The organism is Streptomyces sp. NBC_01808 (genome assembly GCF_035917395.1).
Classification (GTDB): Bacteria; Actinomycetota; Actinomycetes; order Streptomycetales; family Streptomycetaceae; genus Streptomyces.
In genome coordinates this window covers 5,848,245-5,904,231 of record NZ_CP109072.1, presented here as the reverse complement: position 1 = coordinate 5,904,231, position 55,987 = coordinate 5,848,245, and the positions used below count along the sequence as shown (strand labels likewise).

The 55,987-nt window shown below is 72.8% G+C and carries 50 protein-coding genes and 1 pseudogene (1 of these 51 running past the window's edge); 23 read left to right on the top strand and 28 right to left on the bottom strand.

Annotated features, from left to right (window positions below; genetic code table 11):
• Nucleotides 1-130: 130 nt before the first annotated feature.
• Complete coding sequence (locus OG946_RS26245) at nucleotides 131-604, top strand: MarR family winged helix-turn-helix transcriptional regulator (RefSeq protein WP_326798454.1); 474 nt, start codon at nucleotides 131-133, stop codon at nucleotides 602-604.
• A 126-nt stretch (nucleotides 605-730) separates the two neighbouring features.
• On the opposite strand, the gene OG946_RS26240 is transcribed toward OG946_RS26245, so the two are convergent.
• Entirely contained in the window at nucleotides 731-1,225 is a 495-nt protein-coding gene (locus OG946_RS26240) for a MarR family winged helix-turn-helix transcriptional regulator (RefSeq protein ID WP_442814487.1), read from the bottom strand.
• Nucleotides 1,226-1,611: 386 nt separating this feature from the next.
• Here OG946_RS26240 and OG946_RS26235 point away from each other — a divergent pair, with 386 nt between their 5' ends.
• Together OG946_RS26235 and OG946_RS26230 are read left to right on the top strand one after the other, a co-directional pair.
• Nucleotides 1,612-2,493: a lysozyme gene (locus OG946_RS26235; RefSeq protein ID WP_326798453.1), complete on the top strand. Its 882-nt coding sequence runs from the start codon at nucleotides 1,612-1,614 to the stop codon at nucleotides 2,491-2,493.
• Nucleotides 2,494-2,933: 440 nt separating this feature from the next.
• Nucleotides 2,934-3,149 (top strand): hypothetical protein, encoded by a 216-nt coding sequence (locus OG946_RS26230; protein WP_326798452.1) that lies wholly within the window; start codon nucleotides 2,934-2,936, stop codon nucleotides 3,147-3,149.
• A 92-nt stretch (nucleotides 3,150-3,241) separates the two neighbouring features.
• Here the strand turns inward: OG946_RS26230 and OG946_RS26225 are convergent, their stop codons facing one another.
• From OG946_RS26225 to lon, 3 genes are all read right to left on the bottom strand, one after another.
• Nucleotides 3,242-4,279 carry a hypothetical protein gene (locus OG946_RS26225; RefSeq protein WP_326798451.1) on the bottom strand — a complete coding sequence of 346 codons (1,038 nt, stop codon included), beginning with the start codon at nucleotides 4,277-4,279 and terminating at the stop codon, nucleotides 3,242-3,244.
• Nucleotides 4,279-4,941: a hypothetical protein gene (locus OG946_RS26220; RefSeq protein WP_326798450.1), complete on the bottom strand. Its 663-nt coding sequence runs from the start codon at nucleotides 4,939-4,941 to the stop codon at nucleotides 4,279-4,281. The genes OG946_RS26225 and OG946_RS26220 overlap by 1 nt, the downstream gene beginning before the upstream one ends.
• 208 nt (nucleotides 4,942-5,149) lie before the next feature.
• Complete coding sequence (gene lon, locus OG946_RS26215) at nucleotides 5,150-7,579, bottom strand: endopeptidase La (RefSeq protein ID WP_326798449.1); 2,430 nt, start codon at nucleotides 7,577-7,579, stop codon at nucleotides 5,150-5,152.
• A 108-nt stretch (nucleotides 7,580-7,687) separates the two neighbouring features.
• On the opposite strand from lon, the gene OG946_RS26210 reads away from it, so the two are divergent.
• The 4 genes from OG946_RS26210 (at nucleotide 7,688) to OG946_RS26195 (ending at nucleotide 14,636) form a co-directional block, all read left to right on the top strand.
• The gene (locus tag OG946_RS26210; protein WP_326798448.1) at nucleotides 7,688-8,500 is read left to right on the top strand and encodes a spermidine synthase; all 813 of its coding nucleotides are present in this window, start codon (nucleotides 7,688-7,690) and stop codon (nucleotides 8,498-8,500) included.
• A 111-nt stretch (nucleotides 8,501-8,611) separates the two neighbouring features.
• Nucleotides 8,612-9,361, top strand: coding sequence for a response regulator transcription factor (locus tag OG946_RS26205; RefSeq protein WP_101421632.1), 750 nt, complete (start codon nucleotides 8,612-8,614; stop codon nucleotides 9,359-9,361).
• Nucleotides 9,358-10,485, top strand: a complete 1,128-nt coding sequence (locus tag OG946_RS26200) for a HAMP domain-containing sensor histidine kinase (protein ID WP_326798447.1) — start codon at nucleotides 9,358-9,360, stop codon at nucleotides 10,483-10,485. The genes OG946_RS26205 and OG946_RS26200 overlap by 4 nt, the downstream gene beginning before the upstream one ends.
• 302 nt (nucleotides 10,486-10,787) lie before the next feature.
• The gene (locus OG946_RS26195; RefSeq protein ID WP_442814486.1) at nucleotides 10,788-14,636 is read left to right on the top strand and encodes a multifunctional oxoglutarate decarboxylase/oxoglutarate dehydrogenase thiamine pyrophosphate-binding subunit/dihydrolipoyllysine-residue succinyltransferase subunit; all 3,849 of its coding nucleotides are present in this window, start codon (nucleotides 10,788-10,790) and stop codon (nucleotides 14,634-14,636) included.
• A gap of 1,947 nt (nucleotides 14,637-16,583) precedes the next feature.
• Here OG946_RS26195 and fxsT read toward each other — a convergent pair.
• The 7 genes from fxsT to OG946_RS26160 all read right to left on the bottom strand — a co-directional run bounded on the left by fxsT (nucleotide 16,584) and on the right by OG946_RS26160 (nucleotide 28,934).
• A complete protein-coding gene (gene fxsT, locus OG946_RS26190) occupies nucleotides 16,584-19,538 on the bottom strand; it encodes an FxSxx-COOH system tetratricopeptide repeat protein (protein WP_326798446.1) in 2,955 nt (984 codons plus the stop codon).
• Nucleotides 19,539-19,604: 66 nt separating this feature from the next.
• Nucleotides 19,605-20,846 (bottom strand): FxsB family cyclophane-forming radical SAM/SPASM peptide maturase, encoded by a 1,242-nt coding sequence (locus tag OG946_RS26185; RefSeq protein ID WP_326798445.1) that lies wholly within the window; start codon nucleotides 20,844-20,846, stop codon nucleotides 19,605-19,607.
• 204 nt (nucleotides 20,847-21,050) lie between these two features.
• Nucleotides 21,051-21,287: a hypothetical protein gene (locus OG946_RS26180; RefSeq protein ID WP_326798444.1), complete on the bottom strand. Its 237-nt coding sequence runs from the start codon at nucleotides 21,285-21,287 to the stop codon at nucleotides 21,051-21,053.
• A 67-nt stretch (nucleotides 21,288-21,354) separates the two neighbouring features.
• Entirely contained in the window at nucleotides 21,355-24,651 is a 3,297-nt protein-coding gene (locus OG946_RS26175) for an SAV_2336 N-terminal domain-related protein (RefSeq protein WP_326800372.1), read from the bottom strand.
• A 5-nt stretch (nucleotides 24,652-24,656) separates the two neighbouring features.
• Nucleotides 24,657-25,715, bottom strand: coding sequence for an AAA family ATPase (locus tag OG946_RS26170; protein ID WP_326798443.1), 1,059 nt, complete (start codon nucleotides 25,713-25,715; stop codon nucleotides 24,657-24,659).
• Between the two features lie 436 nt (nucleotides 25,716-26,151).
• Nucleotides 26,152-28,389 (bottom strand): VMAP-C domain-containing protein, encoded by a 2,238-nt coding sequence (locus OG946_RS26165; RefSeq protein ID WP_326798442.1) that lies wholly within the window; start codon nucleotides 28,387-28,389, stop codon nucleotides 26,152-26,154.
• The gene (locus OG946_RS26160; RefSeq protein WP_326798441.1) at nucleotides 28,386-28,934 is read right to left on the bottom strand and encodes a CU044_2847 family protein; all 549 of its coding nucleotides are present in this window, start codon (nucleotides 28,932-28,934) and stop codon (nucleotides 28,386-28,388) included. Before OG946_RS26160 ends, OG946_RS26165 begins: the two co-directional genes overlap by 4 nt.
• Nucleotides 28,935-29,083: 149 nt before the next feature.
• Here OG946_RS26160 and OG946_RS26155 point away from each other — a divergent pair, with 149 nt between their 5' ends.
• The 4 genes from OG946_RS26155 to OG946_RS26140 all read left to right on the top strand — a co-directional run bounded on the left by OG946_RS26155 (nucleotide 29,084) and on the right by OG946_RS26140 (nucleotide 32,908).
• A complete protein-coding gene (locus OG946_RS26155) occupies nucleotides 29,084-29,263 on the top strand; it encodes a DUF6104 family protein (protein ID WP_101421641.1) in 180 nt (59 codons plus the stop codon).
• Nucleotides 29,264-29,632: 369 nt separating this feature from the next.
• Entirely contained in the window at nucleotides 29,633-30,535 is a 903-nt protein-coding gene (locus OG946_RS26150; protein ID WP_326798440.1) for a DUF4097 family beta strand repeat-containing protein, read from the top strand.
• 1 nt (nucleotide 30,536) lies between these two features.
• Nucleotides 30,537-31,826 carry a helix-turn-helix transcriptional regulator gene (locus tag OG946_RS26145; protein ID WP_326798439.1) on the top strand — a complete coding sequence of 430 codons (1,290 nt, stop codon included), beginning with the start codon at nucleotides 30,537-30,539 and terminating at the stop codon, nucleotides 31,824-31,826.
• Nucleotides 31,827-31,915: 89 nt separating this feature from the next.
• A complete protein-coding gene (locus OG946_RS26140) occupies nucleotides 31,916-32,908 on the top strand; it encodes a fibronectin type III domain-containing protein (protein ID WP_326798438.1) in 993 nt (330 codons plus the stop codon).
• Here OG946_RS26140 and OG946_RS26135 read toward each other — a convergent pair.
• Both OG946_RS26135 and OG946_RS26130 read right to left on the bottom strand, forming a co-directional pair.
• Nucleotides 32,905-33,558 carry a response regulator transcription factor gene (locus tag OG946_RS26135; protein WP_326798437.1) on the bottom strand — a complete coding sequence of 218 codons (654 nt, stop codon included), beginning with the start codon at nucleotides 33,556-33,558 and terminating at the stop codon, nucleotides 32,905-32,907. The genes OG946_RS26140 and OG946_RS26135 overlap by 4 nt on opposite strands.
• Complete coding sequence (locus OG946_RS26130; protein WP_326798436.1) at nucleotides 33,555-34,739, bottom strand: sensor histidine kinase; 1,185 nt, start codon at nucleotides 34,737-34,739, stop codon at nucleotides 33,555-33,557. Before OG946_RS26130 ends, OG946_RS26135 begins: the two co-directional genes overlap by 4 nt.
• Before the next feature lie 169 nt (nucleotides 34,740-34,908).
• Here OG946_RS26130 and OG946_RS26125 point away from each other — a divergent pair, with 169 nt between their 5' ends.
• Nucleotides 34,909-35,841, top strand: coding sequence for an SDR family NAD(P)-dependent oxidoreductase (locus OG946_RS26125; protein ID WP_326798435.1), 933 nt, complete (start codon nucleotides 34,909-34,911; stop codon nucleotides 35,839-35,841).
• A gap of 96 nt (nucleotides 35,842-35,937) precedes the next feature.
• Here OG946_RS26125 and OG946_RS26120 read toward each other — a convergent pair whose 3' ends face one another.
• From OG946_RS26120 to OG946_RS26110, 3 genes are all read right to left on the bottom strand, one after another.
• Nucleotides 35,938-36,294, bottom strand: coding sequence for a hypothetical protein (locus tag OG946_RS26120; RefSeq protein WP_326798434.1), 357 nt, complete (start codon nucleotides 36,292-36,294; stop codon nucleotides 35,938-35,940).
• 75 nt (nucleotides 36,295-36,369) lie between these two features.
• Nucleotides 36,370-36,924, bottom strand: coding sequence for a Clp protease N-terminal domain-containing protein (locus OG946_RS26115; RefSeq protein WP_326798433.1), 555 nt, complete (start codon nucleotides 36,922-36,924; stop codon nucleotides 36,370-36,372).
• Nucleotides 36,924-37,133, bottom strand: coding sequence for a helix-turn-helix domain-containing protein (locus OG946_RS26110; protein ID WP_125937010.1), 210 nt, complete (start codon nucleotides 37,131-37,133; stop codon nucleotides 36,924-36,926). Before OG946_RS26110 ends, OG946_RS26115 begins: the two co-directional genes overlap by 1 nt.
• Nucleotides 37,134-37,257: 124 nt before the next feature.
• Here OG946_RS26110 and OG946_RS26105 point away from each other — a divergent pair, with 124 nt between their 5' ends.
• A complete protein-coding gene (locus OG946_RS26105; protein WP_326798432.1) occupies nucleotides 37,258-37,542 on the top strand; it encodes a type II toxin-antitoxin system Phd/YefM family antitoxin in 285 nt (94 codons plus the stop codon).
• Nucleotides 37,539-37,931, top strand: coding sequence for a type II toxin-antitoxin system VapC family toxin (locus tag OG946_RS26100; protein WP_326798431.1), 393 nt, complete (start codon nucleotides 37,539-37,541; stop codon nucleotides 37,929-37,931). Before OG946_RS26105 ends, OG946_RS26100 begins: the two co-directional genes overlap by 4 nt.
• A gap of 32 nt (nucleotides 37,932-37,963) precedes the next feature.
• Here the strand turns inward: OG946_RS26100 and OG946_RS26095 are convergent, their stop codons facing one another.
• The 4 genes from OG946_RS26095 to OG946_RS26080 form a co-directional block, all read right to left on the bottom strand.
• Entirely contained in the window at nucleotides 37,964-38,932 is a 969-nt protein-coding gene (locus OG946_RS26095; protein WP_326798430.1) for a zinc-binding dehydrogenase, read from the bottom strand.
• Nucleotides 38,933-39,018: 86 nt separating this feature from the next.
• Entirely contained in the window at nucleotides 39,019-39,771 is a 753-nt protein-coding gene (locus tag OG946_RS26090; RefSeq protein WP_326800371.1) for an amino acid ABC transporter ATP-binding protein, read from the bottom strand.
• A 17-nt stretch (nucleotides 39,772-39,788) separates the two neighbouring features.
• Nucleotides 39,789-40,757, bottom strand: a complete 969-nt coding sequence (locus OG946_RS26085; protein ID WP_326798429.1) for an amino acid ABC transporter permease — start codon at nucleotides 40,755-40,757, stop codon at nucleotides 39,789-39,791.
• Between the two features lie 36 nt (nucleotides 40,758-40,793).
• The gene (locus OG946_RS26080) at nucleotides 40,794-41,717 is read right to left on the bottom strand and encodes an ABC transporter substrate-binding protein (protein WP_326798428.1); all 924 of its coding nucleotides are present in this window, start codon (nucleotides 41,715-41,717) and stop codon (nucleotides 40,794-40,796) included.
• A 494-nt stretch (nucleotides 41,718-42,211) separates the two neighbouring features.
• Between OG946_RS26080 and OG946_RS26075 the strand changes: the two genes are divergently transcribed.
• Entirely contained in the window at nucleotides 42,212-43,426 is a 1,215-nt protein-coding gene (locus OG946_RS26075; RefSeq protein WP_326798427.1) for an NAD(P)-dependent malic enzyme, read from the top strand.
• 164 nt (nucleotides 43,427-43,590) lie between these two features.
• Here the strand turns inward: OG946_RS26075 and OG946_RS26070 are convergent, their stop codons facing one another.
• Nucleotides 43,591-44,619, bottom strand: a complete 1,029-nt coding sequence (locus tag OG946_RS26070) for an aldo/keto reductase (RefSeq protein ID WP_326798426.1) — start codon at nucleotides 44,617-44,619, stop codon at nucleotides 43,591-43,593.
• A 110-nt stretch (nucleotides 44,620-44,729) separates the two neighbouring features.
• On the opposite strand from OG946_RS26070, the gene OG946_RS26065 reads away from it, so the two are divergent.
• Nucleotides 44,730-45,311: a TetR/AcrR family transcriptional regulator gene (locus OG946_RS26065; protein WP_326798425.1), complete on the top strand. Its 582-nt coding sequence runs from the start codon at nucleotides 44,730-44,732 to the stop codon at nucleotides 45,309-45,311.
• A gap of 22 nt (nucleotides 45,312-45,333) precedes the next feature.
• On the opposite strand, the gene OG946_RS26060 is transcribed toward OG946_RS26065, so the two are convergent.
• Nucleotides 45,334-46,131 carry a class I SAM-dependent methyltransferase gene (locus OG946_RS26060; RefSeq protein ID WP_326798424.1) on the bottom strand — a complete coding sequence of 266 codons (798 nt, stop codon included), beginning with the start codon at nucleotides 46,129-46,131 and terminating at the stop codon, nucleotides 45,334-45,336.
• A gap of 122 nt (nucleotides 46,132-46,253) precedes the next feature.
• Between OG946_RS26060 and OG946_RS26055 the strand changes: the two genes are divergently transcribed.
• The gene (locus OG946_RS26055; RefSeq protein WP_326798423.1) at nucleotides 46,254-46,850 is read left to right on the top strand and encodes a CGNR zinc finger domain-containing protein; all 597 of its coding nucleotides are present in this window, start codon (nucleotides 46,254-46,256) and stop codon (nucleotides 46,848-46,850) included.
• Here OG946_RS26055 and sodX read toward each other — a convergent pair.
• The gene (gene sodX, locus OG946_RS26050; RefSeq protein WP_326798422.1) at nucleotides 46,763-47,197 is read right to left on the bottom strand and encodes a nickel-type superoxide dismutase maturation protease; all 435 of its coding nucleotides are present in this window, start codon (nucleotides 47,195-47,197) and stop codon (nucleotides 46,763-46,765) included. The two genes, OG946_RS26055 and sodX, sit on opposite strands and share 88 nt — an antisense overlap.
• Before the next feature lie 148 nt (nucleotides 47,198-47,345).
• Here sodX and sodN point away from each other — a divergent pair, with 148 nt between their 5' ends.
• Nucleotides 47,346-47,741, top strand: coding sequence for a superoxide dismutase, Ni (sodN, locus tag OG946_RS26045; RefSeq protein ID WP_326798421.1), 396 nt, complete (start codon nucleotides 47,346-47,348; stop codon nucleotides 47,739-47,741).
• Nucleotides 47,742-47,913: 172 nt separating this feature from the next.
• On the opposite strand, the gene OG946_RS26040 is transcribed toward sodN, so the two are convergent.
• Nucleotides 47,914-48,777: a hypothetical protein gene (locus OG946_RS26040; RefSeq protein WP_326798420.1), complete on the bottom strand. Its 864-nt coding sequence runs from the start codon at nucleotides 48,775-48,777 to the stop codon at nucleotides 47,914-47,916.
• Nucleotides 48,778-48,821: 44 nt separating this feature from the next.
• Between OG946_RS26040 and OG946_RS26035 the strand changes: the two are divergent.
• A pseudogene (locus OG946_RS26035) lies at nucleotides 48,822-49,216 on the top strand (serine/threonine protein kinase); the annotation flags it as partial.
• 47 nt (nucleotides 49,217-49,263) lie between these two features.
• Here OG946_RS26035 and OG946_RS26030 read toward each other — a convergent pair.
• Nucleotides 49,264-50,499 (bottom strand): RNA polymerase sigma factor, encoded by a 1,236-nt coding sequence (locus tag OG946_RS26030; protein ID WP_326798419.1) that lies wholly within the window; start codon nucleotides 50,497-50,499, stop codon nucleotides 49,264-49,266.
• Entirely contained in the window at nucleotides 50,496-50,909 is a 414-nt protein-coding gene (locus tag OG946_RS26025; protein WP_326798418.1) for a YciI family protein, read from the bottom strand. Before OG946_RS26025 ends, OG946_RS26030 begins: the two co-directional genes overlap by 4 nt.
• Before the next feature lie 160 nt (nucleotides 50,910-51,069).
• Here OG946_RS26025 and OG946_RS26020 point away from each other — a divergent pair, with 160 nt between their 5' ends.
• The 3 genes from OG946_RS26020 to OG946_RS26010 all read left to right on the top strand — a co-directional run bounded on the left by OG946_RS26020 (nucleotide 51,070) and on the right by OG946_RS26010 (nucleotide 53,453).
• Nucleotides 51,070-51,663 (top strand): hypothetical protein, encoded by a 594-nt coding sequence (locus OG946_RS26020; protein ID WP_326798417.1) that lies wholly within the window; start codon nucleotides 51,070-51,072, stop codon nucleotides 51,661-51,663.
• Nucleotides 51,660-52,127, top strand: a complete 468-nt coding sequence (locus tag OG946_RS26015; protein ID WP_326798416.1) for a group II truncated hemoglobin — start codon at nucleotides 51,660-51,662, stop codon at nucleotides 52,125-52,127. Before OG946_RS26020 ends, OG946_RS26015 begins: the two co-directional genes overlap by 4 nt.
• Nucleotides 52,128-52,301: 174 nt before the next feature.
• Nucleotides 52,302-53,453 (top strand): peptidoglycan recognition protein family protein, encoded by a 1,152-nt coding sequence (locus tag OG946_RS26010; protein ID WP_326798415.1) that lies wholly within the window; start codon nucleotides 52,302-52,304, stop codon nucleotides 53,451-53,453.
• 49 nt (nucleotides 53,454-53,502) lie between these two features.
• Here the strand turns inward: OG946_RS26010 and OG946_RS26005 are convergent, their stop codons facing one another.
• Nucleotides 53,503-54,618: a winged helix DNA-binding domain-containing protein gene (locus tag OG946_RS26005; protein ID WP_326798414.1), complete on the bottom strand. Its 1,116-nt coding sequence runs from the start codon at nucleotides 54,616-54,618 to the stop codon at nucleotides 53,503-53,505.
• Nucleotides 54,619-54,729: 111 nt separating this feature from the next.
• The gene (locus OG946_RS26000) at nucleotides 54,730-55,659 is read right to left on the bottom strand and encodes an EamA family transporter (RefSeq protein ID WP_326798413.1); all 930 of its coding nucleotides are present in this window, start codon (nucleotides 55,657-55,659) and stop codon (nucleotides 54,730-54,732) included.
• A 170-nt stretch (nucleotides 55,660-55,829) separates the two neighbouring features.
• Between OG946_RS26000 and OG946_RS25995 the strand changes: the two genes are divergently transcribed.
• Nucleotides 55,830-55,987 carry the 5' portion of a hypothetical protein gene (locus tag OG946_RS25995; protein WP_326798412.1) on the top strand. 73 nt of this gene lie beyond the right edge of the window, so the window shows 158 of its 231 coding nt (coding positions 1-158); the start codon lies at nucleotides 55,830-55,832; its stop codon lies beyond the right edge, outside the window.

Below are 55,987 nucleotides of genomic sequence, written 5' to 3'. Positions count from 1 at the left end.
GTAACGGCTGACAGATGACGGCCGATGCCAGACAGTAGGCATGTACATTGTGCACAAGTCAATCGCCCATAATTAACTTTGGAGCACCTCGACGGGTACGATGACGGTACGCGCAGAGAGAGGGGCCCGTATGGCGACCACCGACACCGCGGCCGAGGCGCCGGGGACCGAGGACGAGTTCCGCAAGCTGGACGAGTTCATGTGCTTCGCCCTGTACTCCGCGCAGCGCGCGGTCATGAACGCGTACCGCCCGCTGCTCGACAAGCTCGGCTTGACCTACCCGCAGTACCTGGTGCTGGTCGCGCTCTACGAGAACGGCCCGTCGCTGGTGAAGAGCCTCGGCGCCGCCCTGCACCTGGACTACGGGACGCTGACCCCGCTGCTGAAGCGGCTGGAGGCGAACGGCCTGGTGACGCGGCAGCGCCGCGCCGACGACGAGCGGCTGGTGGAGGTGTCGCTCACGCCGGAGGGCACGGAGCTGCGCCGGAAGGCGAACGTCGTGGTGCCGTCGCTGGACGAGGCGATGGGGCTGACGCCGGACGAGCAGGAGGAGGCGAAGGCGCTGCTGCGGAGGATGACGGCGAACCTGGCGGCACACTGCTGACGGGAGGGGCAGGAGCGCCAAGGCACCCGGGGCGACGTACGAAGCGGCCCGGGACGACCCACCACGCCGCCCGCGACGGCGCAAGAAGACAGCACCCCGAGACGCCGCGGCCGCGGCGGCGGGCCCCTACCGCCGCCCGCCCCCGCCCGCGTTCAGCTCGTTGAACCGCCCCAGCAGCCGGGCGAGTTCCGCGACCTCGGCCGGGTCCCAGCCGGCGAGTTGCTGGACGTACTCCGCGTGCCGCGCCCGCCGTACGCTCAGCACCCGCCGCCGCCCCTCCTCCGTCAGCCGTACGAGCGCCGCCCGCCCGTCGTCGGGGTCGGGTTCGCGGTCGACGAGGCCGAGTTCTTCGAGGGCGTGGAGTTGCCGGCTGACGGTCGCCTTGCCGATGTTGAAGTAGCCGGCGAGTTCGGTGGCGCGCCGCCCGGCGCCCTCCAGTTGGGCCAGCAGGGCGTACGCGCCGGGTTCGAGCCCGGGGTCGACCTGGCGGGCCATGTCCGCCGCGATGCCGCGGGCCCGGCGGTAGAAGACCGCGAGTTCCCGCTCCAGATCGAGGAAGACGTGGTCCACACCATTTTCCTCGTCCGCCTGCTCGCCTCCGGGGGTTTCGGCCTTGTGCACGTCAGGGGCCCTTCCGGCTTTCCACGGGCTGAAAATTTTCTTCAGAAGCGACAGAAGCCGCAGCTCTCCCAGTATTTCGCAGGCGTAGACCAAAGGCACCTGCCGGGCCCTCTTTCGCTCCCGCGCGCACTGCGCTTACCTTCGGCGCAGCACGTAGTGACATGGCCACACCAAGGGCCGGGTCAAGGCCCCGCAGGCGTACGAGGACGGGCCACTGCCGCCCCGCCGCTCCCGCCACGCCCCCGAGCCGGCAGCACCACACGCCCGGCACCTCCGCCCCTCCGCCTACCGGCACCACCGGAATCACGGCTTACCGGAACCACGGCACCACCGGTACCACCGCCAAATCCGGCACCACCGAGGAACCCCCACACCCGGAGGAACGCATGTCATCCGCAGTCCGCACCCGCCGGCGCATCGGGCGCCGCTCCCTCGCCGCCGCCACCGCCGTGGCGGCCACCTCGCTCTCCCTCGTCGTCGGCCTGACGAGCCCGGCCGCCGCGGCCGGCGACCGGCTCAACCCCAACCCCCGCGACCTGGAGCGCGGCGAGGCGTACATGGGCGCCGGCATCCGCCTCCACGAGGGCACCGGCGCCCCCGCCGGGTCGGCCGGCGCGGCCGGCCAGGAGGCGGGCCCGCTGGCGACCGTCGAGGGCGTCGACGTCTCCAGCCACCAGGGCAACGTCAACTGGTCCACGCTCTGGAACGCGGGCAACCGCTTCGCGTACGTCAAGGCCACGGAGGGCACGAGCTACAAGAACCCGTACTTCGCTCAGCAGTACAACGGCTCGTACAACGTCGGGATGATCCGCGGGGCGTACCACTTCGCTCTCCCGAACGGCGCGAGCGGCGCCGCCCAGGCCGACTACTTCGCGAGCAACGGCGGCGGCTGGTCCCGCGACGGCAAGACGCTGCCGGGCGTGCTGGACATCGAGTACAACCCCTACGGCGCCACGTGCTACGGCCTCAGCCAGGCCTCGATGCGGAGCTGGATCAGCTCCTTCCTCACCCGCTACCGCGAGCGCACGGGCCGGTACGCGGTGATCTACACGAACACCAACTGGTGGACCCAGTGCACCGGCAACTACGGCGGCTACGCGGGCAACCACCCGCTGTGGATCGCCCGCTACGCCTCCTCGCCGGGCACGCTGCCGGCGGGCTGGGGCTTCTACACCTTCTGGCAGTACACCTCGACGGGCCCGACGGTGGGCGACCACAACAAGTTCAACGGCGCCTACGACCGCCTCCAGGCCCTGGCCAACGGCTGACCCGCCCCTTCAACCCCCGCCGGTTCCTCCGGAGCTGCTCCTCCGGAGGGACCGGCGGTCACCCGTCCCCGGCGGGCAGACACCCGGCGGCCACGAGAGCCTCCCGCAGGTCGACGACCATGCGGGGGGTGACGTCCGGACGGGCCCACGCCGCGCCCGGGCCCGGCCTCTTCCACCCGCACGATCGGGCCGGTACGTGCGGTTCGAGGCCCGCCAGGCGTCGTCTTCGCGCTGGGAGCAGAACTTCCTGAACTTCCGCAGGGTCTCCGGCTCGGCCGGTGCCGGGTCTCCCGGCAGGCCCACCACGGACCAGCCGGTCGGCCTGTCTCCCACGTGCGCCTTCCGCTCCCCCCGCCGTGTTGCCGAAAAGCCCGTCCGCGACCGACCACGAGGGGGAGGCACCGCGGCCGAACGAGTCGTCATCAGGACAAGGAGGCGCCGTGGCCGACAAGTTGACGATCAGCTCGGAGGAGTCGGTGGAGGTGCGCATCGCGCTGCGCCGTACCCTGCCGCGCGACGCCTCCCGGCCGCCCGAGCCGGAGTCTGGCGCGGTCGGCGGCGAGGAGGCGTCCGAGCTGCTGGGGCGGCTGATGATGCTGGGTCGCCCATCGTCGAGGGCAGGGAGCCGTCCGTCACCGAACTCGCGGACAGGCTGACCATGAGCGAGATGCGGATCTGCATCTCGGACCAGGCGCTGGGCCGCGCCTTCGTCTTCGAGGAGTGACCGCGGCCGGAAAATGCGTTCCGGTCAGCGCACCACGGTCTGGATCTCCTCCACCGTCACGTCGTACGTCGTCTCGAAGACGCCGTCGGGCAGGTCGCCGCCCGTACCGCCCGAGCCGGTCCAGTCGACCTCCCACGTGATCGACGCCTTCAGCCCGTACGAGCCGCCCGCGGCCTCGCTGGAGCGCCGGTACGTGATCCCGCACGCCGGCACCGCCTCGGGCTCGCCCCGCCGGTAGCGTTCGCCGACGCTCCCGTCCTCGTCGATCGCGCACTCCCCGCCCTCGGGGTGGACCTCGGCGTCCTCCGTCCCCGGATCGAGCCGCAGGCTCGTGGGCGTGGCGGTGGTCTCGGCCCACAGCCCGGTGCCGGGCAACTCCGCCCGCACCCGGACCTCGTCGAAGGCGGCGGGCTCCTGCCAGATCCAGGTGGGCAGGTTGACCTTCAGCCGGTCGTCCGCTGGCTGCATCTCGATCTCGGTGTCGGGCACCTTCACGGAGTCGTAGGCATACTCGGCGAGCATCTCGGGGGTGATGGCCGTGGGCACGTCGGGTTCGGCGCCGTCGTCGGCCCAGAACATCAGTTGCTGGTCGCAGTCGCCGGCTTCGAGTTCGTCCTCCCGGTTGGGGTTGCGCACGGCGCGCCACCACATGCCCTCGCCCTGCTTGTCGAGGTTGTAGTTCTCGGGATTTCCGTCGGCGCCGTCGCGGTAGTACTCGTGCATGAGGTCGATGCCCCACTGGAGGCGGCTGTTGACGGGGACGAGGTTGCCGTTCTCGATGGCGTTCACCGCCTGCTCCAGCTCCCGCGGAGAGGCGACGGGCTCGTGCCAGCAGGCGGGCGGCGTCCAGTTCGTGTCCACCGCACTGATGGGCTGCCCACCCTGCCCGCTGCCCCCCGTCTGGTGGACGACGACCTGGGTGGCGGTGGCGCTGATGGTGCCGTCGTCCGGGTTCGAGTCGCCTTCCAGGCCGATGCCGTCCTGGGCGAAGGCGCTCTGCATGCAGAACAGGAGCTGTAAGGCGGTGGCCAGCCCAAAGGTCGCCAGCCTGACGGTCTTCATCAGGACAGTCCGCTCGCGTTGCACTCGTCCCGGTGATTGGTGACGTCGGCGGTCTGCCACACGCCCTCGTCGTTCTTCTGCAGCGTCGTGCGGTACTCGACGTACTCGTACGGGTCCGACTGGGTCAGGACCTTGCCGGTTTCACGGTTCTTCTGGTCCACGTCGCGCTCGTCGGAGCAGAAGCGGAGAGTGGCGGTGAAGCCGTTGTCGGCGACTTTCACCTCCGGGTCGAAGAAGCGGAAGGTGCCCTCCACGGTGGCGTTGGCGTCCTTGAACTCGCCGATCCAGTCCTGCAGCGACGTCCACGCGCCGGTGCCCTTCATGTTGTAGAGCGGAATGTACTCGGAGTTCGGGTTGGGCGGGTCCTGGGTAATCGCCTCGTACGTAGCCCGCTGGCGCTGCGCGCCGGAGTCCAGCACCGCCTGCTCCTCCGGGTTCTCCGACTCCCAGTCCTCGAAGACCAGTTCCACACTCTGCGGCAGCTTGATCTCCGGCGCGTCCGCGTCCCCGTCCGGCGCGGACGGCGACGCCGCCGGGCTGCTCTTCTCCGCACCCTCGATCTTGTCGTCCGACGACCCGGAGTCGTCGCCGCCGCACGCGGAGACCAGCAGGGCCGCGGCGGCGACCGCCGCGAGGGTGGCTGAGCGGAATTGGCGGACCACGTCGACTCCAGTAACGGTGAGGGCACTTCGAGTGACAGGACGCTACCAAGGCGCGGACGGTTCCGTCAGGCTGCCCCGCGGGCCTCGCCGCAGCACGCCGAACGGCCCCTCCCGGGTGGGTGGTCGGGAAGGGCCGTGCCTAGGGGCGGGGGGTAGGGGGCAGGGACAGAGGACGGGCGAGTCGGGGGTCAGGCCGTCAGGGTCCAAGTCACGCCGCCACCGGCACCTCCGGTTCCGCCTGCGCCGTGGCGCCCGCCGGGGTCAGGGCCAGGTCCAGGACGTGGCGGACGTCGGAGACCGGGTGGACCTCCAGCTTCTCCAGCACCTCCGCCGGGACGTCGTCCAGGTCCGGCTCGTTCCGCTTCGGGATGATCACCGTGGTGACCCCCGCCCGGTGCGCCGCCAGCAGCTTCTGCTTCACGCCGCCGATCGGCAGCACCCGGCCCGTCAGCGACACCTCACCGGTCATCGCCACGTCCGTGCGCACCTGCCGGCCGCTCAGCAGCGACGCCAGCGCCGTCGTCATCGTGATGCCCGCGCTCGGGCCGTCCTTCGGGACCGCGCCCGCCGGCACGTGCAGGTGGATGCCCCGGTCCTTCAGGTCGGCCACCGGCAGCTCCAGCTCCGCGCCGCGCGAGCGCAGGAAGGAGAGCGCGATGTGCGCCGACTCCTTCATCACGTCGCCGAGCTGGCCCGTGAGGGTCAGTCCGGAGGCGCCCGACTCGGGGTCGGCCAGCGACGCCTCGATGTAGAGGACGTCGCCGCCCGCGCCCGTCACCGCCAGGCCCGTCGCGACGCCCGGGACCGCCGTGCGGCGTTCCGCGGGGTCGGTGGCGGACTCCGGGGTGTGGTGGGGACGGCCGATCAGCGGGCGGAGTGCGTCGACGCCGACCGCGTACGGCAGCTTCGCGTCGCCCAGTTCGTGCTGCGCCGCGATCTTGCGGAGCAGCCGGGCGAGGGCGCGCTCCAGGTTCCGTACGCCCGCTTCGCGGGTGTACTCGCCTGCCAGCTTCCGCAGCGCGTCGTCGTCGATGGCGACCTCGCCGGCCTCCAGTCCCGCGCGCTTCAACTGCCGTGGCAGCAGGTGGTCGCGGGCGATGGTGACCTTCTCGTCCTCGGTGTAGCCGTCGAGGCGGACCAGTTCCATCCGGTCCAGCAGCGCCTCGGGGATGGCTTCGAGGACGTTCGCGGTGGCCAGGAAGACCACGTCGGACAGGTCCAGCTCGACTTCCAGGTAGTGGTCGCGGAAGGTGTGGTTCTGCGCCGGGTCCAGGACTTCGAGCAGGGCCGCGGCGGGGTCGCCGCGGAAGTCGGAGCCGACCTTGTCGATCTCGTCCAGCAGGACGACCGGGTTCATCGAGCCGGCCTCCTTGATGGCGCGGACGACGCGGCCGGGCAGCGCGCCGACGTACGTACGCCGGTGGCCGCGGATCTCCGCCTCGTCCCGGACGCCGCCGAGCGCGACCCGGACGAACTTGCGCCCCATGGCCCGCGCCACGGACTCGCCCAGGGACGTCTTGCCGACGCCGGGCGGGCCGACGAGCGCGAGCACGGCGCCGCCGCGCCGGCCGCCGACGAGGCCCAGGCCCCGGTCGGCGCGGCGCTTGCGCACCGCCAGGTACTCGGTGATGCGCTCCTTGACGTCCTCCAGGCCCGCGTGGTCGGCGTCCAGGATCTCCTTGGCGCCGGTGATGTCGTACGCGTCCTCCGTGCGCTCGCTCCACGGCATCTCCAGGACGGTGTCGAGCCAGGTCCTGATCCAGCCGCCCTCGGGCGAGGCGTCGGAGCTGCGCTCCAGCTTGTCGACCTCCTTCAGGGCCGCTTCGCGGACCTTCTCGGGCAGGTCGGCGGCCTCGACCCGGGCGCGGTAGTCGTCGGACTCCTCGCCCTCGGGCTCGCCGTTCAGCTCGCGCAGTTCCTTGCGCACGGCCTCCAGCTGGCGCCGCAGCAGGAACTCGCGCTGCTGCTTGTCGACGCCTTCCTGGACGTCCTTGGCGATGGACTCGGCGACGTCCTGCTCCGCCAGGTGTTCCTTCAGCCACTGCGTGGCGAGCTTGAGCCGGGCCACGGGGTCGGCGGTCTCCAGCAGCTCCACGCGCTGCTCGATGGTCAGGAACGGCGAGTATCCGGAGTTGTCGGCGAGCTGGCCGACGTCGTCGATCTGCTGCACGCGGTCCACGACCTGCCAGGCGCCGCGCTTGCGCAGCCAGTCGGTCGCGACGGCCTTGTATTCCTTCGTCAGCTCGGTGACGGCGCCGGGAACGGGGTCGGGGACGGACTCCTCGATCTCCGTGCCCTCCACCCACAGCGCGGCCCCGGGGCCGGTGGTGCCGGCGCCGATACGGATCCGGGCGACGCCGCGGATCAGCGCACCGGGGTCGCCGTCGGCCAGCCGGCCGACCTGCTCGACGCGGCCGAGGACGCCGGTGCCCACGTAGGTGCCGTCGACCCGCGGGACGAGCAGCACCCGGGGTTTGCGTCCGCTGCCGCGCGCCTCGGCCTGGGCGGCCTCGACCGCGGCCCGCACCTCGCCGTCCGAGAGGTCGAGCGGCACGACCATGCCGGGGAGCACGACCTCGTCATCGAGCGGCAGGACGGGCAGGGCCAGCGGCGTGCTGGAGCCGGACTCAGTAGCCATTGATCTCCCCTTCGGCATGCAAGTTGAGTTACATGCGCTCAACCCGGAGGGGTCCCGGGTTGTTCCCGGGCGTCTGTTCGCTGTCAGCGATCGGGCAGGATGGGGGCCATGAGCAGCGAGAACGACGCGGCGGGCGCGGTGACGCTCGACCGCAGGTCCGGCCCGTACGGGGAGGTCGTGCTGCGCCGGCGCGGGGCGCACCACGAGATCATCGCGAACGGCGTCTTCCTCATGGACACCTCCGACGGCCGCTCCGAGCGGCTGCTGATCCGGGCCGCGGCCGAGGCGCTGGACCCGGCGGCGGCGGCGCCCGCGGTGCTGATCGGCGGGCTGGGCGTGGGCTTCTCGCTCGCCGAGGCGGCGGCGGACCCGCGCTGGGGGCGGATCACGGTGGTCGAGCGCGAGCCGGCGGTCATCGAGTGGCACACCGGGCCCGCGGCCGGCCGGGTGTCCGCGGCCGGGCCGTCGTCCGGGGCCCCGCCCCTCGCGTACCTCAGCGGCGCGGCCCTCGCCGACCGCCGCGTCGGACTCGTCGAGGCGGACCTCCTCGACCACCTCGCCACCGCCCCGTACCGCTACGACGCGGTCTGCCTGGACATCGACAACGGCCCCGACTGGACCGTCACCGAGGGCAACTCCGGCCTGTACGCCCCCGCCGGCCTCGCCGCCTGCCGCGACCGCCTCGCCCCCGGCGGCGTCCTCGCCGTCTGGTCGGCCCGCCCCTCCCCCGCCTTCGAGGCCGCCCTCCGCACGGCCGGGTTCACGGACGTACGCACCGAGGAGATCCCCGTACGCCGCGGTGCCCCCGATGCCGTCCACCTCGCCGTCCGCCCGCCGGACGGCGCGGCGGACGGCGAGCCGGACGACGAGGCGGACGGCGAGCCGGACGGCGCGGCGGACGGCGCGGCGGACGGCGCGTAGGGAACCCCGGGCGGGGGCTCCCCGTTCCGTAGCCGAGGCGTGTCACCTCCCCATACGCTGCTAGCTGAACCGGAGGGCCTACGGGGAAGAGACGGCGAGGGCCACGAACACATGGCAGACAGACAAGCCCTGAACGGCCGCGCCGACCACGCGGCCGCAGTGACGCCCGGCGCCCAGCGCAGGGTGCTGGTCGTGGAGGACGACCCGACCATCGGGCAGGCGATATCGGCGCGGCTGCGCGCCGAGGGCTTCCAGGTACGTACGGCGGGGGACGGCCCGGCCGCGGTGGCGACCGCCGCGGAGTGGGCGCCCGACCTGCTCGTGCTCGACGTGATGCTGCCCGGCTTCGACGGGCTGGAGGTGTGCCGCCGGGTGCAGGCCCAGCGGCTCGTGCCGGTGCTGATGCTGACCGCGCGGGACGACGAGACGGACATGCTCGTCGGCCTCGGCGTCGGCGCCGACGACTACATGACCAAGCCCTTCTCCATGCGTGAGCTGGCCGCGCGGGTGCACGTGCTGCTGCGCCGCGTGGAGCGCGCCACGCTGGCGGCGGGTGCGGCCCGGGACGACACGCTGCGCCTGGGCGAGCTGGAGATCGACCACACCGAGCGGCGGGTGCGAGTCGGCGGGGACGACGTGCATCTGACGCCGACGGAGTTCGAGCTGCTGGCGTGTCTGGCCAACCAGCCGCGGGCGGTGCTCTCCCGCGAGCAGCTCCTGGTGGAGGTCTGGGAGTGGGAGGACGCCTCGGGGACGCGGACGGTCGACAGCCACATCAAGGCGCTGCGCCGCAAGATAGGCGCGGAACGGATCCGTACGGTGCACGGTGTGGGGTACGCGCTGGAGACCCCCGTCACATGACGGTGCCGGACGGCGGCGCGGAGCCCGGCTTCTGGCACCGGGTGTGGGACGCGCTGCGCCCGCTGGACCCGGTGCGGTCGGTGAACGCGGCGCTGGGCGCCCTGGTCATCGGCTCGGTGGTGATCGCCACCGGGCTGGTGTGGGTGGCGATCCGCTCCTCCACCGAGGTCCGGCTGATCACGGTCTTCTCGCTCATCGCCTCGCTGCTGATCACCCAGTTCGTGGGCCAGCGGCTGACGTCGCCGCTGGTGCAGATGACCGCGGTCACCCGGGCCATGGCGCACGGCGACTACACCGCCCGGCTGGCCACCCGCCGCCGGGACGAGTTCGGCGAGCTGGCGCAGACGTTCAACCGGATGGCGGCCGACCTGCAGTCCGTCGACCGGCACCGCAAGGAGCTGGTCGCCAACGTCTCGCACGAGCTGCGCACCCCGATCGCCGCGCTGCGCGCGGTGCTGGAGAACGTGGTCGACGGCGTCTCCGAGGCCGACCCGGACACGATGCGCACCGCGCTGCGCCAGACGGAGCGGCTGGGCCGGCTGGTGGAGCAGTTGCTCGACCTGTCGCGGATCGACAGCGGGGTGGTGCCGCTGCGGCTGCGGCGGTTCGCGGTGGAGCCGTATCTCGCGGGCGTGCTGAAGGAGGCGCACTTCGGCACCGGCGCGCACGGCACGGCCGGCGCGCCGGAGGGGGACGGCGACGTCCCCGGCCCCCGCGGCGGCGACGTCCGGCTGCACCTGGACGTCTCGCCGCCCGAGCTGTCCGTACGGGCCGACCCCGAGCGGCTGCACCAGGTGATGGCGAACCTGATCGACAACGCCGTGAAGCACAGCCCGCCCGGCGGCCGGGTCACCGTGCGCGCCCGCGCCGGCGCGGAGCCGGACGCGCTGGAGGTGGAGGTGCTCGACGAGGGCCCCGGCATCCCCGCGGCCGAGCGGCACCGGGTCTTCGAGCGCTTCAACCGCGGCCGGGAGAACGGGGTGCTCGGCGACCACGGGGCGGACGGCGGCGGCACCGGGCTGGGGCTGGCCATCGCGCGCTGGGCGGTGGATCTGCACGGCGGCCGGATCGGGGTGGCCGAATCACCCCGTGGCTGCCGGATCAAGCTCACCCTTCCGGGTTAACGCTCGTTCGGCACTTGACCTACACTTGACCTTGGCCGGGCGCGGGAACGGACGCGCCAGAGCACAGAGCAGCCGGTGAACGGCCCGGTACGAGGACGGGACGCGGCGCCAACGCCTAGATGCCCCCATGCCGCACGCAGGCAAACTTTCTGTATTTCCCGCCAAATCCGGGGCCCAAACCACGTTCGCATTGTGACTTACACGACCTCCGGCGGGTGCGGCCTGCACGTTCCAGCTCCAGGGGCGTAGCCTTGTTTTCCGCTGTCCATCACCTTGTGAAGCGGAAGAGGGCGGTTGCCGCCGTGTCGTCACAGTCCCCTAAGAGCAGCTCGTCGAGCGTCCGGACCGAAGAGCCCAGCCAGGGCCGGGACCCTGCTGCCGCCTTCGGTCCCAACGAGTGGCTCGTCGACGAGATCTACCAGCAGTACCTCCAGGACCCCAACTCGGTGGACCGGGCCTGGTGGGACTTCTTCGCCGACTACAAGCCGGGCACCGCCGGCGGGAACCAGGGGGCGGCGACGCAGACGGCGCAGCCCCCGTCCGCCGCACCCCCGGCCCCCGCGGCCCAGGCTGCCCCTGCCGCGGCTCCGGCGGCGGCTCCGGCCCAGGCCCCCGCGGCGCCGCCGCAGCAGCAGGCCCCCGCGCCCGCCGCGCCGCCGGCCGTCGACGGCCGGCCCGTGGCCCAGCCGCCGGCCAGGCCCGCGGCCGCCGCGCCCGCCCCGCCGGCCGCCAAGCCCGCCGCCAAGCCGGCCGCGAAGCCCGCCGCCGCCGTGCCTGAGGGCACCGAGCTGGTCACCCTCCGGGGCCCCGCCGCCGCCGTCGCCAAGAACATGAACGCCTCGCTGGGGCTGCCGACGGCCACCTCGGTCCGCGCGGTCCCGGTGAAGCTCCTCTTCGACAACCGCATCGTCATCAACAACCACCTGAAGCGCGCCCGCGGCGGGAAGGTCTCCTTCACGCACCTCATCGGGTACGCGATGGTCCAGGCGATGAAGCTGATGCCGTCGATGAACCACTCCTTCGCCCAGAAGGACGGCAAGCCCACCCTGGTCAGGCCCGAGCACGTCAACCTCGGCCTGGCCATCGACCTGGTGAAGCCCAACGGCGACCGGCAGCTCGTCGTCGCGGCCATCAGGAAGGCCGAGACGCTCAACTTCTTCGAGTTCTGGCAGGCGTACGAGGACATCGTCCGCCGCGCCCGCGCGAACAAGCTCACCATGGACGACTTCACCGGGGTGACGTGCTCGCTCACCAACCCCGGCGGCATCGGCACCGTCCACTCCGTGCCGCGGCTGATGCCCGGCCAGTCCATGATCCTCGGCGTCGGCGCGATGGACTACCCCGCCGAGTTCCAGGGCACCTCCCAGGACACCCTCAACAAGCTGGGCGTCTCGAAGGTCATGACGCTCACGTCGACGTACGACCACCGCGTCATCCAGGGCGCCGCCTCCGGCGAGTTCCTGCGGATCATGCACCAGTTGCTGCTCGGCGAGAACGACTTCTTCGACGAGGTCTTCAAGTCCCTGCGCATCCCGTACGAGCCGGTCCGCTGGCTCCGCGACATCGATGCCAGCCACGACGACGACGTCACCAAGGCCGCCCGGGTCTTCGACCTCATCCACTCCTACCGGGTCCGCGGCCACGTGATGGCCGACACCGACCCGCTGGAGTACAAGCAGCGCAAGCACCCCGACCTCGACGTCACCGAGCACGGCCTGACGCTCTGGGACCTGGAGCGGGAGTTCGCCGTCGGCGGCTTCGCCGGCAAGTCGATGATGAAGCTGCGCGACATCCTCGGCGTACTGCGCGACTCGTACTGCCGCACCACCGGCATCGAGTACATGCACATCCAGGATCCGAAGGAGCGCAAGTGGATCCAGGAGCGGGTGGAGCGCCCGCATGACACCCCGGAGCGCGAGGAGCAACTGCGCATCCTGCGCCGGCTGAACGCCGCGGAGGCGTTCGAGACGTTCCTCCAGACGAAGTACGTCGGCCAGAAGCGCTTCTCGCTGGAGGGCGGCGAGTCCGTCATCCCGCTGCTGGACGCGGTCATCGACGCCGCCGCCGAGTCCCGCCTCGACGAGGTCGTCATCGGCATGGCGCACCGCGGCCGGCTCAACGTGCTGGCGAACATCGTCGGCAAGTCGTACGCGCAGATCTTCCGCGAGTTCGAGGGCAACCTCGACCCGAAGTCGATGCACGGCTCCGGCGACGTGAAGTACCACCTGGGCACGGAGGGCACCTTCACCGGCCTGGACGGCGAGCAGATCAAGGTCTCGCTCACCGCCAACCCCTCCCACCTGGAGGCCGTCGACCCGGTGCTGGAGGGCGTGGTCCGCGCCAAGCAGGACATCATCGGCAAGGGCGGCACGGACTTCACCGTGCTGCCGCTGGCGCTGCACGGCGACGCCGCGTTCGCCGGCCAGGGCGTGGTGGCCGAGACGCTCAACATGTCGCAGTTGCGCGGCTACCGCTGCGGCGGCACCGTGCACGTCGTCATCAACAACCAGGTCGGCTTCACCGCCCCGCCGGAGTCCGCGCGTTCCTCGATGTACGCCACGGACGTGGCCCGCATGATCGAGGCGCCGATCTTCCACGTCAACGGCGACGACCCCGAGGCCGTCGTCCGCGTCGCGCGGCTGGCCTTCGAGTACCGCCAGGCGTTCAACAAGGACGTGGTCATCGACCTCATCTGCTACCGCCGCCGCGGGCACAACGAGGGCGACAACCCGCAGTTCACCAACCCGCAGATGGTCGAGCTGATCGACAAGAAGCGCTCGGTGCGCAAGCTCTACACCGAGTCGCTCATCGGCCGCGGCGACATCACCATGGAAGAGGCCGAGCAGGCGCTGCAGGACTTCCAGGGCCAGTTGGAGAAGGTCTTCACCGAGGTACGGGACGCCACCGAGACGCCCGCGCCGGCCGAGGTGCCGCCGCACGCGCTGCCCGGCTTCCCGGTCGCCGTGGAGACGGCCGTCTCCGAGGAGGTCGTCAAGCGGATCGCCGACTCCCAGGTCAGCCTGCCCGACCAGGTCTCGGTGCACCCGCGGCTGCTGCCGCAGTTGCAGCGCCGGGTGTCGATGGTCGAGGACAACACGATCGACTGGGGCATGGGCGAGACGCTCGCGTTCGGCTCGCTGCTGATGGAGGGCACCCCGGTCCGGCTCGCCGGCCAGGACTCCCGCCGCGGCACGTTCGGCCAGCGGCACGCGGTGCTCGTCGACCAGAAGACCGGCGAGGACTACACCCCGCTGAACTACCTCGCCCCGGACCAGGCCCGCTACAACGTCTACGACTCGCTGCTCAGCGAGTACGCGGCGATGGGCTTCGAGTACGGCTACTCGCTGGCCCGCCCGGACTCCCTGGTGCTCTGGGAGGCGCAGTTCGGCGACTTCGTCAACGGCGCGCAGACCGTCGTCGACGAGTTCATCTCCTCCGCCGAGCAGAAGTGGGGCCAGACCTCCGGCGTCGTGCTGCTGCTGCCGCACGGCTACGAGGGCCAGGGCCCGGACCACTCCTCGGCCCGTATCGAGCGGTTCCTGCAGCTCTCCGCGCAGAACAACATGACCGTCGCGATGCCCACCCTGCCGTCGAACTACTTCCACCTGCTGCGCTGGCAGGTCCACAACCCGCACCACAAGCCGCTCGTGGTCTTCACCCCGAAGTCCATGCTGCGGATGAAGGCGGCGGCGTCGCGGACGGACGAGTTCACCTCGGGCGGCTTCCGGCCGGTCATCGGCGACGACTCGGTCGAGCCGGCGGCGGTCCGCAAGGTCGTCTTCTGCTCCGGCAAGGTCTACTACGACCTCGACGCCGAGCGGCAGAAGCGCGGCGCCCAGGACACCGCGATCGTCCGGCTGGAGCGGCTGTACCCGCTGCCGGGCGCGGAGATCCAGGAGAAGCTGGCGAAGTACTCCCGCGCCGAGAAGTTCGTCTGGGCCCAGGAGGAGCCGGCCAACCAGGGCGCGTGGCCGTTCATCGCGCTCAACCTGGTCGACCACCTGGACCTGATCATCGGCTCCGGACCGGTGCCGAACGCCGACCGGCTCCGCCGGGTCTCGCGCCCGTCGTCGTCCTCCCCGGCGGTCGGCTCGGCCAAGCGCCACCAGGCGGAGCACGCCCAGTTGGCGGCCGAGGTCTTCGACCTCTGAGTCCCCCGCGGGTACGGGCCGGGGTCCCGGTCCGTACCCCGTGCAGAAGGGGCCGCCGTCGGTGCCGTGGACTGCCCCGGCGCCGTACCGTTTTCGGGAGGTTCCGGCCGGTCCTCGATCCCGTCCGCCGGACGGGCGCGTTGGTCACGTCATCTGTCTTGACCGTGACCGGGGAACGCGGGCTTTGCGCCATCGTGCGGCCGGTCGCCTGCCGCTCTCCCCGGCTCCGGAGCCTCCGGGCCCCTGCACATCGTGGCGGAGCCGCTCGCGTCGGCGGCGCTGGTCTGCCGCTGTGGCGCGAGCCAGACGGCGCGCAGCCGCGGGGGCGTCCTCACCCGGATCGAGACTTGGAGGCCCGCCACGGGCCGGCGTGCGGCACGGACCGCACGCGGCGTGCTGCCCGTGCTGACGTCCGGCCAGAGGGGGGAAGGAGGAAGCTCGCGACGGGTCGTGCCGCCCCGCCGCAGCGGTGCCGCGCAGCGCCTGCGGTCCCGGTTGAACCGGGAGGAGGGGCAGCACGTAGTACCGGACCAAGAGGCCGGTTTCCCGGCGTTAGGCCCAGAACACGGTGGAGGGTGTCATGGCTCCTGCAGATACCCGGCGTCAGTTCGCTGGCCGGGATCGCCCAGGGAATGCCAGAGTCCGCGGACCCGGCCGTATCCACCACCCACCTCACACACGCCCCCACGGGCTAACCCACCTGGCGCATGGGAACACCGGTACGCCGAAACAGGGCAAAACCCCACAAAAGACACAAGCTAAGGGGATGCACAAACATTGCCTAGCCACGAAGAAAAAATCGCCATGATTCAGCAGCTTCTGCGGAATTATATCGCCACCGCCGCCGCCCACGACACAACAATACAACAGTTCGCAGAAAGCTTGCCCGACCCCGTCGCCGGAAGAACATTGAAAGCTTGGGCAGCCGGAGATATCTATCCTGCGGCGCGCGAGGGGCTAACCGACCGTGAAAAAGAGGACCTTGAGTATCAACGGCACCGTACGGGGCGGATCGCGCAACTACGAATGCCGAGTGGCTCCCGGACGGCCGCCGCGGCCGCTGGCGCTAGCGGTCCGTTCGGCTACGGCCAGCGGGAGACTGCGGCGGTCGCTGACGCTGACCAGCCGCAGCCAGAAAGCGCGGCGCACGGCCACCACGGGTATACGGGGCTTCAGCATCCTCACCACGGGCAGGAGACCGCAGAGGCTGCTCGCACTTACCAGCCGCCGCCAGAAAGCGCGGCGCACGGCCACCACGGGTATACGGGGCTTCGGCATCCTCACTACCGGCAGGTGACCGCAGAGGCTGCTCGCACTTACCAGCCGCAGCCAGAAAGCGCGGCGCACGGCCACCAGGGGTATACCGGGCCGAAGCTTCCCTCGTTCAGCGAAGCGTTCGGTAACGTTCCCCCTCCGCCTGCTCACGGCCAGTTCGGCGACGACCGCTCCCAGCAGGCCGCCCATGCGTGGTCACCCCACGGCTCCACACAACCTACCGGGTCCTCCCGGGAGCCGGCACAGAATTACAGTCCGCCGCCCGCTCAGCGCGCCCCGCGGCGCTGAGATACACCTGTGAAGAACCCCCAGCCTCGGCGACTGGCCATCCCGCCCGCGGGCGTGATCACACGCCGGCTGTCACACCGATAATCCCGCCCCCTTCCCGCACCCTGACAACCTGATCCAGCCCATCCACGGCGGGCCCATCCCCAGCCCAAAGGGGACGCCGTTGGATTATTGGGCCCTCACATGACGTCGGTCTCCACAGTCCGGCTGTGGTCGTGGAGACCGACGTTATTGTGTGAGGCGGGTGTCGATCAGGGGCTGACCGAACCGCAGGTCGCGGACGCGGTGCCGCTGAGCTGACACTAAACGGAGCACAGCACAGACCGAACTAGCCAACATCGTCCCCCGGGCGGGGGTACGACCCCTTCTGCGCTGGTACGACGCCTACGTGGGCTGCGGCTCGAAGTCCCAGTACGGGCGCTCCCGGCGGCGCGACGCCAGGGTGTGCGGGTGGTCGACGCCCAGCGTGTCGCTGAGGTTCTGCATCGCCTCCCGCTCCACCTTCTTCGCCTCCTGCGAGCGGCGCAGCGACCGCAGGTCGTCCGCGAGCGCCATCATCGCCGACAGCGCCATGGGGTGCCGGGCGCCGAGGACTTCCTTGACGGTGTCGACCGTCTGCCGGCTCAGCTCCTCGGCGTGGTCGGGGGCGTCCAGCCGGTTGCGGGCGGCGGCCGCGTTGAGCGCGCAGCCCAGCGTCCACGGGTGCGCGGGGCCGACGGCGGCGGTCATCCGGGTGAGCGCCAGCTCGGCGATCTCGGAGGCCTCCTGCCAGTCGCCGGTGGGCCACAGGGCCAGCCCGACGTTGCCGAGGGTGCCGGCGGTGTACGGGTGCTGCTCGCCGAGCATCGCCTCGTACCGCCGGTTGACGGACTCGGCCAGCTCGCGGGCCCGGTGCAGATCGCGGTGCTCGCGCAGGAAGGTGGCGTAGTCGGCCTCGACCATCAGGGTCTCCGGGTGCCGGGGGCCCTGGACCTGGGTGAAGCGTTCGACCACGGACTCCATGGCTCGGTCGGCCTCGGCGAGCTTGCCGAGCCGGCGCAGGCACAGCGCGAGGTTGTGCTCGGCGCGCAGCGTCTGCGGGTTGTGCTCGCCCATGATCTGGCGGTGCAGCGCGGCATTGCGCTGCTGCCGGGAGTGGGCCTCTTCGTAGTGGCCGAGGAGGCGGAGCATCCAGGCGTAGCGGGTGCCGGAGGCCATCGTCTGGTGGTGGCGCGTGCGGAGCCGCCGCTCCCGCTCGACCAGCAGGACCCGGTAGATCTCCAGCGCGTCCTCGTACCGGCCGAGCAGTGCGAGGGCGGAGGCGAGGTTGCTGCGCAGCGACATGGTGCGGGGATGGTCGGCGCCGAGGAGGCCGGCGTACTTCTGCCGGACGTCGTCGAAGATCTCCCGCGCCGTCTGGTACTCGCCCAGGCCCAGCAGCGCACCACCGAGCCCGTTCCTGGCGGACAGCAGGTCGGGGTCCTCCTCGTCGCGCACCGGGCTCAGCACCTCCACCAGCCGGCGGCCGACGGCCTCGGACTCGCGGTAGCGCCCGAGGTTGCGCAACGCCTCGGCGTGCGAGTGCACGAGCGTGATCATCGAGCGGTGCGTGGGTTCGAGCCGGATGGTCCACGGGGCGAGCGTCAGCTCGCACATCTTCAGGGCGGCGCGGTACTCGCCGCGCTGGAGCAGGTAGTTGATGCAGTGCAGGACGAGTTCCTGCACCGCGGGGTCGGCGCTCTCCATCGCGCCGGCCGGCTCCAGATGCGGCAGCAGCTCGGCATACCTCGCCCACTCCCGCGTGTCCGTGGGACGGCGGGGATCGGCTGCCGCGAGGATCCGGCAGGCGGTCGCCGACATCGCCTCCCGCTCGTCCTCAGGGAGGTCACTCCGCAGGAAGCGGTGGTACAGACGGTGCATTTGAACCTTTTCGACCTCGGTCTCCGGCGAAGGGTCGGTGAGGTAGTCGATCGTCACCGCGGTGGATTCCGACAGCCGGCGCAGCGCGGAGTGCCAACTGATGGGATCGCCGGCCAGCTCCGCCAGATGCCTCGGCAACTGGTCGCTGCGCTCGACGATGCGGGACACCGGAATGCTGTCCGGGGAGAAACACGCGAAGAGGTTGAGCATCGCCGCCGCCGCCGGCGTCTTCTCGCGCATCCCGTTCAGCGTTATCGACCAGCTCGTCAGGAAGCCCATGGGGTAGTCGGAGCCGATGCTGATGCCGAACTTGCCGGGTTCCTTCTCGCGCAGCAGCTCGATGTAGTCGGCCGGCGCCATCGTGCTGGAGTCGAGCCACGCCGCCGTCTGGCTCAGCACCAGCGGCAGGTCCTGGACGGCCTCGGCCAGTCCGTCCGCCTCGGTCTCGGTGAGCCGGGGAGCGCGGCGGCGCGCGAAGGCGGTGCTCTCCGCCCGGGTGAAGTGCGGGACCTCGATCTCCTCGGCGCCGCCGGTAACGGCCCAGTCCCGGGTGCGGGTCGTGATGAGCACGTGCCCGTCGCCCTCGGGGATGATGTCGTCGATCAGCTCCATCTCGTCGGCGCTGTCGAAGACCACCAGCCAGCGGCGGTACGGGCGGCCGGAGCGCAGCGCCTCGCGGACCCGGCGGAGCCGGTCGCCGATGTTGCTGCCGACCGGGAGGTTCAGCCGTACGGAGAGGTCGGCGAGTTGCTCGCGGGCCGTCATGCGGTAGCTGGCGTTGACGAACCAGACCACGTCGTAGTCGTTGCCGAACCGGTGGGTGTACTCGACGGCGATCTGGCTCTTGCCGACGCCGGAGATGCCGGACAGCGCGATCCTGGCGCCCTGGCCGGCGGAGGACAACGTGCCGTGGAGCTGCTCCAGGATGTCGTCGCGGCCGGTGAAGCGGTAGTTGCGGCGGGGGGTGTTGAAGACCACGGGCGGGTCGTTGGGGAACCGCGGGGCCCGCTCCGGCTCGCGGTCCGGGCGCACCGGCGCGTCCGGGTCGATGCCGAGCCGGGTGAGGACGCGCCGCCGGGCTTCCACGGTGCCGAGATCACGGAGGTCCACGGGCGCCAGCGCCGCGGCCGCGACCGGCATGTCGGTGGCCACGCTGGCGGCGGCGAACCGGTGCCCGTGCTGGGGAACAATCGTCCGCAGGGCCTCGTTCCACTCCTCTTCGCCGCGCGGGCCGAGACCGAAGAACCAGTCGTCGAGCACCAGCAGGATGCGGTCGGGCGCCGCCAATAACCCCGCCAGCTCGTCGGCCAGCGGGCGCCCGGCCTCCGGGCTCCAGCGCAGCATCGAGGTGGGGTGTCCGAGCAACTCCAGCTGATGGGCGATCCAGGCCGCCCAGGGCCGGTTGAAGCCCGCGTAACTGATGCTGATGGGCTTGGCCATACGACCGTCTCCCTCCCGTGCCGAGGCAGGCCGTCCTCGTGGCACAGTACCCCATCTGGTGGCCCGTCAGCTCACGCACGGCGGGCCCGCCGTCACCTTCCGCTGCCCCGCGACCGCGGCCGCCAGACGGTGGGCGACGTGCCTGATGAGCTGCTCCAGATCGGCGCAGTACACGGAGGGGTTACGGAACCCCTCGCCGGCCCGGAAACGGTGCGCGTAGTTGCCCCCGCCGCACACCCCGACGACCGCGCAGCTCCGGCACTGCGCGGACAGCGCCCGCAGGCCCAGTTGCCGGGCGGCGATGCCCGGGTGGTTGAGCGCCTCGTCAAAGGAGTTGCGGAAGACGTCGAGACCGGTGCCCGCCGCGTCCTCGTATACGGACTTGAGCGAGTCGATCTGCTCGATGGCGCCGTCGGTCTCGACCACGAGCGCCGTGACCGGCGAGAGTCCCACGGCCTCGGTGGCGCTCGGCCGGCCCAGCAGCAGTCCGAGGATCTCGGTGAACATCCGCACCCGGGGCGACGGCCGGGGGAGATTCCACCACAGGTCGAAGACCTCGCAGAGCCAGTCGCCGTACGGGGTGGGGCCGCGGCCCGGCACCGGGGCGGGCGGCGCCGACCAGTTGGCGTGCGGCAGCAGGAAGTCGATGACCGGCGGCTCCAGGGAGCACAGCGAGTCCAGCACCGCGGCCGGCGAGGCGGTGACGTCGACCGTGCACAGGATGCCGCCGTAGCTCCCCGGATGCCGGCGCAGGAGCCGGGCCGCGCGCTCCAGGGCGGGCCAGGCGGGCCGCCCGGCGTGGTCGACGCGGCGGCTGTTCAGCTCGGACGTGCCGCCGTCGGCGCTCAGCCCCACCCGGATGCCGCCGGCGGCGAGCGTCTCCAGCGCGGACTCGGTGAGCAGCGTGCCGTTGGTCTGCACGCCGGCGACGACGGCACATCCGGCCGGCAGCGCCGCGCGCACCATCGTCGTCTGCCGGACCAGCGAGGCCGCGCCGGCGAGCAGGGGTTCGCCGCCGTGCAGTTCGACGCGGATACGTTTCAGCCTGTGGACGCGTACGTGCTCCGCGATGCGCTGGGCGGTGCGGCGGGCGGTCGCCTCCGGCATCAGGGCGGGCCGGTCGCGCCAGCCGCTGTCGGCGCCGTGGTAGACGTAGCAGTAGGTGCAGGAGAGGTTGCACCGGCTGTGCACCTTCAGGATGAACTGCCGGAACGGCACCGCCGGGACCCCGGCGGCGCGCAGCCGGCCGATGTCCAGCAGCCGACCGGGCCAGGGCGCCTCCTCCGCGCCCGTATCTCCGTAGTCCATGCGGCTCCCCGGCTCCCCCGAGTCCGGGCGGTGACGAACCACCGCCCCTGAATGCATGGCGCATGCGTCACACGGGTGAAACCAGACAGAAGCCCAACTGACTGTTTCTGTACGGAATCTGCCGCGATCCGACCGCCCGGCGTCGTCGGCGGGCTTGAGGTGGCGTCGGCCGGAGCGTGCGCCCTGACGTTGTCGACCGGCGGGTCAGTTGCCGCCGGATATGGGCTGGCCGGCGTCGGGGGGTCCGTTCTCGAAGTAGGCCCCGGCATCGTTGTCGGACGGCCAGTTGCGGAGCAGGTGGGCCACGGCTCCCGCGAGTACCGGCGGCTCGCCGTGGGCGGCCACCGCGTACACGTCGACGTCGCTGAAGTCGGGCAGACGGACGGCCGAGCCTGCGGCCGGCGGTATCCCGTCCGGCTTCGCCGACAGGGGGTTCTCCACGCTGTATCTCCTCCGGAAGGGTGTGAGAGTCCTTCCCCGAACAGTCGTGCAGCAAAACGGAGGCGGGTCAGTCGCCGGCTTCGAGGGTGCGGATCTGCTCGCGGGTCACCAGCGCCCCCTCGCTCTCCGTCTGCTCCGCCCGGCTCCACTGCTCCCAGGCGTCCCGGTACGCCCTGAGCGCCACCGCGCGCCCCGCCGTCGGCTCCAGCATCTGCCCGCGCCGGTGGTGCGCACGGGCGGCTTCCACCGCGTCGCCTGCCTCCTCGGCCAGGAGCGCCGCGCGCCGGTAGCAGTCCGCCGCCCGCTCCTGCCGCTGCCGGAACTCGGTCCTTATGTCGATGAGGAGTTGCACGTCCCCCAGCTCCAGCCACGCCTGCGCGCGCACCCGCGCGGGCGCGTCGTCCTCCCGCGCGGCCCGGTCGAGCACCCACTCCGCCTCGTACAGGTCGGTGCGGGTGCCGGATGCCTCGTAGCGCAGCCGCAGGGCCCGGCCGAAGAGCAACTGCCGGCGCGGCAGGTCCGGATGGCGCTGCGGCGTCTCCGCCAGCACCTCGCGCAGCACCGGCACCGCCCGGCCGCGCAGCCCGGCGTCGTCCGGGGCCTGACGGGCGCGGCGCAGCAGCAGCTCGCCGTGCTCGGTCAGCACCTCGCCGTAGAGCGCCGCGCCGGGCGGCAGCAGCGCCAGCGCGTCCGTCAGCCAGCCGTCGGCCTCGACCAGCAGCTCGGCGGCGCCGCCGCGGGTGAACTCCGCGATCCGCACCTGGGCCTTGCGGCGCAGGCTCTCGGCCTGCAGCCGGTAGTCGTCGAGCGCGGCGGCCAGCCGCCCGGCGCGGTCGAGCGCGGCGAGCGCGCGGGCGGCGCCCGCGTCGCCGGCGGCGGTGGTGTTGGCCTCCGCCAGGTCGAGCAGCGCCTCGCACTCCTGGCGGCGCAGCTCCGGGCCGCCCTCCATGCGCAGCAGGTCGACGCCGGTACGCAGATCGGCCGCGGCGCGCAGCCCGTACGCCCGCGTTTCGTCCACCGTGTGCTCCGCCTGGGCGCGGCCCAGGGTGACCCGGCCGCGGGCGAGGAACAGCCGTGCGGGCACCAGCTCTTCGTCGGGCCAGCCGGCCAGCAGCTCGTCTATCGTCTCCTCGGCCTCGTGCAGCGCCGCGCCGTCGCCGGTCAGGGAGTGCAGCCGGCGCAGCACCTCGGCGAGCAGGCCGCCGCGCTCGCGCCGGGCGGCGTGGGTGGTGGCCAGGGCGCGGCTGTCGCGCAGTTGGGCGGCGGAGGCGCGGAGGGCCGCGACGGCCTGCTCGTGCTCGCCGTCGGCCACGCGCTCGCGGGCCACCTCCCACATCACCTCGGCGTACGTGAGCCGTTCGCGCAGCGGCGGCGCCCCCGCCGTCACCGGCACGCCGCCGCCGGCCGGCGCTTGCGAGCCGTCCGCGGCCAGGGCGCTACGGGCCCACTGCTCGGCCTCCGCCAGCGCGTCCGGCTCGCGCAGCCGCTGCCAGTGCAGCAGCAGCGCCCGGGCCAGCAGCCCCTGCTGCGCGGTGTCCCGCTCCTCGACGACGGCGCGGCGCAGGGTCCGTACGGCGTCCAGCAGGTCGCGGACGCTGCGGGTGTCCTCGTACTGCCGCAGCAGCTCCGCACCGCCCGCCGCGGCCGGTCCGCGGTAGGCGGGCTGGAAGGCGCGCAGCACCTGCTCGGAGACGCGCGCGAACTGGTCGGGGACCTTGGCGCCGCCGAGGTCGGGCTCGCGGTCCTCGCCGGAGAGGTACGCGACCGCGACGGCGGGGAAGTTACGCGCGCCCTGCCCGAAGGTCCGCTCGATGTAGAGCGAGCAGTGCTTGAGCACGAGCGCCGCCTCGCCGTGGCTGAGCCGGCGCAGCAGCAGCTCGCGCACGCCGGGGCGGAAGTCGAACCACGGGTCGTCGCCCACGGGTTCACGCCCCGGCTCACGCCCCGCTCCGCGCGCCGGGTCGCGCGCCACGACCAGCTCGCTGAGCAGGATCTCGGCGGTCTCCGCGGGCCCGGTGTCGGGAAACAGCGCGCGCTGCACCAGCCGGATGACGGGCAGGACGAGCGGCACGGCGGCCAGGTGGATGGCCAGCAGCCGGGCCGCGGGCGAGGCCGTCGCGTCGAAGGCGGCGAGCGTGGCCGCCGGGTCGGGGCGTACGTCCGCGGGGCGGGCCGCCGCGGCCGGGGCGGCGGTGTGGTCGCGGCGCACCCAGCCGGCGGCGCCGGGCAGCGACAGCCCCTCGCCGGCGGCCAGCAGCCGGGCCCAGGTGCCGACGGCGGCGGGCTCGGGCGCGAGCACGGGCAGCGCGCGGGCACCGGCCGGGGGCACGTCGCCGCGGGTGCCGGGGCGGAACTCCAGCGTCGGGTACGGGCCAGGGTGCCGGACGAGCAGCCCGGGCAGCGCGGCGAACGGCATCTCCCGCCACCGCCGGTGCGGCAGCGGCTGGACGACGGCGACGGGGGCGGTGCCGAGCCAGCCGTGCAGCATCCGCTGCATCCGGCCGTCGTGCCACATCGGGCCCGCGCAGTCGCTGAGCACGAGCGTCAGCCGGCGCCCGCCGGGGTCGTGCAACTGGCCGGCGTCCTGGAGCATCGAAGGACGGCCCGCCTCGCCCGTGCAGCCGACGCCGCCGTCCGGCAGCGGGTGCAGGCGGTGCACGGTGACGTCACGGAACGCACCGGAGCGCTCGGCGACCGTACGCAGGTCCTCCAGCAGCCGGCCCCATACCTCCATCGCGGGCGAGGCGTCCATGAGCAGTTGGAGCGTGGCGCGCCGCCGGGGCGTCCGCAGCACGGGGATGACCAGGTCGGCCCGCGCGCTCAGCTCAGCGGTCTCCTCTTCGTCCAGCTCGCCGGGCGCCACGGCCGCGACCCGCGGCTGGTAGCGCCGCAGCGGGCGCAGCGCGCGCTGCAGCGGCACCAGGGCGGGCAGCGCCGGGGGCTCCGGCACGCCGACGCGGCCGACCTGCCGGTACGCGGGGGCGTCCACGGCGTCGGGCACCGGCGGACGCGGCAGAAGTCCCGGCCCGGCCGCGAGGCCCACGCGCCGCTCGGGCGCCGCGTGCGCCCCCGCGCCGGACTCCTCCGCGCCGTCGCCGGTGCCCTCGGCGGGCGCGGAACCGGGGCCTTCGGGAGCGTCGGGGGCGTCGGGAAAAGTGGCTGATTTCATGCGGTTCGCCGGCCCCGGCGCGTCGGCGCGCGCCTCGGCACCGTCCGCCGCCTCCGCGCCGCGCGCCAGCTCCTCCGCGAACCACAGGACGTCGGCGAGGCCGCGGGCGTCCGGCGGCAGCCCGGCCGCCAGGAGCCGGCCCACCAGCTCCTCGGCCTTCCCCTGCCCGCCCGCAGCAGCCCCGCGCCCGGCCATCGCGCTCACCGCGGCCTGTTGATGGGCCGCATCAGCTCCTCGGTCACGCGCCGGGCGGAGCCGTCCGCCTGGTCCCAATCGGCCTGCCGGGTCAGCTCGATGGCGTTCAGCAGTTGATCCACGGCCCGTACGTCGCCGGGGCCCGCGGCCAGGAAGCGGTCGATCAGCTCCGTGAACCGCTCGTCGTCGCCCTCGGGGAAGTGCGCCCGCACCATCCCCGTCAGCCGCGCCCGGTCCGGCACCGGCAGTTGCAGCTCGATACAGCGGCGGCGCAGCGGCGCCGGGAACTCGCGCTCGCCGTTGCTGGTGAGCACGATGAACGGGAAGGCGCCGCAGCGCACCCGGCCGCCGCGCACGGGCACTTTCGTACCGTCGTCGCTGAGCACCTCGACCACCGGTGCGCGGTCGGCGATCCGCTCCAGCTCGGGGATCGTGAACTCGCCCTCCTCCAGCACGTGGAGGAGATCGTTCGGCAGGTCGATGTCGCTCTTGTCCAGCTCGTCGACGAGCAGCACGCGCGGGCGCGCGGAGGGCAGCAGCGCGGTGCCCAGCGGCCCGAGCCGGATGTAGCGCCCGATGCCGCCGCCGGGCTCCTCGGCGGCGCCCTCGGCGCCCGCCGAGCCGGCGGTGTCGGCGGTGTCGGCCCGGCGCGCGGCGCGGTCGAGCTGGGCATCCTGGAGGCGGCCGATGGCGTCGTAGGCGTACAGGCCGTCGCGCAGGGTGCTGCGGCTGACGATGGGCCAGGTCAGGACCCGGCCGAGGCCCAGCTCGTACGCCACGGAATGCGCGAGCGTGCTCTTGCCGCTGCCTGCCTGCCCGGTGACGAGCAGCGGGCGGCGCAGGTAGAGCGCGGCGTTGACCATCTCGCACTCGCGGGTGCTGGGCCGGTGGTGGCTGGCCTCGCGGCGCCGCTGGCCGAGCCTGCGCTCGGAGGAGGGCTCCAGCGCGGCCGGCGGAGGCACCGGTGGACCGCCGTCGAATTCTCGCCACGGAGGCGGTGCCGGCAGTCTCTCCATGCCGTCGTGGGGGGCGCCGGTGCCTCGGTAGATGAGCCACTCGCTCACGTCGTAACCCCTTTGTCGCCGACCGGGCAGCGGGCTTGCCCCACTGTCTGCCCGGGGACGGACGAGGGCAACCCTCACGGGGATAAGAGGCTAGCCGGGTGCGCTCACGCCGGGTGCCGAATCGGCCAATCCGCGTGGTGGCGGGCCGGTTTCGTCCAACTGCGCAACGGGTGCGCGAGGTTCGCCTGGGGCGCCCCCGGACGCCCGCGCACCGTTCACCCGTTCACCGGCCGGCTCACCCATTCACCACCACCCGTACGCCGTTCACGCCCCCTGCGGCAGTGGGAACCGGCGTGATATCTCGGCCCGCGTGCGTCGCCCCGCGCGCCACACCGGTCACGGCAGCACCCGACGGGCCCCGCTCACGTCATCCGCGTACCGCGCCAACTCGCCCGTATCGCTCACCAGGCCCCCGCGACCGGCCCTCCGCCGCCGCTCAACCGCCCGCGCCGATCGTGTCGTCCGCGTCGTCGTAGAGGAGGATCACGTCCGCCGCGCACCCGCGGCCGGCCTCCAGCGCCTCCCGGCGCACCTCGTGCAGCCGCTCCGGCAGATCGCGCACGACCGTTCCTGCACCGTCCGCCAGCAGCGCCGCCAGCTCCTCGTGGTACGCCGCGCAGTCCTCGCCGCACTCCTCGCCCTGGTGACCCCCCGCGCGCCACAGCGCGACCGCCGTGCCCTCGTCGAGCAACTGGCCCACGACCGCCGCCCGCCCGCTGCCGTCGCCCAGCGCGTGGCAGAACACCGGCACCCCGCCGTCGCCCGCCCCGCGCCCCCAGCCCGGCGGCGCGGCCCGTACCAGCCGCTGCCGCGGCGCCCGGCTCATCCGCCGCCACCGGTCGCGCCACAGCGGCTCCGGCTCAGGACCGGCGCGCGCCGCGTCCCGGTGCACCACCGGCCGCACCGTGCCCGCCGGCGGCCGGGCCGCGGTCGCCCGGCCGGACGCCGGCAGCTCCCAGCGGTACGTGGGGTGCGCCTGCCGCTCCTCCGGCAGCGCCACCTCCAGCCGCACCCGCGTCTGCGCCTCCGCGTCGGCCCCGAGCAACTGCGGCGCCAGCGCCTGGAGCACCTGCGCCTCCGCCTCCTCGAATGAGCCCCCGGCGTACGACTGGTCGAGCGCGACGTGCTCCCACTCCCCCTTGCCGTAGCCGCGCCGCACGGTCCAGTTGTAGCGCGGCACGGACCCCGCGGCGGGGTCGAGGAACGGCAGCTTGTCGAACGTGACGAGGACGCTCACCGGCGCCCGCCGCACCGCGCGGATCTCCTGCCGCTGCCGCGGCGGCAGCTCGCCCGCGCGCTCCGCGACCCACGCTTCGAGGGACTCGACGGCCGTACGCGCCCCCGCGCCCTCCCCCGCGTCGGCTCCCGCGCCGATGTCGGCGGCGGCCTCGCGGGCCACGAGCTTCAGATACAGCAGCATGTCGCGCAGCGCGCGCTCCGGCGCGGCCTGCCGGTGCAGCAGCCCGTGGCCGTCGCGCCAGTCGCGCAGCCGCCGGGCGCCCAGCGGGCGGCCCTGGATGTCGAGCACCTGGTGCACCAGCCGCTCGACGACCTCCGGGTCGCGCGGCGCGGGCAGGTCGGCGAGCCGCCACAGCGCGCTCAGCCGGTCGAGCGCGCCCCAGGCGCCGAACCGCGCCGGGCCCAGCGCGCGCTGCAGGTCGGTCCAGGAGGTGCGTTCGTCGTCGATGCCGTGGTGGCGGTGCCAGTGCCAGGCGTCGTGCAGCCGCATCAGCTCGCGGTACGGCTCGGGACCCAGGCCCGCCGCGCCGGGCAGCAGGTGCTCGGGCGAGAGCGCGTGGAGTTCGTCGAGGGACACGGCGGTACCGCCGCCGGTACCGCTGCGGTAGCGGGCCTTGACGACGCCGACGACCTCGCCGCGGCCCAGGTGCAGCACGGGCCCGCCGGAGGCGCCCCGGCGGATCGGGGTAGGGGTGCCCAGCAGGATCTGCTGCCCGTTGCGCCCGGCGAACTCGGCGCTGAGCAGCGCCGCGTCGACGTCCTCGCCGCTCCCGGCGCCGGCGCGCCCGTGGGCGCTGAGGAGGACGGCCTGGTCGAGGAAGTCGTCGTAGCGGTCGCCGAGCCAGACGGGTTCGCTGCCCGCCGGGGGCCGGGCGGGGTGGGTGCGGTCGGGTACGGGCTGGGCGCCGGGGCGGGCGCCGGGCAGGGCACCCGGCTGAGCACCCGGCTGGGCACCCGGCCGGCCGCCGGACAGGGCCGCGTACGGGAGCCCGTACCGCGCTTCGCCGCCCGGGGCACCCGCGACCGCCCTCTCGGCCCGTAGCGGCAACAGCCGTACCAGGGCCAGATCCGGCCCCACCTGCATCACCGCTTCGGCGAACGTCTCGTCCCGTACCTCCGGATCCCGGCCCATCCGCGCGGCGGTGCTGTCCGGCGACGGCATGCTGTACTCCACCCGCCCCGGCACCGTACGCCCGCCCACGACCACGCCGATCAGCTCGCCCGGCGCCGTACCGCGCCGCCAGCCGTCGGGATGGACGAAGACGTGCGCGCAGGTCAGCACCCACTCCGGCGCGACGAGGAACCCGCTGCCCCACAGCGACCCGTCCTCAGAACCGGGCGCCGCCCGGATGTCGACCGTCGCCGCGGCGGCGAGTTTGCAGAGCTGGTAACGCGCGTAGTCCGCGGCCTCGCTGCTCTCGATCGGAACCCTCATACCGGTGCAGACGCCGTGGAAGACGTGCCGGATGCACCAGATGCAGCCGTATCGGACGCGCCGGTCGATGCGGTATCGGACGCGGCTCCTGAGGGGTCGGCCGGGCGCGACCCGGGCTGCCAGGTCAGCGTGACCGACAGTTGGGCCGTGGTGTTCGCGTCGGCGAGCAGCGCGATCGCCTTCCCGGTCCCCGCGGAGATCTCCACGCCGAAAGTCACGCTCACCTCGTCCGGCGCGGCGGCCGCGGCGGCGGCCCGTACGGAGGCGGCCACTCCGCCGACGAGGGGCGTGAGCCCGGCGACCCGGGAGGACAACCGGCTCCAGTCGGCGACGGGTTCGAGATCGGCATCGTCGTCGTCCACGATGTCCGCGTCGAGGTCCGCCTCGGGGTCGACGTCCTCCAGCCCTCGGCCCCGGCGGGCACCCCCGGGCGCCGGCACCCCCGCCCGCGTCCCCGCCGCGACCCGCTCGTCGAGCGGCGTCGCCCGGACCCACACCTCGGTGCCGTCCGGCAGAGTCACGCGCTGCGGCAGGTTGCTGCTCATCCGGTTCCCCCGACTACGCTCGGTGCCCAATGCACCGACATTAGTCCGCGGACCGCCGCCCCGCGACGGTACCCGCGGCTGTCCGCCGGTCATCCGCCGCGGTGAGCGATACTGAACCGGTCACTTTCCCCCCTTCCGGAGCACCCACCATGTACTTCACCGACCGCGGCATCGAGGAGCTGGAGAAGCGGCGCGGCGAGGAGGAGGTCACCTTCGAGTGGCTCGCCGAGCAGTTGCGCACGTTCGTCGACCTGAACCCGGAATTCGAGGTCCCGGTCGAACGCCTGGCCACCTGGCTGGCCCGCCTCGACGACGAGGACGAGGAGTAGCTCGGAGGCGGCCCTGAGACCGGTCAGCGAAGCCGGTCACCGAACGCGATCCCGTGCCATGTCCATCCTGCTCTGAGGACAGTGGCCTGCGGTGGGTGCTCCAGGTCAGCGAGGTCGAAGCAGAAGGTCGCGACCGCCCCAAGGCGGCCATCCGCTCAGGTGCCGTCCATCGGCGGTTCAGGCGTACGCTCTGCCTGGCTTGCCCGCCTCGACGAGAGGGTGACGCGGGTAGACGGCACCCCTCTCACTGGACTCGCCCCGGGGCTCACGCTTGACTTCCGCACACCGCGATATATCGTGTCTTGGCAGAGACGCGATATGTTGCGTTGGGTGTGAGCGCTCGCCAGAGCCCGAGTCAGGAGGCCGTGGATGTCGGTGCAGCTTGTGGCCGATCCCCAGACCCTCGCTTTCGAGGAGCCGGTCACGGCCCTGAAGGTGCGGATCGTCAACGGAGCCGTGCACGTCGTCGGGACCCACGACGACGCCGCCCGGCCGGGCGCGGCGCGCCTGGAGGTCAGCGAGATCGAGGGCCCGCCGCTGCGCGTCTCGCTGGAGAACGGCGAGCTGACGGTCGCGTACGAGGACCTGCCCTGGCGCGGCTTCCTGAAGTGGCTCGACCGCAAGGGCTGGCGGCGCCGCGTCGTCGTCTCCCTCGCCGTGCCGGCCACCGCCCGGGTCGAGGTCGGCGTCGTCGGCGCCGACGCGGTCGTCTCCGGCATCGCGGGCCGTACGGACGTACGCGGCGTCAGCGGCGGCGCCACCCTCGTCGGGCTCTCCGGCCCGGTCCGCGCCGACACGGTCTCGGGGGAACTGGAGGCCCAGGCCCTCGAAGGCGACCTGCGCTACAACTCCGTTTCCGGCCCCCTCACCCTCATCGACGGCGCCGGCGGCAGCGTCCAGGCCGACACCGTCAGCGGCGATATGGTCATCGACCTCTCCCCCGCCGCCCGCGCCGCGGACGTCCGGGTCAACACGGTCTCCGGCGAGATCGCCGTACGGCTGCCCGAGGAGCCGGACGTCGAGGTGCACGCGAGCACGACGAGCGGCGCGGTCTCCAACGCCTTCCCGGCGCTGGACGTCAGCGGCCAGTGGGGCGCGAAGTCCGTCGACGGCCGCCTGGGGGCGGGCAAGGGCTCGCTGAAGGCGACCACCGTCTCGGGCGGCCTCGCCCTGCTCCGCCGCCCGGAGGGGGTGGACGACGAACCGGAGGACGCGCCGCCGGGCGCGGATCCGGCCGACTCCGCCGGCCCGTCCGACAAGAAGGTGCTCTGACATGCCCCCCGTCTTCGCCCACGGCCGTCTCCGGCTCTACCTGCTCAAGCTGCTCGACGAGGCCCCCCGCCACGGCTACGAGGTGATCCGCCTCCTCGAAGAGCGCTTCCAGGGCCTGTACGCCCCCTCCGCCGGCACCGTCTACCCCCGGCTCGCCAAGCTGGAGACCGAGGGCCTGGTCACGCACACCTCCGAGGGCGGCCGGAAGGTCTACGCCATCACCGGGGCCGGCCGCGCCGAACTCGCCGCCCGCCAGGCGGAGCTGGCGGAACTGGAGCTGGAGATCCGCGAGTCCGTCGCCGAACTCGCCGCCGAGATACAGGCCGACGTCAGCGGCACGGCCAGCGACCTGCGCCGCGAGATGCGCCAGGCCGCCAAGGAGGCCCGTACGTCGGGCGGCGCGAGCGCCGGCGAGAAGGAGTCGTGGCGGCAGGCGAAGGAGGAATTCAAGCGGGCGAAGCAGGAGTTCAAGGAGCAGGCGAGGCGCGCGAAGGACGAGACGCGGCGGGCCCGGCAGGACGCGGAGCAGGCGCGCAAGCACGCGCGTGAGACGCAGGAGCGGGTGCGCAGCGAGGCGGAGCGGATCGCGCGGCAGGTACAGGAGCAGGTGCAGACGAGGGTCCGTACGGGCGACTGGCAGGGCGGCTTGATGGACGGCCTGGCGGAGCTGACGCGGGAGTTGGGCAACCTGGGCGGCTTCGGCGGCCGCGGTACGGGGACGGAGGCGGGGACGGGGACGAAGGCGGGCGCTGGGACGGGGACGGAGGCTGACGCCGGGACGAAGGCGGGTGCTGGGACGGGGACGGAGGCTGACGCCGGGACGAAGGCGGGTACGGGGCCAGGCGCAGGCGAGGGCTACGGCGCCGGACCGGAACCCGCCTCTCCGTCCGACACGATCGCCGACGCGGCCACCGCTCCCGCCCCACCCCCCGGGGGGATGCACGCCGCCGCGGGAACCACCGGGCTGGGCGGCGTCAGGACGCCCTGGCCGTCGTACATCAAGCCGGACCCCGCCGACACCCCGGAGTGGGCCGAGGAGGACACCCCGCAGGACGCCACCCCCGCCGAGCTGGCCCGCGAACTGGAGCGCCTGCTCGACCGGTTCCGCGACGACGTCCGCGACGCCGCCCGCGACAACGGCGTGTCGCCGGACCAGCTCCGCGAGGCCCGCCGCCATCTGTCCACGGCGGCGGCGCACCTCACGGCGCTGCTGCGCGTGGGCGGCGGCGGGGGCGGGGGCGAGGGCGGCGGGAGCGGCGACGAAGACGGCAGAGGCGGCGCGAAGGACTGAACTGCGGGGCGCTGCCGACGTCTTGAAATGTACGCGGTGAGTGTGCGAAAAAGGTCTGGACCTTTGCTCGCACGATGAGAGGCGTCCCTGTGAGGCCCACCCCCACGCTCGCCGCGCTGAGCACCACCGCCGCCTGCCTCCTGGCCCTGACCGCGACCTCCTGCAGCTCGGACAGCGGCGCCGCCGCCGAACCGCCGGAGACCCCCACCGTGCCGACCGGCGTGACCGTCTACACGAGCACGTCCACGTCGGTGCACGTCATGTGGAACAAGGCGGCGGAGGCGGAGAACGTCCGGCGGTACGAGGTGTACCGCAACGGCAAGAAGATCCAGAACGTACCGGCCGAAAAGCACATGATCGACATCACCGGCCTCAAGCCGTCGTCCTCGTACACCTTCTCCGTACGGGCACGGGACGCCGACGGCAAACTCTCCGGCCCCGGCGAGGCGGCCGCGGTCACGACCCCGTCGGCGGACGCCGACGACAGCAAGCCGCCCACGCGGCCGGCGAGCCTCAAGGCGCGTGCGGACGGCCCGCGTTCGGCCACCCTGACGTGGACGAGGTCGGAGGACGACAAGGAAGTCACGTCCTACGACATCTACCAGGAGGGCACCAAGATCCACAGCGTCGGCGGCACGGAAACCACCGCCTCGGTCACCACCCTCCGCCCCGACACCCCCTACACCTTCACGGTCAAGGCCCGCGACGCCGCCGACAACTCCGGCCCGGCCAGCCCGTCCGCGAGCGTCACGACGGAGCCGGAACCGGGCGGCAAGGCAGGCGCGGAGATCCCGACGGACCTCCAGGCGACGGCCCGCAAGGACGCGGGCGCGTGGAGCCTCGACCTGGTGTGGAACGCCCCGAAGGCGGGCGGGGACATCACGGAGTACGAGGTGTACGTGGACGGGAAGTTCGGCTCGAAGCTGGTCCTGGGCGAGTCGGCGCCGAAGGACACGGGGCGGATCAGCCTGCCGCTGGAGAAGACGGGGAAGGCGACGTACGCGGTGAAGGTACGGGCGAAACTACCGGACGGAAAGTGGGGCCCGTTCACGAAGGAAGTGACGCTGAAGGCGGGCGGCTAGCCCCCTCGCCCCGCCAAGTCCCTCGCCGCCAGCGCCGCCTGGACCCTGTTCGTCACCCCCAGCTCCGCCAGGATCCGGCTCACGTGTGCCTTCACCGTCGACTCCCGCAGCCCCAGCATCGCCCCGATCTCCGCGTTCGTCATCCCGTCCGCCACCGCCGACAGCACCTGCCGCTCCCGCGGTGTCAGGCGTGCCGCCGCCTCCCTCGCCGCCTGGCTGCGGGCCGCCTCCGGGTGGTGGAACCGGCTGATGACCGTGCGGGTGACCGTCGGGGAGAGCATCGCGGCGCCCGCCGCGACCACGTGGATCGCCTGGAGGATGGCGTCCGGCGGGGTGTCCTTGAGCAGGAAGCCCGCCGCGCCCGCCGCCAGCGCGCCGTAGACGTACTCGTCCAGGTCGAACGTCGTGAGCACGATGACCGCCGGCGGGTCCGGCAGCCGGGACAGCGCTGCGGTGGCGGCTATGCCGTCCATGCCGGGCATGCGGATGTCCACCAGGGCGACGTCGACCCGCCGGCTGCGCGCCGCCGCCACCGCCGCGGCGCCCTCCGCCGCCTCCCCGGCGAGTTCCAGCCCGTCGTCCGTGGCGACCAGGTCTCTCAACCCCGCGCGCACGAAGGCGTCGTCGTCGACGACCAGGACGCGGATCACCGCGCCGCCACCGCGCTCAGCGCGGGCGGTTCTTCCACCGGGTGTACGGGCACGGGCAGTTCCGCGGTGAGCACGAACCTGCCGTCCCCGGTGCGCCCCGTGGTGAGTTCGCCGTGCAGGGCAGCCACCCGCTCGGCTATGCCTACCAGGCCGTAGCCGCGCGACGGGCCGTCCTGCGGCTCCGGCGCCATCCCGCACTCGTTCTCCGCGCGTATCGCCACCCGCGTCCTCGTCACCGTCACTGTGAGGCCGACCGGCGTGCCGGGAGCGTGCTTGCGGGCGTTCGTGAGGGCCTCCTGCACGATGCGGTGGGCGGCGAGGCGGACGGCGGCGGGCAGGCCCGCGAGGTCGTCGGTGCGGGCGCGGACCCGGGTCCCGGCGCGCTCGGACTCGGCGATGAGGGCGGGCAGGTCGTCGGCGGTGGGGGCGAGCGGGACCGGGCCCTCGTGGTCGCGGAGCGCGCCCAGCAGGTCCCGCAGATCGTCCAGGGCGTGCGCGCTCGTCGTACGGAGGAGGTCGAGGCGTTCGCGTACGGGCTCGGGGACCGCGTCGCCGCGGCGCTGGAGCACGCCGGTGTGCAGGACGAGCAGGCTGAGCCGGTGGGCGAGCACGTCGTGCATCTCGCGGGCGATCCGCGCCCGTTCGGCCATCCGCACCTGCTCGTCGCGCAGCCGGTTCGCCGCCTCCAGGTGCTCCAACTGCCGCGCGAGCGAACCGGCCAGGTCGCGCTGGCTGCGCACCGCCAGGCCGACGGCCAGCGGCACGGCGAGGATCGCGCAGGGGAAGAGCACGACCTGCGGCATGTTCACCAGCTCGCGGAACGGGCCGAACGCGGCCGGTACGAAGACGGCGCCGGTCAGCGCTATCGCCGTGCCCCGCGGCCGCCACAGCGTCACCCCGTACAGCGCGATGAACACCGGCCAGACCTGGCTCTCCAGCAGAAGCCCCGCGCCGGTCACCGCCGCCACCGGCACCGGCATCCGGCGGCACAGCGGCAGCACCGCGCACAGCGCGCCGGCCACGACGGCGCTCGCCGCCGGCGACGTGACGAGGCCCGGCTGCCCGGTCAGCGCCGCGCGCACCGACTTGAACACGACGAAGACGAACCCGGCCGCCAGCAGCAGCCGGAGCTGCGGCGGCGTCAGCAGTGCGCGGCGCACAGGCCGTTCGGCGGTGGACATACCGGCATCGTAAACAGCCCCACTGACACGCACATTCGACGAAAGTCGGGGGTCGGCCCCGGCCCGCCACCGCCGTTGGTCGGTGTGCGTCGCCGCCGGGCGGCGGATGCGGCGCGCGGTGTACGGGCCGGAGGGTGGAGCCGTACCGCAGGTCGAGGAGGGACAGCACATGCAGGACGGCAGCAGCGGGTCGGTGGGACGGCGGCACGTACTGGGCGGAGCGGCAGCGGCGATGGCCGCGGCGGGGGTGGGCCTCGGGGCCGGCGCCCGGACGGCGTCGGCGCAGGAGCCCGGGCAGCGCGGGCAGCAGGCGAAGGGCGGGAGGTACGCCGGGAAGACGGTCCTCGTCACCGGCGCCACCTCCGGCATCGGGCGGGCCGCGGCGATCGCGTTCGCCGCGGAGGGCGCGCGGGTCGGGTTCTGCGGGCGGCGCCGGGACCTGGGGCAGGACGTCGAGCGGCAGATCCGCGGGGCGGGCGGGGAGGCGACGTACATCAGGGCGGACGTGCGCAGGCCGGAGGAGGTGCGGGGGTTTGTCGATGGGGTGGCGCAGAAGTACGGCGGCCTCGACATCGCCCTCAACAACGCGGGGATCCAGAGGCCGTTCACCGACCTGCACGAGGTCTCGGTGGCGGACTGGGACGACGTCACGCTCACCAACACCCGCGGCATCTTCCTGGCGATGAAGTACGAGATCCCCCACCTGCGGGCGCGCGGGGGCGGCGTCATCCTCGTCACCGGATCGTCCAACCAGTACGCGACGCGCCCCGGCCTCGGCTCGTACACGGCGAGCAAGAACGGCGTCACGGGCCTGGTGCAGGCGGCGGCGATCGAGAACGGCACGCACGGCATCCGCGTGGTGGCCCTGGCGCCGGGGATGACGGACACGCCGATGCTGGACGTGCACCGGCCGCCGGGCGACACGGACGAGCAGTGGGCGGCGCGGAAGGCGGAGTTCGGCCGGCAGGGGATCGACGCCTTCAAGCGGATGGCGACGCCGGAGGAGATGGCGTCGGCGGCACTGGGGCTGGCGTCGGACGACATGGGGTTCCAGACGGGTACGACGGTGGTGGTCGACGGCGGGCAGCTGGCGGGCATGTGACCGCCAGGCGGGGCGGGTGACCGCGTACGGAACGGGGAGCGCGAGCCCGGCGCACACCGCCGGACCCGCGCCTCCCGCGCCCCCATGCGCGCCTGCTCAGCCCAACGCGCCCATCAATGCCACGACATACGCATCCAGCCGCCCCTCCACCGCTCGGGTCGTCAGCTCCGTCCGCCCCGCCTCCCGCCACGGCCGCGACACCACCTCGACTTCCTCCGAGAACGACAGCGCGTCCCGCACCAGCCACTCGGGGGCGCGCTCCCGGTCGGCGAAGGTCCGCAGCACGAGGTCGCGGGTGCCGCCGCCGGCCGTGGCGATGGTCAGCCGCCGCACCTCGGCGCTGATACCGCCGTGCAGCGCCTCGGTACGGACGATCCGTTCCCCCGCGGCGAGGTGCCCCCGCACCCAGACGAGGGTGGACGGCCGGAGGGCCGTGTCGTGGTGGTCGGTCATCGCGCCAGCTCACCATCGGCGCGGCGGCGGGCGCAAAGGAGATTGCGGCGAGAGGGCGGTGCTGCCGGGGGCGTCTTACCCCGCGCGCTGTACGGCCGGCAGGGCGGCCTCGATGGCGGTGTAGGTGGCGCCGTGGTCCGCCAGGGTCTCGGCGGGGGTGCCGGGGATGGCGGCGAGGGCGAGCAGGATGTGTTCGTCGCCGATGGCCTTGTCGCCGCGACCCAGGGCGATCCTGAGGGACCGTTCGAGCACGGCCTTGGCGTCGGCGTCGAACCTGGTACGTCCCCGCCGCCAGGCGCGCCGGCGGGCGAGGGCGCCGGGGCCGTGCGCGGACTCGACGCGGTCGACGACGGCGGCGACGTCGATGCCGATGCCCGCCAGCGCCTCGGCGTCGGACCTGGTCAGCCCGCCCCGCCGCCGCGCCTCGTCCAGCCCCCGCAGGACCCCGGCCCGCCGCGCCTCGCTGTCGATCCCGGCGGCGGCCAGCGCGACGGCCCCGGCGGTCCCAGACCCGGCGAGGAGCTGCCGGAGCAGGTGCTCGGGGGCGACGTGGGAGTCGCCGTCCCGCTCCGCGCGCTCGGCGGCACCGCGGACGAGGTCCCTCGCGGCCTGGGTGAACCGTTCGAACATCAGCGCCTCCCGTGCTTCTTGTGTACCGCCTGCCTGCTGACCCCGAGCTCGGCCGCGACCTCCTGCCACGACCAGCCCTGATTCCGCGCGCTCCGCACCTGCACGGCCTCCAACTGCTCCAACAGCCGCCGCAGCGCGGCCACGGCCCGCAACCCCTCCCGGGGATCGGCACCTCCGGCCCGCTCGGCAAGCTCGGTAGCCTCACTCATGACGTCAACCTACGTTGACAGCCGAGTAATGTCAACCAAAGTTGACGTCATCTGACGGAGAGGGCGGATGTAGGTACACTGGAGTTTCTGTAGGTACACGCCTGCGATCAGGAGGGAGCGATCGATGAGCGCGATTTCCGTACGCGAGTTCTCGTACAACCCCAGCGCGGTCTTCGCTCGCGTCGAGCAGGGCGAAGCCGTCCAGGTCACCCGGCACGGGAACGTGATCGCCATACTGCTGCCCGCCTCGGGTGCCGCGGAGCGCTATGCCGACCTGGTATCGCGCGGCCAGATCCGCCTCAAGGCCGCGACGAGCGCCGATCTCTCCCGGCTTCCGCACTACGAGGTCCCCGAGGACGCAGACCCGCTGGCGGTGCTGCTCGCCGAGCGCGAGGACGACCCCAGGTGATCTATCTCGACGCTTCCGCCGTGATCACCCTCATCGCCGGCCGCCGCCACGCCGCCGAACTCCGGGGGTACCTCGAAGCGAAGCCCGCGGCCCCCTTGGCGACCAGCACCATCGGCTTCGTCGAGACCGTGCGCACCCTGGACCGGATGGGCAGTTTCCCCACCGCCATGCAGGACCTCATGCGCGACCTGACCGAAGTCCTGGTCACCGAAGAGGTCCGCGACCTCGCCGGTCTCCTTCCGGGCCGCGTACGCACCCTGGACGCGGTGCACGTCGCCAGCGCCCAGACGATCGGCCCGGCACTCGACTCACTGATCAGCTACGACAAACGGATGCTGGAGGTCGCGCGGGAAGTCGGCCTCCCGACCGCCGCTCCGGGCATGGACTGACTCCGTCCCCTGCGGCCCCGCGCGGAGCGCGGTCAGCGGGTGAGGACCACCTTGCCGAACAGGTCGCCCGTCGCCATCTTCTCGAAGCCCTCCCGGGCGCGGTCCAGTGGCAGCACCGTGTCGATCACCGGGCGGACGTCCTTCGACGCGCAGAAGTTCAGCAGGCCCGCCAGTTCCTCCTTGCTGCCCATCGTCGAGCCGACCACCTTCAGTTCCAGGAAGAAGATCCGCTGCAGCTCCACCGCCGCCGGGTTCGGGCCGCTCGTCGCGCCGGAGATGACCACGGTGCCGCCCGGGCGCAGGGACTTCACCGAGTGGGACCACGTCGCCGCGCCCACCGTCTCCAGGACCGCGTCCACCCGGTGCGGCAGGCGCGTGCCCGGGGGCACCGCGGCTTCCGCGCCGAGGTCCTCCGCCCGCTTGCGCTTCGCCTCGTCGCGGCTCGTCGCGTACATCCGCAGCCCCGCCGCCGCGCCCAGCACGATCGCCGCCGTGGCGACGCCGCCGCCCGCGCCCTGGACCAGGACCGAGTCGCCGGGGCGTACGCCCGCGTTGGTGAAGAGCATGCGGTACGCCGTCAGCCATGCCGTCGGCAGGCACGCGGCCTCCTCGAAGCTCAGCTCCTTCGGCTTCGGCAGGACGTTCCAGGCCGGGACGGCGACCTGCTCCGCGAACGTGCCCTGGTACCGCTCCGTCAGCAGCGACCGCGGCTCGTTCGGGCCCACCCCGTGGCCGGTCTGGCCGATGACGGAGTGGAGGACGACCTCGTTGCCGTCGGCGTCGACGCCCGCCGCGTCGCAGCCGAGGATCATCGGCAGGGCGTCCTCGCCGAGTCCGACGCCGCGCAGCGACCACAGGTCGTGGTGGTTGAGGGAGGCGGCTCTGACGTCGACGACGGCCCATCCGGTCGGGGCCTGCGGCGCGGGCCGCTCCCCCAACTCCAGGCCGTTCAGCGGCTCGTCACGGTCGATGCGGGCTGCGTAGGCGGCGAACATGACCATGAAGTTACGCCCCGGGGCGGGGGCCGTACCAGCCCCCGCCCCGCCGAGCGAAATTTCTCACCCGGGTCCCGGGACCCGGAGGCGACTCACAGCACCTTCGACAGGAACGCCTTCGTCCGCTGGTGCTGCGGGTTCATCAGGACGTCCCGCGGGTGGCCGGACTCCACCACCGCGCCGTCGTCCATGAACACCAGCGCGTCCCCGACCTCCCGCGCGAACCCCATCTCGTGCGTGACGACGATCATCGTCATGCCCGACTCCGCGAGGTCGCGCATCACGTCCAGCACCTCGCCGACCAGCTCCGGGTCGAGCGCCGAGGTGGGTTCGTCGAAGAGCATCAGCTTCGGCTCCATCGCCAGCGCACGCGCGATGGCGACGCGCTGCTGCTGGCCGCCGGAGAGCTGCGTCGGGTAGCCGGCCGCCTTGTCCGCGAGGCCCACGCGGTCCAGCAGCCGCAGCGCGCGCTCCCGCGCCGTCGCCTTGGACTCCCGTTTGACCTGGACCGGCGCCTCCATGACGTTCTCCAGCGCGGTCATGTGCGGGAAGAGGTTGAAGCGCTGGAACACCATGCCGATGTCCTTGCGCTGCGCGGCGACCTCTCTCTCCTTCAGCTCGTAGAGCTTGTTGCCCTGCTGCCGGTAGCCGACCAGGTGGCCGTCGACGTACAGCCGGCCGGCGTTGATCTTCTCCAGGTGGTTGATGCACCGCAGGAAGGTCGACTTGCCGGAGCCGGAGGGGCCGACGAGGCAGAAGACCTCGCGCGGCGCGACCTCCAGGTCGATGCCCTTGAGTACGTGGGTGAGCCCGAAGGACTTGTGTACGCCCTCGGCCCGGACCATTGCCGTCATGGCGGCGCTCACCTCGTTCCCTTCAGCCGCGGCCCGGAGAAGATGCTCCGCCGGATCTTCTGCCACGGGGTCAGCGGCAACTGGCGTACGGAGCCCTTGGCGTAATGCCGCTCGATGTAGTACTGGATCACGCTGAACACGCTGGTCATCGCCAGGTACCAGATGGCGACGACGATGTACATCTCCATCGGGTTCAGGTTGGTCGCGGAGATCTCGTTCGCCACGAAGGTCAGCTCGGTGTACTGGATCACCATCGCCAGCGACGAGGTCTTGAGCATGTTGATGAACTCGTTGCCCGTCGGCGGCACGATGACCCGCATCGCCTGGGGCAGCACGATGCGCCGCATCGTCTTCCCCCGGCTCATGCCGAGCGCGTGCGACGCCTCCGTCTGGCCCTCGTCGACCGACTGGATGCCGGCGCGGACGATTTCGGCCATGTACGCGGCCTCATTGAGGCCGAGGCCGAGGAGCGCCGCCACGAACGGGGTCATGACGTCGGTCATCTCGTTCTTGTAGATCGGACCCAGGTTGAGGGTCTGGAAGACGAGGCCGAGGTTGTACCAGAGCAGCAGTTGCAGCAGCACCGGGGTGCCGCGGAAGAACCAGATGTAGAGGTTGGCGAACGCCGAGGTCACCGGGTTGTCCGAGAGCCGCATGATCGCGAGCACGATGCCGAGGACCACGCCGAGCAGCATGGCGAGCACGGTGATCAGCAGCGTGTTCCCGGCGGCTTCGACGACCCGGTCGGAGAACAGGTACTCGGGGACGTCGCCCCACTCGATCTTGGCGTTGGCGAAGGCGTAGACGAGCAGCCCGAGGAGCGCGAGGACGACCGCGGCGCTCACCCAGCGCCAGGGGTGGCGCACGGGTATCGCCTTGATCGTCTCGGGCGGCACCGCGGTCGTGGTGCCGGTCTTCGCGAGGTCGGGCCCGGCCGGTCGCTTGTCGGCCGGGCCCGGTGAGGTCGGGTCGGTCACGGGAGGACTTCTCTCTGGAACGGCTGCGGGCGGTGGTTACTCGTTGCCACCGTTGACGGTGGCCTTGTCGACGCCGCCCTGCTGGACTTCCCACTTCTCCAGCACCTTCTGGTACTCGCCGTTCTCGATGATCGCGTCCAGCGCCGTGGCGAGCGCGTCGCGCAGCTCGGCGTTGTCCTTGGAGACCGCGATGCCGTACGGGGCGGCGTCGATCTGCTCGCCGACGACCTCGAAGTCGTCGCCGCCGCCCGACTCGCGGGCGTTGTACGCGGCGACCGGGAAGTCGTTCAGGTCGGCGACGGCCCGGCCCTGCTTGACCTGCTGCAGCGCCTCGGTGTCCTTGGTGAAGGGCAGCGTCTTGATCGGCTTGTCGCACTTCTCGTTCTGCGCCTTGGCGATGTCCGCGCTGACCGTGCCCCGCTGGAAGGCGACGGTCTTGCCGCACAGGTCGTCGAGCGTGGAGATGCCGTCGGGGTTGCCCTTCTGGACCAGGATGGAGACGCCGGCGGAGAAGTAGTCGACGAAGTCGACCTCGGCCTGGCGCTCCTTGTTGTCGGTCATCGACGACATGATGATGTCGAAGCGGCCGGAGTCGAGCGACGGGATCAGGTTGTCGAAGACGTTGTTCTGGAACTGGAACTCGACGCCCAGCTCCTCGCCGAGCGCGTTGGCGATGTCGATGTCGACGCCGACGGGCTTGCCGCCCTGGTCGAACTCCATCGGGGCGTACGCGATGTCGGAACCGACCTTGATCACGCCGGCGTCCTCGATGGCCTTGGGCAGCGCGCCGGGCGCCGCGTTCGACGAGGACTTGGTGTCGCCGCCGTCGCCGCTGTCGCCCCCGTCGTCGGTCTGGTCGCCGCAGGACGAGAGCACGAGGGCCCCCGCGGCGGCGAGTGCCCCGACGGCCACCAGTCGAGACTTGGCTGCTCCGGTGCGCCGGGTGGTGCGAGGGCTCATTGCGGGATCCTCCTGCGGGGGGTGAACGGGGGTCAGAAGTTCACGGCCCCGGACGCTGCGGCTTGGTGCGCCTGGGGCGGATGCCGACGACTGCCGACGACGGCATCTTTGCATCCGGAAGACACGGCTCAGGAATGCTGCCGGGTCAAAATCCGATAACAGGTTCGGTAATGAGACGTAGCTCACGCTGCGGCATTCCACCTAAAGCACGCGAATCGCACCATTTCGCAGTATGCAAGTCTCCGCATGGCTATGCGATTCGGCTCCGCTCAGTCTCGAGAAGTTGCTCGCACGGGGCGCTCGGCTTCCTGTACAACGGACACTTACACCCCAAATCCGGGGCCCAGGGCGCGAGTGCGGCGCGCCCGGTGTCCGGGCCTCACCGTGGCCATGGCGCTCACTCCGCGGCCAGGCGGCCGGACACGTGCCCGCCCACCCCTCGACCGAGAGGGGTGGTTCCTCTTTTCTATGACTGTGACTAAGGGGTCAACAACGTGGCAGCGGAGATCGTCAACCCTCCGAGCGGGACGGATACGTCCGACAGCCCAGACGGCGACTACTTCGACCCGGCCTTCGCCCTCCACCGGGGCGGCAAGATGGCCGTCCAGGCGACCGTGCCGGTCAACGACAGGGACGACCTGTCGCTCGCCTACACACCGGGCGTCGCCAAGGTGTGCACCGCCATCGCGGAACAGCCCGAACTCGTCCACGACTACACCTGGAAGTCCCAGGTGGTCGCCGTCGTCACGGACGGCAGCGCGGTCCTCGGCCTCGGCGACATCGGGCCGGAGGCGTCTCTTCCGGTGATGGAGGGCAAGGCCATCCTCTTCAAGCAGTTCGGCGGCGTGGACGCGGTCCCCGTCGCGCTGGACTGCCGCGAGGTCGACGAGATCGTCGAGACCGTGGTGCGGCTGGCGCCCTCCTTCGGCGGGGTGAACCTGGAGGACATCTCCGCCCCCCGCTGCTTCGAGATCGAGCGCAAGCTCCAGGAGCGCCTGGACATCCCGATCTTCCACGACGACCAGCACGGCACCGCCGTCGTCACGCTCGCCGCGCTGCGCAACGCGACGAAGCTCAGCGGCCGGTCGCTCGGCGAGCTGCGCGCGGTGATCTCCGGGGCCGGCGCGGCCGGCGCGGCGATCGCCAAGATCCTCGTGGAGGCCGGCATCGGGGACGTGGTCGTCGCCGACCGCAAGGGCATCGTCTCCGCGGACCGCGAGGACCTGACCGACGCCAAGCGGGAGCTGGCGGAGCTGACCAACCGCGCGGGGCGTACGGGCTCGCTGGAGTCGGCGCTCGCGGGCGCGGACGTCTTCATCGGCGTCTCCGGCGGCACGGTGCCGGAGCGGGCGGTGGCGACGATGGCGGAGGGCGCGTTCATCTTCGCCATGGCCAACCCGAACCCGGAGATCCACCCGGACGTGGCGCACAAGTACGCGGCGGTCGTCGCCACCGGCCGCAGCGACTACCCGAACCAGATCAACAACGTGCTCGCGTTCCCCGGCATCTTCGCCGGTGCGCTCCAGGTCCGCGCCTCGCGGATCACCGAGGGCATGAAGCTGGCGGCGGCCGAGGCGCTGGCCGACGTGGTCGCGGCCGAGCTGAGCCCGGAGTGCGTGATTCCGTCGCCGTTCGACGAGCGGGTGGCGCCGGCCATCACGCGCGCGGTCGCCGCGGCGGCGCGCGCGGAGGGCGTGGCGCGGCGGTAGCCGGCGCGCGGCCCGTACGACGCACGCCCGGCGGGCGGCGCCCGTACGGGCCGTGGAGAACCGTGAGCGGGGCCGTCCGGCTGTGTATGCCGGGCGGCCCCGCTTCGCGTCGTACGGAGGCGCTGTCCTGGCGTACGGGCGGTGTGCCGTACGGCCCGTACGCCTCAGGCCGCCAGGCGCTCCGCCGGCGCCCTGCGCCGCAGGCCGGCGTGCAGGATCGCCGGCGGGTCGTACGCCATGTCCAGCCGCCCGACCTCCGTGCCCGGCGGCACGATGGCGTCGATCTCGTCCAGCACGTCGTCGCCGAGCGTCGTCCCGGCGCCCGCGAGCAGGTCGTCCAACTGCTCCATGGTGCGCGGCCCGATGATCGCCGACGTGACGCCCGGGTGGGAGATCACGAAGGCCAGCGCCATGTGCGTCAGCGACAGGCCCGCCTTCTCCGCGAGCGGAAGGAGCCGTTCGACGGTGTCGAGCCTGCGCTCGTCGGCGAGGTGCCTGAAGCCGTAGCCGCCGCGGAAGGTGGTGGGCTCCTGACCCTTGCGGTAGCGGCCGGTGAGCATGCCGCCGGCCAGCGGGCTCCACACCAGCGTGCCCATCCCGTACCGCTCGCAGACGGGCAGCACCTCGCGCTCGATGCCGCGGTCGAGGACCGAGTAGTTCGGCTGCTCGGTGCGGAACCGCACCAGGCCGCGCCGCTCGGCGGTCCACTGCGCCTCGACCAGGTCGGACGCGGGGAACGCGGAGGTGCCGACGGCCCGTACCTTCCCGGCGCGCACCAGGTCGGTGAGCGCGGACAGGGTCTCCTCGATGTCGGTGTCGGGGGCGGGCCGGTGGATCTGGAACAGGTCGACGTGGTCGGTGCCGAGCCGGCGCAGCGAGTCCTCCAGGGCGCGGACGAGCCAGCGGCGGGAGTTGCCCTGCCGGTTGGGGTCGTCGCCCATGGGCAGGTGCGCCTTGGTGGCGAGAACCACGTCGTCGCGGCGGCCCTTGAGGGCCTTGCCCACGATCTCCTCGGACTCGCCGTGGCCGTAGATGTCGGCGGTGTCGACGAAGTTGACGCCCGCGGCCAGCGCCTTGTGGATGATGCGGACGGACTCGTCGTGGTCGGGGTTGCCCTGGGCGCCGAACATCATCGCGCCCAGGCAGTAGGGGCTGACCTTGATCCCGGTCCGGCCCAGCGTGCGGTACTGCATGGCTCTCCTCCTGCGTGGACTGCGGGTCGTACGCGCCGATAGAGTGAATACGGAACGCCGTTCAGTCCGAGAATACGGAACACTGTTCCGCTTTTGCAAGGGGTCCGCGCATGCCTGAGCGCAGCACCACGGGGGAGCCGGCCCCCGGCCGCCGCATGCGGCCGGACGTCAGGCGCAGCCTCGACGCGCTGCTGACCGCGGCCGCAGAGGTCTTCGAGACGGAGGGCGTGGACGCGCCCGTACGCCGCATCACGGCGAAGGCCGGGGTGGGGGCGGGGACGCTCTACCGGCACTTCCCGCAGCGCTCGGACCTCATCACGGCCGTCTTCCGCAACGAGGTCGACGCCTGCGCCGCGGCCGCCCCCGCGCTGGCGGCGCAGTACGAGCCGGTGGAGGCGCTGACGCGGTGGCTGCACCGCTTCACCCGGTTCATCGCCGCCAAGCAGGGCCTGAAGGCCGCCCTCCACTCCGGCGACTGCGCGTACGAGAGCCTGCCCGGGTACTTCCAGGAGCGCTTCGTCCCCGCCCTGACCGAGCTGCTGGACGCCGCCGCCGCGGCCGGCGACATCCGCTCCGACGTGGCCCCCGACGACCTGCTGCAGGCGCTCAGCAGCATCATCGACCCGGACGACCGGGAGTACACGCGGCGCATGATCGGGCTGCTCGTCGACGGGCTGCGCTACCGCGGCTGACGCCGCCCGCCGGCGCCGCCGCTCAGCGCAGCGCCAGCACCGCCGCGTCCCGCGCGGACGCCCAGACCGTACGGGCCTCGGCGAAGCCGGCCGCGCGCAGCGTCTCGGCGTGCCAGGCGGGCGCCTGGACGTCGCCGTCGGCGTGGCCCTCGTTCGGGTCGTTCGGGTCGCCGAATATCGCGAAGCGCTCGGCCGCGGGGCCGCCGAGTACCGGGTCGGCCGCGACCACGCGCCACCAGTCCGCCCAGTCCAGCACGCCTTCCGCCCGCTCGCGGTCCTGGCGGACCTTGCTCCAGTTGCGCACGGCCTCGTTGATGGCCGGCGTGGCGGGGTCGGGCATGTGGTCGGCGTTGACGAAGATCCCGCCCTCGCGGACCACGCCGGCGATCTGCCCGTAGAGCGTGGCGAGCTGGTCGGAGAAGAGCCAGTGCAGCGCGGTGGAGGTGAGCACCGCGTCGTACGAACCGTCCGGCAGCCGCGCAATCCAGTCGGGCTTGGCGAGGTCGGCGGTGACGAACTCGGCGCGCGGGTCGTCCGCGAAGGTGCCGCGGGCGATGGTGAGCAGCGCGGGGTCGAGGTCGACGCCGGTGGTGCGGGCGCCGGGGAAGCGGCGCAGCACCCGGGCGCTGATGCTGCCCGTACCGCAGGCCAGGTCGAGCACCCGGGGCTCGGGGCCCACGAGGGCCTCGACGGCGTCGAGCATCACCCGGAAGCGGTCCTCGCGGTCCGGCATGTACCACTCCTGCTGGCGGTCCCAGCTCGCCTGCCAGCCCTGCCAGTCGGCCCCCACGGGCGTTGCGGCGGCGGTCGTTCCGGCCATTGCTGCCTCCCCTGCCTCTGCTGCGTAATACCCTCTATACGGGGTCGTCCATTACGGCCCCGCCGCGTCAGCATAAGCCGAGCCCGTAAGGACTACAAGTGGAACTGGCCTATTACTCAGATATGGCCGTGCGCCTCGTCAACACCGAGGAGCCGCAGCGCGGCACCGACTCGCTGACCTCGCTGGACGCGGCCAAGGAGCTCTTCCGGGACAGCGGAAACTTCACCCGGCGGGCCACGGACGCCGACGTCAGCAGGCTGCGCCAGGTGCGCGGGCGGCTGCGGGGGATCTTCGAGGCGGCCGACGAGGGCGACGAGGTACGCGCCGTGGACATGCTCAACGCGCTGCTCATCGACTTCCCGGTCAGCCCGCAGGTCAGCGGGCACGACTTCCGCGACGAGGACGGGCGGCCCAAGTGGCACCTGCACATCGCGGAGCAGTCGGCCAACTCCGGGGCGGGCTTCGCCGCCGCGGCGTGCATGGGGCTGGCCGTGCACCTCACCGACTACGGCGTCGACCGCCTGGGCCTGTGCGCGGCCCCGCCGTGCCGCAACGTCTTCCTCGACACCTCGACGAACCGCTCCCGCCGCTACTGCTCCGACCGCTGCGCCACCCGCGCCAACGTCGCGGCCTACCGCGCCCGGAAACGCCAGGCCAACGGCCGCACCGCCGACGCCGCCCACGAGACCGCCGCGGGGACCGAGCGGACCGAGCGCTGAAGGTCCCTCGGGGGGCGCAGGCGCAGGAGGGCGAGGGCGACGACCAGTTCGTCCGGTACGGCGCCGAACTCCCGGCTGTCGTTCTCCACGAACCGGTTGTCGCCGAGCACCCACCAGCCGCCGTCGCGGCGCTCCACGACCCGTTTCACGATCAGCAGATCCTGCTGGAACGGATGGCGCAGCACCGCCACGTCACCGGGCCGCACCGCCGCCCCGTACTGCACGACAAGCTGATCCCCCGGACGCAGCGTGGGCACCATCGACGGACCGTCGACCGCCGCGAGGCCGAGGCGCTGCAGCCCTCGGCGCCCGGCGTCGTGCCTGCGCTCGTTCACCTGGCCCTGCATCGGGCATGCACCTCCGGCCTGTCGTCCACAAGGCCCAGCCTTCCACTGGACTTTTGACCTAAGCCCTCCGGGGCACTCGCGAATTTTCGTTCCCCACGGAGTAATGTCCCACCTGGAAGACGATCACGAGGAAGGACGGCTGCTTTCCATGTTTTCTCGCCTGTTCGCCCCCAAGGTGACGGTCAGTGCCCACTGCGACCTCCCCTGCGGCGTCTACGACCCGGCCCAGGCCCGTATCGAGGCCGAATCGGTCAAGGCCATCCAGGAGAAGATGCAGGGGAACGACGACCCGCACTTCCAGGCGCGGGCCACCACCATCAAGGAGCAGCGCGCGGAGCTTGCCAAGCACCACGTTTCGGTGCTGTGGAGCGACTACTTCAAGCCCCCGCACTTCGAGAAGTACCCTGAGCTGCACCAGCTCGTCAACGACACCCTCAAGGCCCTCAGCGCCGCCAAGGGGTCCACCGACCCGGCCACGGGCCAGAAGGCGCTGGACTACATCGCCCAGGTCGACAAGATCTTCTGGGAGACCAAGAAGGGCTGAGCCCCATACGGGCTACGGACACCCGCGCGCCCGTACCGTCACGGACGGTACGGGCGCGTTCTGGTCTCCGGGCCGCCCGGGCGCGAATCGACTCGGCTCCCGTGGCAGTTCCCTGCTACACCCGCGTGGCGGCAACTTCTTGCCGCCACGCGCGCGTTGTCACGGCCGCCGCTTACTTCTTCAGATCTGCGAGCGCCGTCTTCGTCTCGTCCTTCAGCATCTGCTCCACCTCGTCGGGCGACGGCGGGTCGGTGGAGTCGGTGCCTCCGTAGTAGCTCCAGTCCATCTGGTAGGTGAACCAGCCGTCGCGCACGGCCAGGCTCATCGAGCGGCTGCTGCTGTCGCCCTCGCCGTTCTCCCGGACGAGGTACGCCTCCTCACCGAAGCCCTTCACCGGCTCGGTCTCGTACTTGTAGTCCGCGTCCGAGCGGTCCTCGTAGCCCTTGTACGTCGGGGCGAACTCGCCGGTGGGGTCCGACGCCCCGTGCCAGATGGTGGTCACGGAGACGTACGAGCTGGAGTAGTCGTCCGGGTCCTGCTCGCGGTCCGTCAGGCTCCAACTGCAGAAGCTCTGGGACAGCGCGTCCTGCTCCGAGCCCCAGCCGGTGGCGTCGGACGCGTCCGGGATCTCGTACCGCTCCTCGAACGCCTTCAGCTCGGTGCTCTCGCAGAGGTCCTTCTCGAACCGGTAGCCGAGGACCGGCTCGGGGTCCTCCGACGAGTCGAACCCGCCGGTGGCGAAGAGCGCGCCCGCCCACACCGCGGAGGCGACCACGACGCCCCCGAGGCCCCACAGCCAGGCCGGCACGCCCTTCTTCTCCGCGGCGCCGAAGGCGGGCGGCGCCCCCGGGGGCTGGCCGGGCGGCTGGCCCGGCGGGCCGCCGGGGGGCTGGCTGGTGATCGGGACACCGGCGGGCATCGTCGGCTGTGCGTACGGGGACTGCTGCGGCACCGATCCCTGGGGCTGCTGCTGTGCGTAGGGGTTGGGGTTGTTCTGCTGGTACGGATTCGGCGGCGGGCCCGGCGGTATCGACATGAGCGCAATGTACCGCCTGGCGGCGACAGCGGCCGGGCCCGTCTCACCGGCACGCACTGCCGGAGCTGCGCCGGCTCGCGGACGAGCGCGCCGCGGACACCGGCCAGGCTGACCCGCACGCGCTCCGCTACCGCTACGAGGCCGCCCCGTGCCTGGCGCAGATCGGCGCGGCCGCGGCGGCACTCGCCGAGTACCGCGCGCTGCTGCCGTACTTCACGAACCCGTACGCGGGACTCGACCCGGCCGACGCCCTCGGCCTGCGCCACCGCACGGCCCGGCTCCTTCTCGCGCTCGGCGACCACTCGGCGACACCACGGCGGCCGGCGGCGAGCTGTCCGCGCTCCTGCCCGAACTGGAGCGCGTCTACGGCCCCGCGCACCCGCTGGCGGAGTCGGCGCGGCGGGCCCTCGCGAGCCTGACCCGGTTCGGCGCCCGCTGACCCGGCGGCCGCCGGTCTGCACGGTCGCTTGTCAGCGCAGCGGCCCGTCAGCGCAGCCGGGCGGCGCGCAGTTGGAGGTAACGCTGCTCGGGCACGCTCAACGTGCGCTCCGCCGCGCGCCCGTACGCCTCCTGCGCCGCCCCCGTCTCCCCCGCCAGCTCCAGCAAGTGGGCCCGTACGGCGTCGAGACGGTGGTGCTCCACGAGCCGCGGGTCGTCCGCGAGCTTGGCCAGCAGGTCGAGCCCGGCGCGCGGGCCTTCGGCCATCGCCACGGCCACCGCCCGGTTCAGGCTGACGACGGGACCCGGCGCGAGCCGCTCCAGCAGGTCGTACAGCCCGAGGATCTGCCGCCAGTCGGTGTCCTCGGCGCGCTCCGCCTCGTCGTGCACGGCGGCGATGGCGGCCTGCACCTGGTAAGGGCCGAGGGCGCTGGTCGTCAGCGCGCGGCTGACGAGGGCCACGCCCTCCTCGATCTGCGCGCGGTCCCAGCGCCCGCGGTCCTGCTCGTCGAGCGGGACCAGGACACCGCCAGGACCGCTGCGGGCGTCGCGGCGGGCGTCGGTGAGCAGCATCAGCGACAGCAGCCCGGCGGCCTCACCGCTGTCCGGCGCGAGCGCGTGCACGGCGCGGGCGAGGCGGATCGCCTCGGCGGCCAGGTCGGCGCGGCGCAGGGCGGCGCCGGAGGTGGCGGTGTAGCCCTCGTTGAAGATCAGGTACAGCACGTGCAGCACCGCGGTGAAGCGCCCCGGCAACTCCGCGGGCTCCGGCCGGCGGAAGCGGGCGCCCGCGTCCTTCAGGCTCTTCTTCGCCCGGCTGATCCGCTGCGCCATCGTCGCCTCCGGCACCAGAAAGGCGCGGGCGATCTCCGCGGTGGTCAGACCGCCGACCGCGCGCAGCGTCAGCGCGATACGAGACGGCTGGGTAAGCACCGGGTGGCAGCACAGGAGCAACAGGGTGAGGGTGTCGTCCTCCGAGGGGTGGCGCGCCTCCCCCGGCGGCGGCGCGCGGAAGTCGTCGCGGGGCGTCAGCGCGGCGGCGGACTCCTCGCGGCTGCGCCGGGCCTCCTCGCTGCGCAGCTCGTCCGTCAGCCGGCGGGAGGCGACGCGGATGAGCCAGCCGCGCGGGTTGTCCGGCACCCCCTGCTCCGGCCACTGGCCGGAGGCCGCCAGCAGGGCCTCCTGCACGGCGTCCTCGGCGGCGTCGAAGTGGCCGTAGCGGCGGACGAGGGCGCCGAGGACCTGCGGCGCGTGGCGGCGCAGCAGGTCCTCGACAGGGGCGCTCACTTGCCCGGTGCCGCTTCCAGGATGGGGCGGATCACGACGTCGGAGACCGGCGAGCCCTCGGGGGCGGGGCACTGGTGGACGCGCTTGGCGATCTCCGTGACCCGCTCGTCGCTGGCGCAGTCCAGCACCCAGTAGCCCGCGAGGACCTCCTTGGTCTCGCCGAACGGGCCGTCGGAGACCACGGACGCGCCGCCGGGCCCGCCGGTGACGACGATGGCCTGCTTGGGCGCCGCCAGCCCGTTGCCCTCCAGCACCTCGCCGGTCTCGGCGAGGTCGTTGTTGATCGACTCCATGTGCTGGAACATCGCCTGCAGGTCCTTCTCGGTCCAGGCGGGGTGGCCCTCGGAGCCGGTGCCGTTCATGGCGTCGTAGTCGGCCTGCGAACCGTAGATCATCACCAGGTACTTCATGGTTCTCACTTCCCGTGTTCCCGGCACCCGGTGCGGGCGCCTCTCACAGGAGACGTCGGGGCCGGCCGGCGGTTCTCGACATGCTCCGCCAAAGATTCTTGCGGGAATTTCGCCGGGTCGCCCGTTCTCTTCCACAGGAGGGTCACGTAATCTCGATTACATGATTACATCCCAGGACACGGACGAGATACGAGGGTGGCTCACCGGGCGGCTGCCCGAGGGCCTGTACGCCTCACCGGTCGAGGTCACCGTCGACCGCGAGGAGATCTGCATCGTCGGCTCGATCCCCGAGCCCGCGGGGCTCGCGAAGGACGCGACCCCCGCCGAGCGCGACGCGGCGCTGGACGGCCGCATCGCCGAGTTCCGGGAGCGCACGCGCAAGGAGCGGATGGCGGTGGCGCGGGCGGCCGAGCGGCGCTACCGCAGGAAGGTCTCCTGGGGCGCAGAGTGCGGCGGCCGGCGGGAGATCTTCACGAACGTCTCCGCGCCCGTGATGACCCGGCTGCGGCAGCCGCAGCGGCAGGTGCTCGACACCCTCATCGCGGCGGGCGTGGCGCGCAGCCGGAGCGAGGCGCTGGGGTGGTGCGTACGGTTGGTGGAGAGCCACGCGGACGACTGGCTGCGAGAGCTGCGGGACTCGCTGGAGCACGTACGGCACGTACGGGCCCAGGGTCCCGACCAGCCGGCGGACCCGGCGCCCGCCGACGGGGCACCGGCAGGCGGGCCCGCGCAGGACGCGGAGGACGGGGCGTGAGCGAGGACACCCCGAGCATCTACGAGTGGGCAGGCGGGGACGAGGCGTTCCTGCGGCTGACCGAGACCTTCTACGGGCACGTGCGCAAGGACCCGCTCCTCGCGCCGGTGTTCGCAGGCATGGACGACGAACACCCGCAGCACGTCGCGATGTTCCTCGCCGAGGTCTTCGGCGGCCCGGAGCGCTACAGCGCGGAGCGCGGCGGCCACGACCACATGGCGCGCATGCACCTCGGCCGGCACATCACCGAGGAGCAGCGCAGGCGCTGGGTGTCGCTGCTGATGGACAGCGCGGACGAGGTGGGGCTGCCCACGGACCCGGAGTTCCGGGCGGTGTTCTCGTACTACATCGAGTGGGGTACGCGGATGGCGCTCGTCTACTCCGCCGAAGAACCGCCGCCCACGGCGGGCCCGATGCCGAAGTGGGAGTGGGGGCAGACGCCGCCCTGGCGGCCGGGCGGCTGAACGGGCGGACGGCGGGGCGGCGCGGCGGCTGAGCGGCGGGGCCGGTTCCGGGCGCAACTGACCTTGGTGGTCTGGACATTGGCACACGCGGTCGGATAAACAGGATGTCCGTTGCACATACGTACACGGAGCAGCGTGCCGACCCCCCACAACCCGCACCGTGAGAGGACCGCCATGCGACCTGGGCCCGTGTATGTCTCCCGGCGAACCGCGCTCAAGGCCGGCGCGGGCGCCGTGCTCGTCGCCGGCGGGGGCGGCGCGCTGCTGCTCGGCGGCAGCGCCGCGGCCGACGGCGGCGCCTCGCTGCACCGGACGGCTGACGACCCGTCGTACGTGGTCGGCACCGGGGACTGGGGCGCCCGGCCGCCCGGCGGCACCCTCTCCGTCTCGTCCGGCACGACCACGAAGATCGTCGTCCACCACACCGCCTTCCCGAACACCACGGACTACTCGTACGAGGCCGCGGTCTTCATGGCGCGCAAGATCCAGGATCTGCACATGGACGACAACGGCTGGATCGACAGCGGCCAGCACTTCACGATCAGCCGCGGCGGGTACGTCCTGGAGGGCCGCCACGGCAGCCTGGAGGCGCTGGCCGACGGCGGCCACCAGGTCGTCAGCGCGCACGCGGTCGGCGAGAACAGGCGTGCCATAGGCATCGAGAACGACGGCCACTACGTCAACGACACCCCGCCGCCCGCCCTGGTGTTCTCGCTGCAGCGGCTGTGCGTGACGATCGGCACGCAGTACGGCTTCGGCGCGGACCGCATCTTCGGCCACTGGGACTTCAACGACACGCAATGCCCGGGCGCGCTGTTCTACCGCGAGTTCCCGGCGCTGCGCCGGCAGGTGGCGCAGGTGCTCGGCCAGGGCCCGGACGAGATCCCGGAGCGCACCTGGCCCGACACGTACACGTCCAGCAAGGGCGGCACGGTCGAGATGGCGCAGCGGCTGCTGCGCGCGTACGGGTACGAGCTGAAGGCGGACGGCGCGTACGGGCCGGCGACGCTGGAGGCGGTGCACACCTTCCAGCGCACGATGGGGCTGCCGACCGCGGACGACGGCACGCTGGACAACGCCACGTGGGAGGCCCTGACGGTGCCGGTGAGCACGGGCCACAGCGGGGAGGCGGTGCTCGCGGTGCAGCAGATGCTGGTGCGCAAGCTGCATCTGGCGAAGGCCACGGGCAAGTACAACGGGCCGACGACGAAGGCGGTGGCCGAGATGCAGGAACTGCACGGGCTGCCCGCGACGGGCGCGATGGACGTGGCCACGTGGTGCGCGACGGCGGGCGGGGTCGTCCGCGAGGAGTTCATGACGGCGTGAGGCAGGGCGGCGCCGGTCACCCCTCCCGTACCGCCGGGCGGCCCGGAGGCTAGGCGGGGGCCGCGAACCTGACCTCCGTCTTCTCCGCCTCCGGGGCGGCGAAGGCCAGCAGGTCCGCGGCCGCCGCCGCCAGCCGGTCCTTGTCGGCGCCGGACAGGGCCGTGAACGGCCGGAGTTCGACGGCGGCCGAGGTCCGCTTCAGCTCCGGCTGCCAGACGCCCGCGACGCGGCCGTCGAGCAGCATGGTGCCGCGGACGATGCCGTTCGCCGTGAACACCCGGCGCTCGTCGGCCTTGTCGATGATCCGCGTGCGGTCCGCGTGCGCGAGGAGCACGTTGTCGAAGGGGCCGAGGAGCAGCGGCGGCACCGGGGCGGCGGGGTCGGGCAGTTCGGTGCCGGCGAGGTCGAACAGCTCCCGCCCCGTCGTGTCCCGGTACGTCACCAGCCGCGGGCGCAGCCGGTCGAAGACCGCCTTGAGCCGGGTCAGCGACAGCCACTTCTGCACGTCGGCGACCGACGCGGGCCCGTAGGCAGCGAGATAGCGCAGCACGGTCTCGTCCGCCGCGGTGTCGGTGGCGGAGGGGGCGCCGAGCCACTGGTCGGCGTGCGCGTACACGAGCCCGCCGCTCGCGCCCCAGACCCCGCGCGGCGGCACCTGCACCAGCGGCAGCAGCGAACGGGCCAGGTACGCCAGGTCGTTCGGCTCCGCGTCCGGCCAGCGGGCGGCGAGCCTGGCGCCCAGCTCGTCGTTGTGCAGCGGTCCGGCGGCGAGCGCCGTGCGGGCCGCGTCGGCCAGCTCGGCCGGGTCGAGCCCGGGGACCTTGCGGCCCGCGGTGGTGGCGAGCAGCGTCCTGTCGAGGTACGGCTGTACGACGGCCCGCAGCCGCAGCGCGTCGCGGGCGCTGACGAGGTGGATCGTGCCGCGCATCATGACCACCCGCACCGCCTGCCGGCCGGTCAGCAGCGCCGACAGGTCGCCGGTGGTGAAGCCCGCGAGCCGGCTCCAGAGCTGGTAGTACGGGGCGTCGCCGGACTGCGCCTGGAGCGCCACGAGGTGCTCGACGGCGTCCAGCGGCGGCGCCTCGTGCCGCTCGACGAGCCACTGCCGGTGCAGCAGGGCGCGACCCAGCGCGCGGGCGTCGAGGACGGTGCCGGGCGAGGTCATGCGCGTAGCCTTTCGTCGTGCAGGTGTACGAGCATGCCACCCGTGATCGGCGGGCGGCCCGGCCGCCCGCCGTACCGGCGGCAAGAGCGGCCAGACGCGGGCACCGAGCTGCTAGGCGCCCTCCGGCCGCGCCGCGGGCCGCGGCGGGGTCCGTACCGCGCCGATGCTCGCCGCGATCACCATGCCGATCGCCGCGCACTGCACCGCCGTGAGCCCCTGGTCCAGCACCAGGTATCCGGCGAGCGCCGCGACCGCCGGTGCCAGGCTCATCATCAGCGCGAACGTCGCGGCGGGCAGCCGGCGCAGGGCGAACTGGTCGAGCGCGTACGGCAGGCCCGACGACATCACCGCCACCGCCAGGCCCAGCCCCAGCGTCGCCGGGTCCACCAGCCGGCCGCCCGCGCTCGCCACCCCGACCGGCAGGCTGATCACCGCGCCCACCGACATCGCGATCGCCAGCCCGTCCGCCCGCGGGAAGCGCGCCCCGGCCCGTGCGCTCATCACGATGTACGTCGCCCACATACAGCCCGCGCCGAGCGCGAACGCGACGCCCGCCGGGTCCAGGCCGCCGAACCCGCCGCCGCTCAGCAGCACCACCCCGCCCAGCGCCAGCGCCGCCCACAGCAGGCTCGCCACCCGCCGGCCGGCGAGCACGGACAGCGTCAGCGGCCCGAGCACCTCCAGCGTGACCGCGGCGCCCAGCGGGATCCGGTCGATGGCCTGATAGATGGCCATGTTCATGCCGCCCAGCGCGACGCCGAAGCCGCACAGCACCGCCCAGTCGCCCCGCGAGTGGCCCCGGACCCGGGGCCGGAAGATCAGCATCAGCAGGGCCGCGGCGAGCGTCAGCCGCAGCGTCACCACGCCCAGCGCGCCCGCCCGCGGGAACAGCAGTGCGGCGACCGCGGCGCCGAACTGTGTGGACAGCGCGCCGGTCACCACCAGCGCGACGCCGCCCAGCCGCCCGCCGCAGAACCGCCCGCGGGCACCGCCGCCGAGCCGCCCGGCGCGTACCCCCGCGACCGCCGCCCCGGCAGGCACGGGGCCCGCGGAAGCGGGGGCAGCGGCGGCAGCGGCGGGAGAGGCAGGAGCAGAGGCGGAAGCAGGAGCGGAAGCGGCGGGACCGGGACTCTGGGAGGGCACGCCCCCACGCTACGAGCGCGCGCTCCCCACGTGAAATGCATAACCGGCTGCGATTCTTCTGCCGAAGCATGACGGTGGAGCTGCGGCACCTGCGCGCCTTCCTCGCCACCACGGCCACCGCGCAGGCGCACCGCCATCACTCGGTTGCCTACGTCCCGCTGGCCGGCGCGCCCGCCGTCCCTGCGATGCTGGCCAGGCGGGACCCGCCGCGCCACCCCGCGGTTCC

Excerpts from the sequence above, each read along its gene's own strand:
- OG946_RS26150 (WP_326798440.1), top strand. The coding sequence starts at position 29,633 with ATGTCGGTGCAGCTTGTGGCCGATCCCCAGACCCTCGCTTTCGAGGAG.
- OG946_RS26245 (WP_326798454.1), top strand. The coding sequence starts at position 131 with ATGGCGACCACCGACACCGCGGCCGAGGCGCCGGGGACCGAGGACGAG.
- OG946_RS26160 (WP_326798441.1), bottom strand. The coding sequence starts at position 28,934 with ATGAGCAGCAACCTGCCGCAGCGCGTGACTCTGCCGGACGGCACCGAG.
- OG946_RS26130 (WP_326798436.1), bottom strand. The coding sequence starts at position 34,739 with ATGTCCACCGCCGAACGGCCTGTGCGCCGCGCACTGCTGACGCCGCCG.
- OG946_RS26080 (WP_326798428.1), bottom strand. The coding sequence starts at position 41,717 with ATGAGCCCTCGCACCACCCGGCGCACCGGAGCAGCCAAGTCTCGACTG.
- OG946_RS26235 (WP_326798453.1), top strand. The coding sequence starts at position 1,612 with ATGTCATCCGCAGTCCGCACCCGCCGGCGCATCGGGCGCCGCTCCCTC.
- OG946_RS26200 (WP_326798447.1), top strand. The coding sequence starts at position 9,358 with ATGACGGTGCCGGACGGCGGCGCGGAGCCCGGCTTCTGGCACCGGGTG.
- OG946_RS26175 (WP_326800372.1), bottom strand. The coding sequence starts at position 24,651 with ATGGCCGGGCGCGGGGCTGCTGCGGGCGGGCAGGGGAAGGCCGAGGAG.
- OG946_RS26105 (WP_326798432.1), top strand. The coding sequence starts at position 37,258 with ATGAGCGCGATTTCCGTACGCGAGTTCTCGTACAACCCCAGCGCGGTC.
- OG946_RS26090 (WP_326800371.1), bottom strand. The coding sequence starts at position 39,771 with ATGGTCCGGGCCGAGGGCGTACACAAGTCCTTCGGGCTCACCCACGTA.
- sodX (WP_326798422.1), bottom strand. The coding sequence starts at position 47,197 with ATGCAGGGCCAGGTGAACGAGCGCAGGCACGACGCCGGGCGCCGAGGG.
- sodN (WP_326798421.1), top strand. The coding sequence starts at position 47,346 with ATGTTTTCTCGCCTGTTCGCCCCCAAGGTGACGGTCAGTGCCCACTGC.
- OG946_RS26095 (WP_326798430.1), bottom strand. The coding sequence starts at position 38,932 with ATGGTCATGTTCGCCGCCTACGCAGCCCGCATCGACCGTGACGAGCCG.
- OG946_RS26055 (WP_326798423.1), top strand. The coding sequence starts at position 46,254 with ATGGCCGTGCGCCTCGTCAACACCGAGGAGCCGCAGCGCGGCACCGAC.
- fxsT (WP_326798446.1), bottom strand. The coding sequence starts at position 19,538 with ATGGCCAAGCCCATCAGCATCAGTTACGCGGGCTTCAACCGGCCCTGG.
- OG946_RS26110 (WP_125937010.1), bottom strand. The coding sequence starts at position 37,133 with ATGAGTGAGGCTACCGAGCTTGCCGAGCGGGCCGGAGGTGCCGATCCC.
- OG946_RS26070 (WP_326798426.1), bottom strand. The coding sequence starts at position 44,619 with ATGCAGTACCGCACGCTGGGCCGGACCGGGATCAAGGTCAGCCCCTAC.
- OG946_RS26005 (WP_326798414.1), bottom strand. The coding sequence starts at position 54,618 with ATGACCTCGCCCGGCACCGTCCTCGACGCCCGCGCGCTGGGTCGCGCC.
- OG946_RS26025 (WP_326798418.1), bottom strand. The coding sequence starts at position 50,909 with ATGAAGTACCTGGTGATGATCTACGGTTCGCAGGCCGACTACGACGCC.
- OG946_RS26155 (WP_101421641.1), top strand. The coding sequence starts at position 29,084 with ATGTACTTCACCGACCGCGGCATCGAGGAGCTGGAGAAGCGGCGCGGC.
- OG946_RS26210 (WP_326798448.1), top strand. The coding sequence starts at position 7,688 with ATGAGCAGCGAGAACGACGCGGCGGGCGCGGTGACGCTCGACCGCAGG.
- OG946_RS26120 (WP_326798434.1), bottom strand. The coding sequence starts at position 36,294 with ATGACCGACCACCACGACACGGCCCTCCGGCCGTCCACCCTCGTCTGG.
- OG946_RS26145 (WP_326798439.1), top strand. The coding sequence starts at position 30,537 with ATGCCCCCCGTCTTCGCCCACGGCCGTCTCCGGCTCTACCTGCTCAAG.
- OG946_RS26020 (WP_326798417.1), top strand. The coding sequence starts at position 51,070 with ATGATTACATCCCAGGACACGGACGAGATACGAGGGTGGCTCACCGGG.
- OG946_RS26125 (WP_326798435.1), top strand. The coding sequence starts at position 34,909 with ATGCAGGACGGCAGCAGCGGGTCGGTGGGACGGCGGCACGTACTGGGC.
- OG946_RS26205 (WP_101421632.1), top strand. The coding sequence starts at position 8,612 with ATGGCAGACAGACAAGCCCTGAACGGCCGCGCCGACCACGCGGCCGCA.
- OG946_RS26225 (WP_326798451.1), bottom strand. The coding sequence starts at position 4,279 with ATGAAGACCGTCAGGCTGGCGACCTTTGGGCTGGCCACCGCCTTACAG.
- OG946_RS26185 (WP_326798445.1), bottom strand. The coding sequence starts at position 20,846 with ATGGACTACGGAGATACGGGCGCGGAGGAGGCGCCCTGGCCCGGTCGG.
- OG946_RS26165 (WP_326798442.1), bottom strand. The coding sequence starts at position 28,389 with ATGAGGGTTCCGATCGAGAGCAGCGAGGCCGCGGACTACGCGCGTTAC.
- OG946_RS26060 (WP_326798424.1), bottom strand. The coding sequence starts at position 46,131 with ATGGCCGGAACGACCGCCGCCGCAACGCCCGTGGGGGCCGACTGGCAG.
- OG946_RS26010 (WP_326798415.1), top strand. The coding sequence starts at position 52,302 with ATGCGACCTGGGCCCGTGTATGTCTCCCGGCGAACCGCGCTCAAGGCC.
- lon (WP_326798449.1), bottom strand. The coding sequence starts at position 7,579 with ATGGCTACTGAGTCCGGCTCCAGCACGCCGCTGGCCCTGCCCGTCCTG.
- OG946_RS26040 (WP_326798420.1), bottom strand. The coding sequence starts at position 48,777 with ATGTCGATACCGCCGGGCCCGCCGCCGAATCCGTACCAGCAGAACAAC.
- OG946_RS26065 (WP_326798425.1), top strand. The coding sequence starts at position 44,730 with ATGCCTGAGCGCAGCACCACGGGGGAGCCGGCCCCCGGCCGCCGCATG.
- OG946_RS26115 (WP_326798433.1), bottom strand. The coding sequence starts at position 36,924 with ATGTTCGAACGGTTCACCCAGGCCGCGAGGGACCTCGTCCGCGGTGCC.